Source organism: Methylophilus sp. VKM B-3414 (assembly GCF_032248435.1).
Taxonomy (GTDB): domain Bacteria; phylum Pseudomonadota; class Gammaproteobacteria; order Burkholderiales; family Methylophilaceae; genus Methylophilus; species Methylophilus glucosoxydans.
The window spans coordinates 55,311-111,779 of the sequence record NZ_JAVTLI010000007.1; the positions used below are offsets into that span (position 1 = coordinate 55,311).

The 56,469-nt window shown below is 52.4% G+C and carries 57 protein-coding genes (1 of these 57 cut by a window edge); 33 read left to right on the forward strand and 24 right to left on the reverse strand.

Annotated features, from left to right (window positions below; genetic code table 11):
• Positions 1–6: 6 nt before the first annotated feature.
• Positions 7–1,986, forward strand: coding sequence for a site-specific recombinase (locus Q9292_RS07530; protein WP_313986484.1), 1,980 nt, complete (start codon positions 7–9; stop codon positions 1,984–1,986).
• A 72-nt stretch (positions 1,987–2,058) separates the two neighbouring features.
• Here Q9292_RS07530 and Q9292_RS07535 read toward each other — a convergent pair whose 3' ends face one another.
• Both Q9292_RS07535 and yjgA read right to left on the reverse strand, forming a co-directional pair.
• Complete coding sequence (locus tag Q9292_RS07535) at positions 2,059–2,313, reverse strand: sulfurtransferase TusA family protein (protein WP_313986486.1); 255 nt, start codon at positions 2,311–2,313, stop codon at positions 2,059–2,061.
• Positions 2,314–2,382: 69 nt separating this feature from the next.
• Positions 2,383–2,943: a ribosome biogenesis factor YjgA gene (yjgA, locus tag Q9292_RS07540; protein WP_275355949.1), complete on the reverse strand. Its 561-nt coding sequence runs from the start codon at positions 2,941–2,943 to the stop codon at positions 2,383–2,385.
• A gap of 73 nt (positions 2,944–3,016) precedes the next feature.
• On the opposite strand from yjgA, the gene pmbA reads away from it, so the two are divergent.
• Positions 3,017–4,339 carry a metalloprotease PmbA gene (gene pmbA / locus Q9292_RS07545; protein ID WP_313986962.1) on the forward strand — a complete coding sequence of 441 codons (1,323 nt, stop codon included), beginning with the start codon at positions 3,017–3,019 and terminating at the stop codon, positions 4,337–4,339.
• A 96-nt stretch (positions 4,340–4,435) separates the two neighbouring features.
• On the opposite strand, the gene Q9292_RS07550 is transcribed toward pmbA, so the two are convergent.
• From Q9292_RS07550 to panC, 6 genes are all read right to left on the reverse strand, one after another.
• Positions 4,436–5,497: an MlaA family lipoprotein gene (locus Q9292_RS07550; protein ID WP_409934483.1), complete on the reverse strand. Its 1,062-nt coding sequence runs from the start codon at positions 5,495–5,497 to the stop codon at positions 4,436–4,438.
• A gap of 245 nt (positions 5,498–5,742) precedes the next feature.
• A complete protein-coding gene (locus tag Q9292_RS07555; RefSeq protein WP_313986489.1) occupies positions 5,743–7,176 on the reverse strand; it encodes a deoxyribodipyrimidine photo-lyase in 1,434 nt (477 codons plus the stop codon).
• 2 nt (positions 7,177–7,178) lie between these two features.
• A complete protein-coding gene (gene rlmH, locus Q9292_RS07560) occupies positions 7,179–7,646 on the reverse strand; it encodes a 23S rRNA (pseudouridine(1915)-N(3))-methyltransferase RlmH (RefSeq protein WP_313986490.1) in 468 nt (155 codons plus the stop codon).
• A 31-nt stretch (positions 7,647–7,677) separates the two neighbouring features.
• A complete protein-coding gene (gene rsfS, locus Q9292_RS07565) occupies positions 7,678–8,049 on the reverse strand; it encodes a ribosome silencing factor (RefSeq protein WP_275355952.1) in 372 nt (123 codons plus the stop codon).
• Between the two features lie 14 nt (positions 8,050–8,063).
• On the reverse strand, positions 8,064–8,444 hold the full coding sequence (gene panD / locus Q9292_RS07570; protein ID WP_194748281.1) for an aspartate 1-decarboxylase: 381 nt from the start codon (positions 8,442–8,444) through the stop codon (positions 8,064–8,066).
• Positions 8,445–8,550: 106 nt separating this feature from the next.
• Complete coding sequence (gene panC / locus Q9292_RS07575) at positions 8,551–9,405, reverse strand: pantoate--beta-alanine ligase (protein ID WP_313986493.1); 855 nt, start codon at positions 9,403–9,405, stop codon at positions 8,551–8,553.
• 344 nt (positions 9,406–9,749) lie between these two features.
• Here panC and mscL point away from each other — a divergent pair, with 344 nt between their 5' ends.
• A complete protein-coding gene (gene mscL, locus Q9292_RS07580) occupies positions 9,750–10,169 on the forward strand; it encodes a large conductance mechanosensitive channel protein MscL (protein WP_194748283.1) in 420 nt (139 codons plus the stop codon).
• An 80-nt stretch (positions 10,170–10,249) separates the two neighbouring features.
• On the opposite strand, the gene Q9292_RS07585 is transcribed toward mscL, so the two are convergent.
• Positions 10,250–10,663: a hypothetical protein gene (locus tag Q9292_RS07585; protein ID WP_313986496.1), complete on the reverse strand. Its 414-nt coding sequence runs from the start codon at positions 10,661–10,663 to the stop codon at positions 10,250–10,252.
• Between the two features lie 92 nt (positions 10,664–10,755).
• Positions 10,756–11,616, reverse strand: a complete 861-nt coding sequence (locus Q9292_RS07590) for an HlyC/CorC family transporter (RefSeq protein ID WP_313986497.1) — start codon at positions 11,614–11,616, stop codon at positions 10,756–10,758.
• A gap of 237 nt (positions 11,617–11,853) precedes the next feature.
• Between Q9292_RS07590 and Q9292_RS07595 the strand changes: the two genes are divergently transcribed.
• Positions 11,854–15,456, forward strand: a complete 3,603-nt coding sequence (locus Q9292_RS07595; protein WP_313986499.1) for a DUF748 domain-containing protein — start codon at positions 11,854–11,856, stop codon at positions 15,454–15,456.
• A 192-nt stretch (positions 15,457–15,648) separates the two neighbouring features.
• Here the strand turns inward: Q9292_RS07595 and Q9292_RS07600 are convergent, their stop codons facing one another.
• Genes Q9292_RS07600 through Q9292_RS07610 form a run of 3 tightly spaced genes read right to left on the reverse strand, consistent with a single transcriptional unit; the run spans position 15,649 to position 17,781 of the window.
• Positions 15,649–16,290, reverse strand: coding sequence for a site-2 protease family protein (locus tag Q9292_RS07600; protein ID WP_313986501.1), 642 nt, complete (start codon positions 16,288–16,290; stop codon positions 15,649–15,651).
• Between the two features lie 21 nt (positions 16,291–16,311).
• On the reverse strand, positions 16,312–16,923 hold the full coding sequence (locus Q9292_RS07605; protein ID WP_194748287.1) for an L-threonylcarbamoyladenylate synthase: 612 nt from the start codon (positions 16,921–16,923) through the stop codon (positions 16,312–16,314).
• Between the two features lie 6 nt (positions 16,924–16,929).
• Positions 16,930–17,781 (reverse strand): 3',5'-nucleoside bisphosphate phosphatase, encoded by an 852-nt coding sequence (locus Q9292_RS07610; RefSeq protein ID WP_313986504.1) that lies wholly within the window; start codon positions 17,779–17,781, stop codon positions 16,930–16,932.
• A gap of 129 nt (positions 17,782–17,910) precedes the next feature.
• Between Q9292_RS07610 and Q9292_RS07615 the strand changes: the two genes are divergently transcribed.
• From Q9292_RS07615 to Q9292_RS07680, 14 genes are all read left to right on the forward strand, one after another.
• The gene (locus Q9292_RS07615; protein ID WP_275355966.1) at positions 17,911–18,456 is read left to right on the forward strand and encodes a septation protein A; all 546 of its coding nucleotides are present in this window, start codon (positions 17,911–17,913) and stop codon (positions 18,454–18,456) included.
• 50 nt (positions 18,457–18,506) lie between these two features.
• Positions 18,507–18,806, forward strand: coding sequence for a YciI family protein (locus Q9292_RS07620; RefSeq protein WP_313986506.1), 300 nt, complete (start codon positions 18,507–18,509; stop codon positions 18,804–18,806).
• A complete protein-coding gene (locus tag Q9292_RS07625; protein WP_194748291.1) occupies positions 18,806–19,069 on the forward strand; it encodes a BolA family protein in 264 nt (87 codons plus the stop codon). The genes Q9292_RS07620 and Q9292_RS07625 overlap by 1 nt, the downstream gene beginning before the upstream one ends.
• Positions 19,070–19,126: 57 nt before the next feature.
• A complete protein-coding gene (locus Q9292_RS07630) occupies positions 19,127–19,936 on the forward strand; it encodes a peptidylprolyl isomerase (RefSeq protein WP_313986508.1) in 810 nt (269 codons plus the stop codon).
• Between the two features lie 165 nt (positions 19,937–20,101).
• Positions 20,102–20,350, forward strand: a complete 249-nt coding sequence (locus Q9292_RS07635) for a ferrous iron transport protein A (RefSeq protein WP_194748293.1) — start codon at positions 20,102–20,104, stop codon at positions 20,348–20,350.
• Positions 20,347–22,137 carry a ferrous iron transport protein B gene (gene feoB, locus Q9292_RS07640; protein WP_194748294.1) on the forward strand — a complete coding sequence of 597 codons (1,791 nt, stop codon included), beginning with the start codon at positions 20,347–20,349 and terminating at the stop codon, positions 22,135–22,137. The genes Q9292_RS07635 and feoB overlap by 4 nt, the downstream gene beginning before the upstream one ends.
• 83 nt (positions 22,138–22,220) lie before the next feature.
• The gene (locus tag Q9292_RS07645; protein WP_275355973.1) at positions 22,221–22,730 is read left to right on the forward strand and encodes a PepSY domain-containing protein; all 510 of its coding nucleotides are present in this window, start codon (positions 22,221–22,223) and stop codon (positions 22,728–22,730) included.
• Between the two features lie 143 nt (positions 22,731–22,873).
• A complete protein-coding gene (gene purL / locus Q9292_RS07650; protein ID WP_313986511.1) occupies positions 22,874–26,785 on the forward strand; it encodes a phosphoribosylformylglycinamidine synthase in 3,912 nt (1,303 codons plus the stop codon).
• Positions 26,786–26,873: 88 nt separating this feature from the next.
• Positions 26,874–27,359 (forward strand): ankyrin repeat domain-containing protein, encoded by a 486-nt coding sequence (locus tag Q9292_RS07655; RefSeq protein ID WP_194748297.1) that lies wholly within the window; start codon positions 26,874–26,876, stop codon positions 27,357–27,359.
• A 182-nt stretch (positions 27,360–27,541) separates the two neighbouring features.
• Positions 27,542–27,892 carry a hypothetical protein gene (locus Q9292_RS07660; protein ID WP_313986514.1) on the forward strand — a complete coding sequence of 117 codons (351 nt, stop codon included), beginning with the start codon at positions 27,542–27,544 and terminating at the stop codon, positions 27,890–27,892.
• A complete protein-coding gene (locus Q9292_RS07665; RefSeq protein WP_313986516.1) occupies positions 27,892–29,184 on the forward strand; it encodes an NAD(P)/FAD-dependent oxidoreductase in 1,293 nt (430 codons plus the stop codon). Before Q9292_RS07660 ends, Q9292_RS07665 begins: the two co-directional genes overlap by 1 nt.
• Complete coding sequence (locus Q9292_RS07670) at positions 29,181–30,395, forward strand: PQQ-dependent sugar dehydrogenase (protein ID WP_313986518.1); 1,215 nt, start codon at positions 29,181–29,183, stop codon at positions 30,393–30,395. Before Q9292_RS07665 ends, Q9292_RS07670 begins: the two co-directional genes overlap by 4 nt.
• A gap of 55 nt (positions 30,396–30,450) precedes the next feature.
• The gene (locus Q9292_RS07675; RefSeq protein ID WP_194748300.1) at positions 30,451–31,035 is read left to right on the forward strand and encodes a hypothetical protein; all 585 of its coding nucleotides are present in this window, start codon (positions 30,451–30,453) and stop codon (positions 31,033–31,035) included.
• A 9-nt stretch (positions 31,036–31,044) separates the two neighbouring features.
• Entirely contained in the window at positions 31,045–31,929 is an 885-nt protein-coding gene (locus Q9292_RS07680) for an SMP-30/gluconolactonase/LRE family protein (protein WP_313986521.1), read from the forward strand.
• Positions 31,930–32,085: 156 nt separating this feature from the next.
• Here the strand turns inward: Q9292_RS07680 and Q9292_RS07685 are convergent, their stop codons facing one another.
• Positions 32,086–32,280, reverse strand: a complete 195-nt coding sequence (locus Q9292_RS07685; protein WP_275355984.1) for a hypothetical protein — start codon at positions 32,278–32,280, stop codon at positions 32,086–32,088.
• A gap of 199 nt (positions 32,281–32,479) precedes the next feature.
• On the opposite strand from Q9292_RS07685, the gene Q9292_RS07690 reads away from it, so the two are divergent.
• From Q9292_RS07690 to Q9292_RS07705, 4 genes are all read left to right on the forward strand, one after another.
• Positions 32,480–33,160 carry a response regulator transcription factor gene (locus Q9292_RS07690; RefSeq protein ID WP_194748303.1) on the forward strand — a complete coding sequence of 227 codons (681 nt, stop codon included), beginning with the start codon at positions 32,480–32,482 and terminating at the stop codon, positions 33,158–33,160.
• Positions 33,161–33,174: 14 nt separating this feature from the next.
• On the forward strand, positions 33,175–34,641 hold the full coding sequence (locus tag Q9292_RS07695) for a sensor histidine kinase (RefSeq protein WP_313986525.1): 1,467 nt from the start codon (positions 33,175–33,177) through the stop codon (positions 34,639–34,641).
• Positions 34,568–35,383 carry a ferritin-like domain-containing protein gene (locus Q9292_RS07700; protein WP_313986527.1) on the forward strand — a complete coding sequence of 272 codons (816 nt, stop codon included), beginning with the start codon at positions 34,568–34,570 and terminating at the stop codon, positions 35,381–35,383. Before Q9292_RS07695 ends, Q9292_RS07700 begins: the two co-directional genes overlap by 74 nt.
• Positions 35,384–35,645: 262 nt before the next feature.
• Positions 35,646–36,359, forward strand: a complete 714-nt coding sequence (locus tag Q9292_RS07705) for an EAL domain-containing protein (RefSeq protein WP_313986529.1) — start codon at positions 35,646–35,648, stop codon at positions 36,357–36,359.
• Positions 36,360–36,448: 89 nt separating this feature from the next.
• Here Q9292_RS07705 and Q9292_RS07710 read toward each other — a convergent pair whose 3' ends face one another.
• From Q9292_RS07710 to Q9292_RS07720, 3 genes are all read right to left on the reverse strand, one after another.
• Positions 36,449–39,001 (reverse strand): DUF2309 domain-containing protein, encoded by a 2,553-nt coding sequence (locus tag Q9292_RS07710; protein ID WP_313986530.1) that lies wholly within the window; start codon positions 38,999–39,001, stop codon positions 36,449–36,451.
• Positions 39,002–39,037: 36 nt separating this feature from the next.
• Positions 39,038–40,573 carry an NADH-quinone oxidoreductase subunit L gene (locus tag Q9292_RS07715; RefSeq protein ID WP_313986532.1) on the reverse strand — a complete coding sequence of 512 codons (1,536 nt, stop codon included), beginning with the start codon at positions 40,571–40,573 and terminating at the stop codon, positions 39,038–39,040.
• A 74-nt stretch (positions 40,574–40,647) separates the two neighbouring features.
• Positions 40,648–40,863 carry a hypothetical protein gene (locus Q9292_RS07720; RefSeq protein ID WP_313986534.1) on the reverse strand — a complete coding sequence of 72 codons (216 nt, stop codon included), beginning with the start codon at positions 40,861–40,863 and terminating at the stop codon, positions 40,648–40,650.
• A gap of 120 nt (positions 40,864–40,983) precedes the next feature.
• On the opposite strand from Q9292_RS07720, the gene Q9292_RS07725 reads away from it, so the two are divergent.
• The 3 genes from Q9292_RS07725 to groL all read left to right on the forward strand — a co-directional run bounded on the left by Q9292_RS07725 (position 40,984) and on the right by groL (position 44,002).
• The gene (locus Q9292_RS07725) at positions 40,984–41,877 is read left to right on the forward strand and encodes a LysR family transcriptional regulator (RefSeq protein WP_313986536.1); all 894 of its coding nucleotides are present in this window, start codon (positions 40,984–40,986) and stop codon (positions 41,875–41,877) included.
• A 151-nt stretch (positions 41,878–42,028) separates the two neighbouring features.
• Positions 42,029–42,346, forward strand: a complete 318-nt coding sequence (locus Q9292_RS07730; RefSeq protein WP_313986538.1) for a co-chaperone GroES — start codon at positions 42,029–42,031, stop codon at positions 42,344–42,346.
• A 36-nt stretch (positions 42,347–42,382) separates the two neighbouring features.
• Positions 42,383–44,002: a chaperonin GroEL gene (gene groL / locus Q9292_RS07735; RefSeq protein ID WP_275355999.1), complete on the forward strand. Its 1,620-nt coding sequence runs from the start codon at positions 42,383–42,385 to the stop codon at positions 44,000–44,002.
• 99 nt (positions 44,003–44,101) lie between these two features.
• Here groL and infA read toward each other — a convergent pair whose 3' ends face one another.
• From infA to serB, 3 genes are all read right to left on the reverse strand, one after another.
• Complete coding sequence (gene infA / locus Q9292_RS07740) at positions 44,102–44,338, reverse strand: translation initiation factor IF-1 (protein ID WP_018985872.1); 237 nt, start codon at positions 44,336–44,338, stop codon at positions 44,102–44,104.
• A 70-nt stretch (positions 44,339–44,408) separates the two neighbouring features.
• A complete protein-coding gene (locus tag Q9292_RS07745) occupies positions 44,409–44,615 on the reverse strand; it encodes a cold-shock protein (RefSeq protein ID WP_194748312.1) in 207 nt (68 codons plus the stop codon).
• A 390-nt stretch (positions 44,616–45,005) separates the two neighbouring features.
• On the reverse strand, positions 45,006–45,845 hold the full coding sequence (gene serB / locus Q9292_RS07750; protein ID WP_194748313.1) for a phosphoserine phosphatase SerB: 840 nt from the start codon (positions 45,843–45,845) through the stop codon (positions 45,006–45,008).
• 160 nt (positions 45,846–46,005) lie between these two features.
• Here serB and Q9292_RS07755 point away from each other — a divergent pair, with 160 nt between their 5' ends.
• From Q9292_RS07755 to Q9292_RS07790, 8 genes are all read left to right on the forward strand, one after another.
• On the forward strand, positions 46,006–46,776 hold the full coding sequence (locus tag Q9292_RS07755) for an elongation factor-1 alpha (protein WP_194748314.1): 771 nt from the start codon (positions 46,006–46,008) through the stop codon (positions 46,774–46,776).
• Between the two features lie 138 nt (positions 46,777–46,914).
• On the forward strand, positions 46,915–48,084 hold the full coding sequence (sucC, locus tag Q9292_RS07760) for an ADP-forming succinate--CoA ligase subunit beta (RefSeq protein WP_313986544.1): 1,170 nt from the start codon (positions 46,915–46,917) through the stop codon (positions 48,082–48,084).
• A 2-nt stretch (positions 48,085–48,086) separates the two neighbouring features.
• The gene (gene sucD / locus Q9292_RS07765) at positions 48,087–48,968 is read left to right on the forward strand and encodes a succinate--CoA ligase subunit alpha (protein WP_194748316.1); all 882 of its coding nucleotides are present in this window, start codon (positions 48,087–48,089) and stop codon (positions 48,966–48,968) included.
• Between the two features lie 10 nt (positions 48,969–48,978).
• The gene (locus Q9292_RS07770) at positions 48,979–50,001 is read left to right on the forward strand and encodes an ankyrin repeat domain-containing protein (protein WP_194748317.1); all 1,023 of its coding nucleotides are present in this window, start codon (positions 48,979–48,981) and stop codon (positions 49,999–50,001) included.
• Positions 50,002–50,031: 30 nt separating this feature from the next.
• Positions 50,032–51,633, forward strand: a complete 1,602-nt coding sequence (locus Q9292_RS07775; protein WP_194748318.1) for an NAD+ synthase — start codon at positions 50,032–50,034, stop codon at positions 51,631–51,633.
• Between the two features lie 100 nt (positions 51,634–51,733).
• Positions 51,734–52,072: a P-II family nitrogen regulator gene (locus tag Q9292_RS07780; protein ID WP_194748319.1), complete on the forward strand. Its 339-nt coding sequence runs from the start codon at positions 51,734–51,736 to the stop codon at positions 52,070–52,072.
• A 57-nt stretch (positions 52,073–52,129) separates the two neighbouring features.
• Positions 52,130–52,474 (forward strand): DMT family protein, encoded by a 345-nt coding sequence (locus Q9292_RS07785; protein ID WP_313986548.1) that lies wholly within the window; start codon positions 52,130–52,132, stop codon positions 52,472–52,474.
• A 115-nt stretch (positions 52,475–52,589) separates the two neighbouring features.
• The gene (locus Q9292_RS07790) at positions 52,590–53,093 is read left to right on the forward strand and encodes an FxDxF family PEP-CTERM protein (RefSeq protein WP_313986550.1); all 504 of its coding nucleotides are present in this window, start codon (positions 52,590–52,592) and stop codon (positions 53,091–53,093) included.
• 52 nt (positions 53,094–53,145) lie between these two features.
• Here the strand turns inward: Q9292_RS07790 and kdsB are convergent, their stop codons facing one another.
• The 4 genes in view from kdsB to msbA are tightly spaced (at most 2 nt apart) and all read right to left on the reverse strand, a layout consistent with a single transcriptional unit that may run on beyond the window.
• Positions 53,146–53,892: a 3-deoxy-manno-octulosonate cytidylyltransferase gene (kdsB, locus tag Q9292_RS07795; protein ID WP_313986552.1), complete on the reverse strand. Its 747-nt coding sequence runs from the start codon at positions 53,890–53,892 to the stop codon at positions 53,146–53,148.
• A gap of 2 nt (positions 53,893–53,894) precedes the next feature.
• On the reverse strand, positions 53,895–54,077 hold the full coding sequence (locus Q9292_RS07800; protein WP_194748322.1) for a Trm112 family protein: 183 nt from the start codon (positions 54,075–54,077) through the stop codon (positions 53,895–53,897).
• Positions 54,067–55,092: a tetraacyldisaccharide 4'-kinase gene (gene lpxK / locus Q9292_RS07805; RefSeq protein WP_313986555.1), complete on the reverse strand. Its 1,026-nt coding sequence runs from the start codon at positions 55,090–55,092 to the stop codon at positions 54,067–54,069. The genes Q9292_RS07800 and lpxK overlap by 11 nt, the downstream gene beginning before the upstream one ends.
• Positions 55,092–56,469 carry the 3' portion of a lipid A export permease/ATP-binding protein MsbA gene (msbA, locus tag Q9292_RS07810; protein ID WP_313986557.1) on the reverse strand. It continues 377 nt past the right edge of the window, so 1,378 of the gene's 1,755 nt are visible here — the last part of the coding sequence; its start codon lies beyond the right edge, outside the window; its stop codon occupies positions 55,092–55,094. The genes lpxK and msbA overlap by 1 nt, the downstream gene beginning before the upstream one ends.

Below are 56,469 nucleotides of genomic sequence, written 5' to 3' on the forward strand. Positions count from 1 at the left end.
CTTTACATGTTTCAACCGATTTTTGACCACCAGGCCGCCCGCGAAGCGGCCGGTGATATTGACGATATTCAGTTTATTCGAGCGTTGTTCGACAATATCCGTCCTAAGGACTCTTCGGATATTGAAAGTGCGAGCAATGCCTTGCAGGCCTTGTGCTTCCTGCTGCAACAGCATCCACAGTTTGCCTTGTTATTGCGCAACAGCGTGCTGAGACTGCTCAACGAAAAGAGCGTGATATCGCTGTATTCAGACCACGGCATTCAATCAGACCTCGGTTTTTTTACCGAAATTTATCGTCGGCTTTCGCATAAAATCCTGCCAGACGTACCCGACCCTAAATATCTCAAGGATGTGTTTGGCCAGATTTTTCATCAAAACGATGATGCTGACTGGGTCACCGGCATGCCCGACCAGGTCTGGCGAGACTTTATGCAGACATTGGACATCAGCCGAGGCGACTGGCAATTGCAGCAAAACTGCATCCAGGAGCTCAAGGATGCCCTGCAAGTGCTGTCTTTCAGGCTCTCGGCATCTGGCTTGGATCCCGAGCTGATTTTGCAGCATGAAGATCTCGAATCAAACAGCTCGCCCTTTATCACGCAAAATATTGAAATTCAAAAGTTTTTGGCGCTGGGCAGCATCCAGGCTGAAGATGTGCAACATCTCTACAGTGTGCTCAAGCGTTGCGAGCAACTGACCTATGAAATCCGCAAGGCGAATGCCAAAACCGGGACCAGCATCTCGCTGACGGCGCTGATGCAAAGAATTTTGCAACAGATTCAGCGCATGCAACTGGTGGTAGACATTCTGCATGGGCTCATTCTCAAGCATGATGTGAGCCAGTCAATCACCAGCTTGCTGAAACAGCTGGTGGATGCCGAATGCAAGAAAAATAACCTGTCGGATTACTGGCGCCAAAATACGGAATTGCTGGCCTTGCGCGTCACTGAAAATGCCAGCCATACCGGCGAGCATTACATTGCGCAACATCGCGGTGAATATTTCAAGCTCATGGGCTCAGCCATGGGCGCGGGCCTCATCATTGCCTTTATGGCGATGTTTAAAATCATGATTGCCAGCTATCACCTGCCACCGCTGACCGAGGCCATTTTGTTTAGCCTCAATTATGGCCTGGGCTTTGTCATCATTCACCTGTTGCACTTCACGGTGGCCACCAAGCAGCCGGCGATGACCGCTGCAACCATTGCTTCAACCATAGATGACCATGGCCACGACAGCAAAAACATCCACAATCTGATCAATATCGTGGCACAAACTACGAGCAGCCAGACGATTGCGATTTTAGGCAACGTGGTGGTGGTGATTCCGGTGGCCATACTTATTGACTGGCTGTTTATGCAAAGCACTGGCCATCACTTTATTGGCAGCGAAAAAGCACATAGCCTGCTGGACAACAACAACCCGCTGATCAGCCTGACCGCACTTTATGCGGCAGTCGCCGGGGTATGTTTGTTTTTGTCAGGCCTGATTGCCGGCTACCACGACAACCTGGCCGCCTACAACCGGATTCCAGAACGCCTGCAACATTTGGGCTGGTTGCAGTCCTTGCTGGGCAAAGAACGTCTGGGGCGCATTACCGACTATATTCGTCATAACCTGGGCGCACTGGCGGGGAATTTTTACTTTGGTTGCCTGTTGGGATTTGCCTCAGGGCTGGGGGTCATGCTGGGATTGCCGCTCGATATCCGTCACGTGACCTTTGTTGCGGCTTTTGCCGGTTACTCGTTCCCGGCGCTTGATTTTCAGGTCAGCCAATACATTGTGGGCACCACCATTTTGGGCATTGCCCTGGTCGGCACCATCAACCTCATTACCAGTTTCGGCCTGGCAATCTACGTTGCAATGAAGTCACGAAAAGTGCGCTATCGCCACTGGAAGGCTTTTTGGCTGGAATTGTTAAGTGCACTGTATCGCCAGCCAGGCAAGTTCTTGTTACCCCCTAAGAAAACCAATACAGATCATTAAACACACGGCGCGCGCCGTGTGTTGGAGCGGGTCAGCCGAAGCCCGGAGCCCAATGCCATACCCGCTCATTGACTAGTCAGCCGCCAGAGTGGTTTCTTTCTGGATCAAAAAGTGAAAGACACCGCCTTCTTTGTGCACAGACAACAACTTGACCGGGTGATGATTAATCACGTTGCGGATATTCTGTTCGCTGCCCGCAGAGGTCGTTTTCACGGACAACACCTGACCGGGCAACAACTGCTCCAGTTTTTCGATGGTTTTCAGCATGGGCAACGGACTGTCCAGGCCCATCAGGTCGAGTTCGATATCTATTGGTGTGGTGTGCATACTTGTCCCCCTTTTCAAAAGCTGCTTATGTCAGCATGATCAAGCTGTGTTGGCGACCGCCAATCACGTTCAATCTTCATCCAACTCGTCTTCCTCAGTACCCGCTATCGCCTGCAAGTCATCCTCTACCGCCACACCTTCCATCAATTCGCGGATTATTTTAAATAATTCGCGGCTGCTTTTAGGCGGCTTGCCGGCAGCATGCTCCTTATTCGCATTGCGGATCAAGGTACGCATTTGCTGCACAGGGGTCTGCGGATATTCAGCAATAAATAATTCGATTGCCTTGCTGTCTTCGAGCAAGCGTGACCGCCACCGTTCCATTTGGTGAAAGCGGGCATTTTCTTCCTGATGCTTGCCTTCCCACTTTTGCAACTGCTCAACAATCGGGGCCAAATCTGTTTCACGCATCAGGCGCCCGATATATTGCATTTGACGACGGATGGCACCATTCGAGGTAATGCGCTTGGCTTCGGCAATCGCATCCATCAGGGATTCTTCCAGCGCCAGTTTTTTCAGTTTATCCTTGGGGAGCGCCACCAGTTGTCGGCCAATGTCCTGCGCGGCATCCGCCTCAGCCTTGAGGCGGGTTTTACTGGGTTGGGAATCATCAAAGGTTTCAGATGTCATGTTAAAAGCAATCTCTGCCAAATCACGGTATGATAACAGCTTTAATCGCCAAGCTAAAAACAAGCAAGCCAGCATGCAAGCAGAACAACTACAACAAATCGCCCAAGACATTATTCGTTTGACGCAAACAGCCGGTGCCAGCAGCGCCGAAACCGAAGTCAGTTTTGGCATGGGTCAGAGTGTGTCTGCGCGCCAGGGTGAGACTGAAAATATTGAGTATAACCGCGATAAGGGCTGCTCGGTCACGGTCTACTTTGGTCAGCAAAAAGGCTATGCCAGCACCTCAGACCTGAGTCCGCAAGCCTTGCGTGATACGGTTGAAGCGGCCTGCAATATCGCCAAGTATACGGCGCAGGACCCCTTCTGTGGCCTGGCTGACGCTGACTTGATGGCAACCTCGTTTCCTGACCTGTCTCTGCATCATCCCTGGCAAGTCGATGTCGATGCAGCGCTGGCGCTGGCCAAACGTTGCGAAAGCGCGGCACTGGCAGTAGATCACAGAATCAGTAACAGCGAGGGAGCCAGTGTCTATACGCAAAGCGGCGCCTTCGCCTATGCCAACAGTCACGGGTTTATCGGGGGCTATGCCAGTTCACGTCATAGTATCAGTTGCTCGGTGATTGCCGAGGCCGATGGCCTAATGCAACGCGACTACTGGTATAGCAGTGCCCGCGATGCACTAGACCTGGCCAGCCCTGAACAGGTGGGCCAGATCGCTGGTGAACGTACCGCCAGGCGACTGGGTGCGCGCCCGATCAAAACCGGGCAATACCCGGTACTGTTTGAAGCACCGCTGGCCAGTGGCCTGATTGGTACCCTCATGAGTGCCATTTCTGGTGGCAACCTGTATCGAAAATCCTCTTTCCTGCTTGATAGCCTGGGCCAAACCATCGCCAGCCCGCTGTTACAGATTGAAGATCATCCATTTCTGCTCAAAGGGGCGGCCAGTAGTGCCTTTGATAGTGAAGGCGTCGCTTGCCAAACCAGAACACTGGTCGAGAATGGCGTCCTGCAAGGCTATTTATTGGGCAGCTACTCCGCCCGCAAGCTGGGACTCAAAACCACAGGCAATGCCGGTGGCGCACACAATATTCTGGTCCGATCCACTGGTCAGTCCTTTGAACAGCTGCTGCAAACACTGGGCACGGGGCTGCTGGTGACGGAGTTACTGGGGCATGGCCTGAATATGGTGACTGGCGACTACTCACGCGGTGCGTCTGGCTATTGGGTTGAGAACGGCGTCATTGTGCACCCGGTCGAAGAAATCACCATCGCCAGCAACATGAAAGACATGCTGAAAAGTATCGTCGCCATTGGTAATGACGTGATTCCCAACAGTTCAAAACTGACGGGTTCTATTTTGATAGAGCGCATGACCGTCGCCTCATCCGAATAAACTTGTTCGCTCATCCCAATTACCATCAGTAAACAAGTTGTCACCAATAAAAAAGGCTTTGCAAATGCAAAGCCTTTTTTATATTTCCAGACAGGATTACTGTGGTGCAGTCTCAGCCGGTAATGCCATCAGCGTTTCATCTATGGCAGCCACGACCTCTGCCGCCTCTTTTTCAACCACAGGCATTTCGTCGCCAGTTTCGCTCGTTTGCTCGAGTAATGGCGGCAAAACCTCTTCAGGTTGCGCAGTCGCCTCAAAGGCTAAGGCGTCGACCTCATCCAATGTCGGTGCAGCGATTGATTCTACGGCTTGACTCTCAGACACGACGACCGCAGCCATATTGCCGGGCTCAGCCTGATCCACAGAGGTAACTGACTGCAGCAATACGGTTTCACCATTGTTAGAGGAAGACGCCGCTGGTTTGGCCGGCACATCTTCGTCAGCGGGCTCAAACTCGTCTTGCAGCAATTCCTGAGGCACCAAGCCATCCTGAATCAAGCTGGCACGGCGCTGCAAATAAGCATCACGCATGAAGGCATAAGGATCAATCGACGCATTATCGACGAGATCAGTCGCATCAAGCAATTGTGTACGCTTATCCAGCAACTGCACCGCACGCACCTGATAATAAGTACGAACCTGGCCAATATTGTGCAAATATTGAATCGGGTCAGAAGTCACGGTATCAATCGCCAACCCGCTGGCATCCCGCACCGTACTTGGCCCCAAAATTGGCAGCACCAGATAGGCACCCGACCCCATGCCCCAATAGCCCAGGGTTTGACCAAAATCTTCCTGGTGTTTGGGAATATTGTCCATACTGGCCACATCAATCAAGCCAACCACCCCAAAGGTGGTATTGATCACAAAGCGACCTGCATCACTGAATGCCTGGGCAAACTTCAATTGCAACAGATCATTGACCACCGTGGTCAAGGTGCCCAGGTTACTGAAGAAGTTGCTGATGCCAGTACGTACCGGCGAAGGGGCGACGGCTTTGTAGGCTTTTGCTACCGGCTTCATCGCATAGCGATCCGCAACATCATTAAATTTGTAGATGCCACGGTTGAGGCCTTCAAGCGGATCTTTATTGGTTGTTGCACAGCCAGACACACTTGCCAGTGTTGCAATCAGTACTATCGCTCTTAATTTTTTCATATTCGTCATTATTTCAGAAGCTGTTCAGGCGTATTAAATTTTTTGTATCCCCAACACTGCATGTTTTTTATCTTGCAATAGCATTTAATCACCAAGCAATGCTTACTCTTAACGGAATCACTTTTTAAAAACTAAAGCGCGTTTGACAAAGATATCTGAGATACAGCCACCAACTGGCTGTGTTTTGCCTTGATCCAGACTCCGCCCCAATCCCGATTAAAATGTTCTTCATTCTACCTCAAATGTCATTTGGGCTTCACATTATTTTTGTATAGGCGCAACGCCTGTTCCCGCTGTATTGCGTGATCTACAACAGGCCGAGGATAACTCAATGCAACGCCTTGATTAAATAAGCTTTGCTTGTGATATTTCGCTGCCCATGGCGCATGAATTTGGTCATCACTCAGGGAGGCCAATTCTGGTACATATTTGCGGATAAATTTGCCTTGCGGATCAAACTTTTCAGATTGCGACTGTGGATTGAAGATCCTGAAATACGGTTGCGCATCGCAACCGGTGGAGGCCGCCCACTGCCAGCCACCATTGTTGGCCGCAAAGTCAAAATCGATCAGCTTTTGTGCGAAATATTGCTCACCCCATCGCCAGTCGATGAGCAAATCCTTGACCAGAAAACTGGCGACAATCATGCGTAACCGGTTATGCATATAGCCGGTCTGGTTCAACTGCCGCATGGCCGCATCCACGATCGGGAAACCGGTTTGGCCAGCGCACCAGGCCTCAAACCAGGGCTGGTGATTGAGGAAAGCCAACCCCTCATATTCAGCCTTAAAAGCCGTGCCCTGCTGCAAGTCTGGCCGATGATACAAAACCTGGAAATAAAAATCGCGCCAGATGAGCTCATTGAGCCAGATGGCCGCGCCTTCATTGCCGGTCTGCGTCAATTGCCAGGCCGCATGCGCCAATTGGCGGATTGAAATGGTGCCAAAACGCAAATGTACCGACAGGTAAGACACGCCCTTGATGGCAGGAAAATTGCGCGCATCGTGATACTGGCTGATCCGCTGCAGAAAGTCATTAAACAGCTGCTGCGCACCAGCCATCCCGGTCGGCAAACGCATGGCTTTCAGATTAGTCTCCTCAAACCCAAGTGATGCCAAAGTGGGCATCGCTTGCGGCGGCAGTAGCGCCAGTTGACCGAGATACTTGTCAGTTGGATACGCTTGCAGATAAAAAGGGCTGAGTTTTGCCAGGTGGGCATTCTTGTAGGGTGTAAAGACGCCATAAGGCTTACCAGCCTGTGTCAGGATCTCGTCTTGTTCAAACAAGACCTGATCTTTAAACAAAAACAGTGACTGACCTAAAGCCGCCAGGGATTGTCTGACGGCCTCATCACGCGCAATCGCGGTGGGCTCATAATCACGATTTGCATAGACGGCAGAGACTTTCAGGCGTGTTGCCAAGGCAGGAATCTCTTCCCTGGCAGCGCCATGCAACACAATCAGATCCGCACCTCTTGCTTGCAGCGCCTGCTTGAGTTCACGTGCGCTTTCCCAGATAAACTCGACCCGGCGGTCGGCTTTATCGGTCAGGGCATCCAGGATTTCAGTATCAAAAACAAATGCGAGATAGACTTGCGCATGTTGTTTGAGTGCGTGATAGAGGGCAGCATGATCATGGTCGCGCAAATCGCGACGCAGCCAGACCAGGGCATTGGACATTCTTATTCTCGGTGGTAAGGATGATTGCTTAGAACCGTATGCGCACGATAAAGTTGCTCGGTCAGCATCACTCTGACCATGCCATGCGGCATCGTGAGCTTAGATAGACTAAATAACCATTGCGCCTGAGTTTTCAATTGCGGATGCAAACCGTCAGCACCGCCTATGACCAAAGCCACATCGCGCCCCATTTCCTGCCAGGATTTGAGTTTATCGGCCAGTTGCAAGGTGGTGACAGCCTGCCCACGCTCATCCAGTGCCACCAGATAGTCTTTACCGACCACGTCGAGAATGCGCTTGGCTTCAGCTTCTTGGACCACTTCACTGTTTTTGCCCGAAGCGCGCTTGTCAGGCTTAATTTCAATGATGCGCGTCTCAAGTTCGCGCGGCATGCGCTTAAGGTATTCCGCGCAGGCAGACTCCACCCAGTCGGGCATTTTGTGGCCGACCGAGATGATATTGAGTTTCATGCGGGATAAAAAGAATGACCTTGCGTCAGAATCAGGCGGCCGAGGCGGCGCGGCGAGACTGTGACTCGCTCCACAGCTGCTCGATATTGTAATAGGCTCGTGTAGCAGGCACCATCACATGCACGACAATGTCGCCCAAGTCGACCAGCACCCATTCGCCTTCTTTTTCGCCTTCAATACCACGCGCATCCATGCCTTTTTCTTTAAGCTTTTCGCGCACATTGTCCGCAATGGCTTTGCATTGGCGGGTGGAATTGCCGCTGGCGACGATCATGTAACTGGTCATGGCGGTCATGTCGCGCACGTCCATCACCGTGATATCAAAGGCTTTGATGTCTTCCAGCGCGTCAACAACGGCCAGTTTCATGTCTTCAAGAGACATTAATGAAGTATTTGGTTGCATAGAGGGTTTCAAATTCAGGCAGCTTGCGCTGGAATATGGTTTTTCTGTTGGACGATGCGGTTCTGCGCATCGACATAAACCAGTTGTGGATGGTAATTTGCCAATTCAGCTTCTGTATATTGCGAGTAGCTGGCAATAATAATCAAGTCGTCAGGATCGGCTTTGTGGGCCGCCGCGCCATTGACAGAGATCACGCCGGAATGGCGCTCAGCACGAATCGCATAGGTGGTAAAACGCTCACCATTGTTGATGTTGTAAATCTGGATTTGCTCATACTCATGAATATTGGCCGCTTCCAGCAAGGCCTCATCAATCGCACAGCTGCCTTCATAGTGCAACTCACTATGCGTCACACGTACCCGATGCAGCTTTGATTTCAACATGGTTCTTTGCATTGCGTTCCTTAACTCGAACACCCGCTCGCGCGGAAAAGGACGTAATTATAAAGTTATCAAGGGCTTAGCGCAAAATAAATTTATGGTTAGAAGTGGCGCATTTGGTCTACAGACTCACTTCGCAATTATCAATCAGGCGCGTCCCACCAAGCTTGGCAGCCGCCAGAATCACCCAGGCCTGGTCATTCGCATCGGGCAAGGTCAGGTCTGTTTGCCTGCGAATGTCTACATAATCGACCTGCCAGCCTTGCTGGTTTAACCCAGCCACCGCCTGTTCACACAAGCTTGCATAATCCCGCTGGCCTGCCAGCAACGCCTGCTTGATGCGCTGCAGTTGCTGATAAAGTTGCGCTGCCTGTGTTTTTTCTGTGGCAGAAAGATAGCCATTGCGAGAACTCATGGCCAGGCCAGAAGGCTCGCGCACAGTCTCGCCCGCCACAATCTCGACGTTAAAATTGAGTTGCCGCACCAGCGTGCGGATCACCATCAATTGCTGGTAATCTTTTTTGCCGAACACGGCCACCTGCGGCTGCACCATATTAAACAGCTTGGCGACCACCGTTGCCACGCCGACAAAATGCCCGGGCCGGCTGGCCCCGCATAATTCATTGGCCAGTGCGGGCGGTTGTATCACAACGGCTTGCCGCAAATCCTGCCCATCAAAATCCGGGTACATTTCAGTGACGGTAGGCGCAAATACCACGTCCGCCCCTACCGCTTCCAACTGTTCACAGTCTGCCGCCAAGGTGCGTGGATAGTTGCCAAAATCTTCGTTCACCCCAAACTGCAAGGGATTGACAAAGATACTCACCACCACAATCTCCGCGAGCTGCTTGGCCTGCGTCACTAATTGGCAATGTCCTGCATGCAAATTGCCCATCGTCGGGACAAAGCCCACCTTTGCTTGCGGATGACGGGCTAAAAAAGCGCGTAACTCGCGCACACTGTGACACACTTGCATCAATCATTCATCCAACAAAAACACAATTCCGGCAATATATCACAGGCCTCTCGCACCAGCGGCCCATCACCTGGCGTTTAACCCAAGCATTGACAAGCACATCCCTCATTGCCTATAGTCGCTTTAGGGCACTTCTATAAATTCAATTAGCGAGCCTGCGTTTCACGCGGGGCCTCTTGAAACCACTAACATCTTCATATGGTGTTGTTTATAAAAAAATATCCTGCCCTCGCAACCAGAGACTGCATCTCCTTTTTTAATCGCACCTCGTCTTGCTTTGCGACTTGAATTTATAAAAGTGCCCTTTACAATCTTAATCTTTAATAACAATGGTGGGAGAAGTCATGAGCGTCATTTCAGAATTCAAGCAGTTCGCCCTTAAAGGCAATGTCATGGACCTGGCAGTCGGTGTCATTATTGGTGGGGCCTTTGGCAAAATTGTGGCCTCGCTGGTAGATGATGTCATCATGCCCGTGGTCGGCAAGATTTTTGGCGGCTTTGATTTTAGCAATTTATATGTGCCCCTTAACGGCCAATCGGCTGACCTGGCATTGGCAGAAGCCAAAAAACTGGGTGCAGTGCTGGCCTACGGCAACTTTCTGACCATCGTGCTCAACTTTATTATCCTGGCATTTATTATTTTCCAGATGGTGAAATTCATGAACCGCCTGAAAACCGCGGATGAACCGGCCCCTGCCGCACCTGCGCCGACCCCCGAAGATATTGTGCTACTGCGCGAAATCCGTGATAGCCTGAAAAAATAATCAATTAAATCAGGGTTTATCGGGGTTAAAAAAACAAAGGGCGCCTGAGCGCCCTTTGTGTTTGATCCCGCAATAAAGAATTAAATGCCTGCCGGATTGGGATTAGGCACTTCGTAGGTTTGACCACTGCTGGCGTCAGACCCATCATTATTCAAAAACACCACCACGCTAACCTGGTCTTCCACAATATCCAGCTCGGTCGTTGGGTAGTAAGCCCCCTTCGCATCCTTGTTGATGTTGTGATAATGCCAGATGGAGGCAACCACCCGTCCACTGTCCTTGAGTTTCACATCTTCTGCGCGGGCAGGTTCGCCCAGCAATGCAATCAATTCGGCCCGGCTCATCTTGCCGACTTTATCCACAAAGGCCTGCTCGTCTTCTGGAATCGCTCCCGTCGTAGCGATCCCTGGCGTCGCCCCTGCCCATAATGCACTGCTCACTGATAACAATCCAACTGCCAACACCCCGTGCAACCAAGTTTGTGCTCTCATCATCACTCTCCTTATGTTCAAACACTCAGGCAATCAAAACGATCATTAGGTTCCATTTGCAGCCGCTACGCATAGGCTGGCGGCGGCGCTGTGGCCTAGACCGACTCAATAGGATAGGCTTCTTCTGGCAATAGCTCTATCAATAACACATGTACACGACGGCTGTCAGCATGCACCACGGTCACACTCAGATTTTGAATGCGGATATGCTCGCCGCGCTTGGGCAAATGACCAAAATGGTTGACCACCAGCCCACCCACGGTTGAAAACTCTTCGTCACTAAACGTGGTGCCAATGGCTTCATTAAACTCAGGGATTTCAGTCAAGGCTTTGACACGGTATTTACCCGGCGCCTGCTGGATAATATTGCCCTCGCCTTCGTCGTCATCATATTCGTCTTCAATATCCCCAACAATCTGCTCCAGCACGTCTTCAATGGTCACCATGCCCGCCACACCGCCGTATTCATCCACCACAATGGCAATATGATTGCGGTTGCTGCGAAACTCCTTGAGCAATACATTCAGGCGCTTGGATTCGGGGATAAACACGGCCGGACGCAACATGTCGCGCAGTTCAAACGACTCATTTGCATAGTAACGAAGCAGGTCTTTGGCCAGCAGGATGCCGATCACATCATTTTTGTTGTCTTCAATCACGGGGAAGCGGGAGTGTGCCGTTTCAATCACAAACGGCAGGAAGCTGTCTGGCGGTTGAGCGATATCAATCACATCCATTTGCGAACGCGGAATCATGATGTCGCGCACTTGCATTTCACTGACTTGCAAAACACCTTCGATCATGGCCAGTGAATCGCCATCCATCAGGTGGTTTTCATAAGCGCCATGCAGCAATTCAACAAGCTGCTCTCGATCTTCTGGCTCACGCAACAGAAAATGACTTAATCGTTCTAGAAGAGAGGGTTTATGTGAAAACTTATCCGGCTCCGAAGCCATATTTACTGCTGAAAACAGCACCCTGTATAACGAGATGACTTAAGCATACATGAAAACAGATGACCATGTCACCTTCACCTCACCAGCCCTCTGATTTGGCTCAAGATTTGCCCAGGCCAGTCGCGATCACGCTATAAACATTTAAATTCTGCTAAATTATCGCCTATGCTCAATCGCTTGCGTTCCTATTCTTCTCGTTTTCGCCTGCCTCAGTCGGGCCGACTGGCGCAAATCGCATTGTCAGTACCGTTGAGGATCGTCGCCGGACTGGTGGTTTTTTACCTGCTGTTTGCCTGGCTGGCTTTGAACCCGCTGGCCAAATGGCTGTTGCCCTGGGTTGCCGAAACACAGCTGGCCAGCAAAGCTAGCGTCGACAAGGTCACATTTGACCCCTTCAGCTTGACCACCACCATCGAAAAACTCTCACTCACTGATCAGCAAGGCGCGCCCTTGGCTGCGTTTGACCGACTAGTGGTCGATCTTGAGGCCAGCGGACTGTTTAAATGGGCATGGAAACTCAAGCAGATCCAGTTGACAGGCCCACATGTGAATGTGATGGTCTCCAAACAAGGTAAACTCAACTGGGCAGACCTGATCGCCAAACTCAATGAAAACCCCTCGCCGCCAGATCAGGACCTGCCCCGAGTCATCATTGAAAAAATCATCCTGAGCCAGGGCAATATTGAATACCTGGATGCACAGCACGACCAGCCTTTGCGTGCCTCCCTCAAGCCGCTGGATTTTGAACTGGAAGGCTTTTCTACCCTGCCCCAAGACCGCGGCGACTACCTGATCGCGGCAAAACTGCCCTATCAGGGCGGCACCGTGAAGTGGAAAGGTAATTTCGGCGTCAATCCCCTCGCATCGCAAGGGCAACTGGCGATTGAGGCGTTACAAATTGCCAAGGTGATGCAGTGGGTCAACACAGCGGCGCTGCCCGTTAAAGTTGAGACCGGGGCTTTTTCTGGTCAGTTGAACTATGCATTTTCCATGCATCAGCAACAACCAAAGCTGCAGCTCAGTGATGTCCAGCTGCGCATTGAGGACTTGGGGGCGACAGTGGCGCCAGCGGACAAACTTAGCTGGGCCTCATTCACGGTCACCACCAAACAGCTGACGCTACTTCCTGCTGCGCAACTCAGCCTGCAGGGTCATGGTATCGACATGACCCTGAATCAGCTCAAGCTACAAAAGCCGCAAGCGGTCGTCTCAATGGCCAGCAGCCAGCTGTCACTGCCCAGTCTCAGTTTCACGCTGGATAAACAAGCACAGCTTCAGTTTGAAAATCTGGATGTTCATCTGCAACAGGCGCAGGTACAGCATGGCCAGCAAACCTTGCTCAGCCTGCCTGAACTGGCGCTGGAACACGCCAGTTTCAACCTGGCTGACCGTCGTGCAAAGATCGGGCTCGTCCATCTCAATCAGGGACAATTATCCGCCACGCAGCTGGCCTCTGGCTTGCTGGATTGGCAACAGAGCTTCGAACCAATCGTCGCAAAAAATACGTCAACCACCCAACCCACAGCCGAGCAAACAGCGAAAATAGCTGAAAGTAAGCCGTTCCATTTGAACATTGACGAAATAGCTCTCGCGCACTGGCACCTGACCTATACCAGCCACCAGTTTGCCAAACCGCTGCAGGCAACTGTAGGCGACATGAATCTGCAATTGGCCTTGGATCATGCTGAAGACCTGACGCTCAGTAACATGCAACTGGATGCCAGCCAACTCGCGCTGCAATCGGATAAACAAACGCTGGCACAACTTGGCAAGCTATCGGTAGGCAAAGTACATCTGGCGCTGGCGCAACAAAAAGCTGAGGTCGCGGCGATCCAGTTAAGCGGTCTGAAAACCTCGGTGATTCGCCAGGCCGACCAGCGCTTGAACTGGCAAACCCTGCTCGCAACAGTCCCGGCAGAAGCCCCCAAGAACACGGCGACTTCACCCACCGCGACAACGCAGAAAACTGCCTGGACCTATCACCTCAAACAACTAGCCTTGCAGCAGGCTGAGGTGCATATTGAGGATCAATCGACCTCAAGCCCCATGATCCTGGATGTGACCGATGGTCAACTCTCGCTGACTGACTTGAACCAGAATCTGACACGCTGGCTCCCAGTCAAGGCTGGCTTCAAGGTCAAACAAGGCGGTCAATTGAATCTGCAAGGCAAGATCGCGGCGGCCCCGTTTAAAGCAGACCTGCAAACACAGCTCAGTCAGTTATCTTTAAAACCCTTTGCGCCCTACCTAGCACAAGTCGCCTTACTCAAACTGGAAGATGGCGCAGTCGGTTTAGAAGGCAGGTTACAACAATCCTCGCAAGGCACAACCCGCTTTGATGGCGGTTTCACCGTCAACCAGCTCTCGATTATTGAGGAAGAAAGCCAGCAACCATTCTTGCGCTGGCAAACCTTACAGGCAGACGGTGTATCGCTATCAGTGGCACCGAACAAATTGCAAATCGACACCTTGAGTGTGAGCCAACCGCAGACCAAGTTTATGATTGCTGCCGATCGCAGCCTGAACGTAAGCAAGCTCATGCGTACTGCGCCCGCTTCTGACCATCCGCCTGCGAGCAATGGCAATGCAACAACATCGACCAGTACAAGCGCAGCAACCGCGGCGGCAAACGCAAGTAAACAGAGTGATTTTCCGGTCAATATAGACAGTGTGCGGATCAACAATGCCGAACTGGACTTTGCCGACTTGTCATTGCCGCAGCCATTTGGCACGCATATTAACAATCTGGGCGGGGTGATTAACGGCATTTCGAGCAACCCGGCTTCCACAGCCCAGGTAGAGATGGATGGCAAGGTGGATGACTATGGCGCTGCCCGCATCCGTGGCAGCTTGCAGCCATTTAACACCGGCGAATTTACCGACCTTAAACTGGCGTTCACTAATCTGGAAATGAACCGGCTAACCCCCTATTCCGGCAAATTTGCCGGGCGCAAGATCACCTCAGGCAAGCTGTCTGTCGATCTCGAATACAAGATCAAGCAGCGCAAGCTGGCTGGAGAAAACAAATTCGTTATTCACAAACTGACCTTGGGCGAGCGCGTAGACAGCAAGGATGCCGCCAACCTCCCCCTGGATCTGGCGATTGCCATTCTTGAAGACAGCAATGGCGTCATTGACCTCGACCTGCCAGTCAGTGGCAGCCTGGATGACCCCAAGTTCAGCATAGGCGGGATTGTCTGGAAAGCCTTTACCAACATTCTGACCAAAATCGTGACAGCACCATTTAGCGCCTTGGGTAAGCTGTTTGGCAGCAGTGAAAAGCTGGAGGCCATTGTGTTTGATCCCGGTACGGCGGCTTTATCCCCGCCTGAGCAGGAAAAACTGCAAGCAGTGAGCAGCGCACTTAACAAACGCCAGCAATTGAAGCTGGGTGTGGTGCCTGCTTACGATATCGCTGCAGATACGCGCGCCCTGCAGGAAAGCAGCCTGCGTAAGCAAGTGGCTGCGGAAATGGGCATCGTACTGAAGGCAGACCAGACACCCGGACCGATAGACCTCAACAACCCCAAAGTGCAATCTGCGCTCAAGGCCTTGCATGACCGCTTAACCAACAAAGGCCTGCTAAAGCGGCTTGCTTCAAAGCTGGAAAAAACACCGGCCGGATTTTATGAACAGGCACAAGAGACCTTGACGACCAGTATCCCGGTTTCAGAAGCGGACTTACAGGCCTTAGCCAAATCACGGGCAAACGCAATTCAGCAGCAATTGCTGGCCGCAGGCCTAAGCCAGGATCGCATCGCCCTCGCACCGCCAGTGGCCGCAAAAGCAGAGCGCGCTTTGGTACCAACCAAGCTAACGCTGGACGCGATCAAGCATTAATGTGAGCGTTGTCATGACGGCTGAAACGTTGAATTTACTCCCAAAGCGAGTCGATTTGGCTATTGTGCCCTCTGAGTCCACTGTGGCTTAAAAATATAGCCAAGATTAATGATCAATACCTGATTTAACTCAGGCTTGAAAGGCAGAGGCAGCGACTCAAGCCGCAACGAATCAACCAAGTTGGGCTCGCTGTTAGAACACCAACACAGTGAGCAAATGCTGAAAAAAGCGCAGTACCGGCGACAGCACTATCCCCAAAATACCGGTAAACAGGAGTGCAATCAGTATCAGCATGCCGTAACGCTCGAGCTGGGCAAATTTGATCGCCGCGGACATGGGCAATAAGCTCACCGCAATACGGCCACCGTCCAGCGGTGGCAGTGGAAACAGGTTAAGCACCAGCAACACCAGATTGATCTGTACACCTGCAAGACTCATTTGCGACACATACGCCTGGGCAGCGTCTGGAAATTGTCCCACCCTCGCCAACACCAAGCCCCAAAGCAATGCCATGACAAAATTCGACGCGGGGCCGGCCAGGGCCACCCATAGCATATCCTGCTTGGGACGGCGTAACTGGCCAAAATTCACGGGCACCGGTTTTGCCCAGCCAAACAGGATGCCGCCAAACATAATGCTGATGGCAGGCAATAAAATGGTGCCAATAGGGTCAATATGTTTGAAGGGATTGAGCGTAATCCTGCCCATGCGCTCTGCGGTCAAGTCACCAAAATATTTGGCAGCGTAACCGTGAGCAGCTTCATGCACGGTAATCGCAAACAGGATAGGCAGTGCGTAGGCAGCAATTTTTTGTACAACGGTCAGTTCTTCCATGCAAATAGCTTTCAGACAACATTAAGGCCAGGGCGCGACACCTGCCCGAACCAGCGACGGCGGATCTTCGGTCAAATCCAGCACCGTGGTGGGCCCCACGTGCACGATATCACTGTCAATCACAGCATCAATCTGGTGTTCCAGCGCTTCCCGAATCTCCCATCCGACCGAGAGGGGCGCCTCGTCACCGGGTAATTGCAAGGTCATGCTCAGCATGGGCGAATCCAGCGCTTCCAGCAAGGTTTGCGTCACAATATGCTTGGGCACACGCAAACCGATGGTGCTACGTTTGGGGTGATGCAGGCGGCGCGGCACTTCTCTGCTAGCCTCAAGCAAAAAGGTATAAGCGCCTGGGGTCAAGGCTTTAAGTAGCCGAAACTGGCTATTGTTCACTTTGGCATAGGTGCCAATCTCGGCTAGATCACGGCAGATCAGCGTAAAGGGGTGATCATCATCCACACCACGCAACCGGCGGATGCGTGTTTGCGCGTCCTTGAACTCCATCAGGCACACCAAGGCATAACTGGAGTCAGTCGGACAAGCCAGAATACCGCCCTGCTTCAACAGCTGTACCGCTTGTTGAATCAACCGCGCCTGCGGGTTTTGCGCATGAATAATAAAGTACTGGGCCATCAAGCACTACTGCAGCAGACTTGCCTCGGGCCAATCCTGCCAGAGGGGGACACAATTGGCCGGTAAGGCGGGCAAGCGGCCCATTTCCATGAACGAAAGTCCTGGGCCATGATAGTCAGAGCCTTGAGATGCCTTCAAGTCAAAGCGATGGGCCAGTTTTGCGAACTGATCGAACTGCGGCGGCTGATGGCTACCAGTCACGACTTCTATGGCCTGTCCGCCGTAGCCCCTGAACTCGTGCAATAGCAAATGCATATTGACGAAGCCCAGATCATAACGGCCAGGGTGTGCCAGCACGGCGACACCGCCAGCCTGGCGAATCAAGGTCACTGCTTGTTCCAGACTCATCCATTCATGGTTAACAAACCCCGGCTTGCCTTTGACCATATATTTTTTAAAGACAGACTTGATGTTTTTAGCATGCCCTTGCTTGACAATAAACTGGGCAAAATGACTGCGCGTCATTACACTATTTCCCGCAATCTGCTTCGCACCTTCGTAGGCGCCAGCAATACCAGCCTTGGCCAAGCCTTCGGCCATTTGCCGGGCACGCGTATCGCGCGCCGCATGTACTTGCTGAAAGGCGGTGATTAATTGCGGGTCGCTCGCATCAATGCGCAAGCCAACGATATGCAAGGTCCGCTTTTTCCAGGTCACCGAGATTTCGACACCATTCACCAGTGTAATGCCATGCTGCTCAGCGGCAATCCGTGCGCGCGCCAGGCCGCCGACTTCGTCATGGTCCGTCAGCGCCAGCACACGCACGCCTTTGCTCGCGGCGTGGGCAACCAGCTCCTCTGGCGAGAGCAGGCCATCTGAGAGTGTGGAGTGGCAATGCAAATCTATCGGAACGGACATATTGAATGAGAGAGACTACGCTGTTGTGCGGGGACAGGATTGTCTACATATAAACTTTACTTTATGACAAGAATCATAGCAAAATAGTGCCCTCACAGATAGCAAGAATTCAGCGTACTGAAGCCAAGCATGCAAATCATCACTGATTTACTCCCCGTCATCCTGTTCTTTATCGCTTATAAAAAAGCAGGCATCTTTGCAGCCACCGCGGTCGCCATGATCAGTACGCTCTTGCTGATCGGCGTGATCTGGCTAAAACGCGGCAAAATAGACAAGATGCTGGCCATCAACGGCGCCGTGATTACCGTTCTCGGTGGTATCACTTTGCTGCTGCATGACAAAACCTACATCATGTGGAAGCCGACTGCCATCTATTGGATTGGGGCACTGGCCCTGCTTTTCAGTCGCTATGCCTTCAAGCGCAACCTGATTGAGCGCATGCTGGGCAAAATGATGTCGCCGCCTGCTGCCACCTGGGACAAGCTAAATCTCTACTGGATTGCCTTTTTAATCGGCATGGGCATATTGAACCTCTACGTTGCCTTTCACTACAGCGAAGACGACTGGGTCAACTTCAAGTTGTTTGGGGCCACCAGCCTTATGTTTATCTTTATGATCGTGCAAGTCTTTGCGCTAAGAGCGCATTGGGTTGAACAAAATCAGCCGCCCGCCTGACTAAATGTTTAGCCAGACTTTATCGACTGCCGCAGCGAAAGAATGCCACCATGCTTTACATGATTTACGCACAGGACACCCCGAACAGCTTGCCATTGCGGCTGCAACATCGCCCGCCGCATCTGGCCAGATTGCAACAATTGCAAAACGAGGGCCGCCTGGTTTTAGCAGGCCCGTTGCCAGCCATAGACAGCGTAGACCCTGGTGAAGCGGGCTTTAGTGGTAGCCTGATTGTCGCTGAATTTGACTCATTACAGGCGGCCACAGACTGGGCCAATGACGATCCGTTTAAGCATGCAGGCGTCTATGGTCAAGTGACCGTTAAACCGTTTAGAAAGACTTTGCCGTGATGCTGCGCGCTGAAATAGAGCAGCGGTTGCAAAGCCTGACACCGGAACACATCGAGATTCAGGATGACAGTGATTTGCACCGGGGACATGCAGGAAATACTGGCGGCGGACACTTTACCATCACGGTAAAAAGCTCGCTATTTTCAGGAAAATCACAGATAATGCGCCATCGCATGGTATATCAATGTTTGCAAGATTTAATGCCTCATCGCATCCACGCGCTCAGTATTACAGCCTTATCGACCGATGAGTCATTTATTTGAAACAATCCTGTTTTTTAATATCGCACCTAATTCAAAACGTTATTTTAAGGATATTGCATGAAATTTTTGAAAGTATTGTTGGCAATTGCTTGCTTAAGCGCAATGCCACATGTGTATGCGGCGGATGCCGACGCGGTAGCCACCGTCAATGGCAAACCGATCAAGAAATCCTGGGTAGAGTTTATCCTCAAGGATGCTGAAGCGCGTACAGGCCAAAAAGCCAACGATGGCATGAAAGCAGCCGTGGTGAATGAACTGGTTGGCTCTGAATTGGCCTATCAGGAAGCGCAAAAAGCCGGCATCGATAAATTGCCTGACTTTGTGGTCAGTGAAGAATTGGCTCGTCGCAAGTTACTAGTGAATGCTTTCCTGGGTGATTTCATCAAGAAAAATCCTGTGACTGATGCCGAGAAAAAAGAAGCTTACGAGCAATACAAAAAAGAACTGGGTGACAAAGAGTACAACGCCCGCCATATTCTGGTGAAAACAGAAGCCGAAGCCAAAGCTATTATTGCTGACCTGAAAAAAGGGACTGACTTTGCCAAAGTGGCCAAGGAAAAATCTCTGGACCCAGGCTCCAAAGACAAAGGGGGCGATCTGGGCTGGTTCTCACCAGCTGGCATGGTCAAGCCTTTTGCTGAAGCCTTGGTTGCCTTGAAAAAAGGCGAAACCACACCTGAGCCAGTGCAGTCACAGTTTGGCTGGCATGTGATCAAGCTGGTAGACACCCGTGCACTGCAAGCGCCTGCTTATGATAAAGTTCAGGAAGGTCTTGAGCGCACCATTCAACAACGTAAACTCGAAAAATACATGTTGAGCCTCAAAGACAAAGCCAAAATTGACGTGAGCGGCCTTGAGAAAAAATAAGCCGGATTCGTTCTGAGTCTGCAAAAAGCCAGCCATTGCTGGCTTTTTTGTTGTGTGTGATGGATGTCGCGATTGAGCGCGCAACTTGAGAAAAGATCGAATGAACAATTTCCTTCATTGTCATTCTAAGCTACAATCAAGAATTATTCTCATTTGAACGCAACCATGCATCTAGACGCACTGAAACCAGGGCAGACTGCCATCGTAGACCGCATTCATGCAGAGCAAGCATTGGCCCAACGCCTGAATGCCCTTGGATTTCGTAGCGGTAAGCGCATAGAGGTGATCAGACAGGCCTCGTTTAATGGGCCGTTACATGTCCGTATCGGCTCCACGGATGTGATCATCCGCCTGCACGATGCCAGTGCCATTCATTTACACCCCGTTGACCTGTTAGACTCCCCTGCCGTATGAAACGTGTCGCCTTACTTGGGATGCCGAATACCGGCAAATCCACCCTGTTTAACCGCCTGAGTGGTGCGTCTGCGCGCGTCGGCAACTGGCCTGGCATCACGGTCGACCTGATGAGCGCCAAGCTGCTGCTGGGGGGACATATTGCCGAGCTGATCGATTTACCCGGCCTGTATGATTTGCACGGCTTTTCTGATGATGAACACGTGGTCAGGCATTTCCTGAGCCATCACCAGATTGATCTGGTGCTGATTATCCTCAACAGTGCGCAAATCGACCGCCAGCTTTCACTCGCCTTGCAAATCCGTGCCTTGGGCTTGCCTGCAGTCCTGTTGCTCAATATGGAGGATGAGGCCAAACGGGCCGGCATCACCATCAACACCCAGGCCATGAGCAAGCAGTTAGGCATGCCTGTGCGTACCATTAGCGCCAAGTACGGGCAAGGCTGCCCGGAAGCGCTACAGCTGGCGGCAGAGACCATGCTGCAGCACCCTAATCTGACCTCGCCTGACAGTATTGCCCGCAAGCTCGAACTCGAGAATGCCATTGAGCAGGAAATGCACCACATAATCGATCAGAGCGTGCAGTTTCCTATTCAACTGAACCACACACTCACCGACCGTCTCGATAAGGTTCTGCTCCATCCCTGGTTCGGGCTGCCGTTGTTTTTGCTGTCCGTATTTTTGCTGTTCCAGTTTATTTTCAGTGTAGGCGCACCTTTGCAAGAAGGCATGGGCTGGCTGTTTGACACGCTGCGTAGCCAGGCGCTGGAACCAGCTTTGGCCTTCTTGCCGGGCTGGCTAAACGGACTGTTGCTGGACGGCTTGTATACCGGTTTTAGTACGGTGGCCGCTTTTGTGCCCATTATTGTGCTGTTTTTCCTGGTCATGAGCATGGTAGAAGACAGCGGCTATCTCTCACGCGCGGCTTTCCTGATGGATACGCTGATGGCCAAAATGGGACTGGATGGCCGCGGCTTTGTCATGATGCTGATGGGGTTTGGCTGCAATGTGCCCGCACTCATGGGCACTCGCGTCATGCGCAGCCGCCCCATGCGTTTACTGACCATGCTGACGATACCGCTGTCACTGTGCTCAGCCAGATTACAGGTATTTTTATTTATCATCGCCATTCTGTTCCCGCCGTCACAAGCCGCGTTGGTCCTGTTTTCGCTATATCTGGTCAGTTTTGCCACCATTTTTATCACGGCGGTCCTGTTCAAACGCAGCTTTCAAAGCCGCGAGCCGTTTGTGCTTGAGCTGCCGCCTTATCGCTTCCCTACCCCGCAACAAATCTGGATGCGCGGCTGGCAAGAGGTAAAACATTTTCTGGCACGCGCCACCAAATTTATTGTGATTGGTGTGGTGCTGGTCTGGCTACTCACGCATTTACCTTTTTCTGCCACGCCAGCCAGCCCTGAAACCTGGGCCGGGAGCATAGGCCGCTTTTTCGCGCCCGTGCTGGACCCCATTGGCATTGACACCCAACTGGCGATTGCCCTGATTTTTGGTTTTGTTGCCAAGGAAATCGTGGTCGGCTCGCTGGCCGTGATTTATGGCCTGCAAGGGGATGCGCTTAGCCAACAAATTGCCAGCAATATCGACTGGGTACAAGGCATGAGCTTTATGCTGTTTACACTGATTTATACGCCCTGCCTGTCGACCATCGCCACACTTAAATCCGAAAGTAAAAGCAGCGGTTTTATGTGGCTGTCTTTGGCTTGGTCCCTGATGCTGGCATGGCTGGTCAGCTTTGCCTTTTACCAAACGGCTCGTGCACTTGGCTATTGAAATTTCTTGATTTCAAACAGAAACAGGAAAATATAATCTATGTTAAAGTGAATCTTCCACTTAAAAATAAGGAGACTCTACCCATGAACAAGTCTTTAGTGATTGCAGCCGTTGCCGCTTTATTCAGCTTGTCTGCACAGGCTAACAACCACAGTCATAATGGTCCGATGGAAAAATGCATGAAAGCCGCATTGGCCAAACATCCGGGCAAAGTCGTCTCATTGGAAGCCGAGATTGAAAAAGGCCGTGGTGCCATTTATGAGTTCGACATTGTCGGTACAGATGGCAAAGAATGGGAAGTAGAATGTGAAGCCAAAACTGGCAAGGTATTTGAAGAAGAAGTGGATGTTGACCCTAACAGCGACGAATTCAAATCCAAAGCCAAAGTGACGATGGAACAAGCCAAGAAAACTGCGCTGGACAAATATCCAGGTGACGTGGAAAGCATCGAATATGAGCTTGAAAACGGCAACCCTGTCTATGAGTTTGATATCAAGCAAGCCAACGGCAAGGAAATTGAAGTCGAAGTCGACGCAGTGACCGGCAAAATTGGGGAAACCGAAGAAGAAGTCTACGAAATCGGCAAAGACTAATTTTTTATCGTCCCCGCAATCAGTCAAACAGCAACCGCATGGTTGCGGTTTTTATTTGGGCAGGCACTTTGGCGCATTCGATATCAGACGCGCTTTCTGTTAAAATGGCGGTTTGAATTTTCATTGAAAAATCCAACCGCCTCATGTCTAGTCAAGCGCAATTCCTTAGCCTGCGCGGCAGCGCCGCCCTCTCTCAATTCCGTCTCGATAAACTGTATCGCGCCCTCAAAGCCAGCGCACCGAATATCGCCCATATTTACACCGAATTCGTGCACTTTGCGTTTAGCGAGTCCGCCTTGAGCGTGAGCGAGCAAGACACCCTGCGCCAGATTCTGACTTACGGACCGCACACGGATATCGAGTCCCCGACAGGCGAGTTGCTGCTGGTGATTCCGAGGATAGGCACGATTTCGCCCTGGGCCTCACGCGCGACGGATATTGCGCACAACTGTGGCTTGAGTCATCTGCTGCGTCTGGAGCGTGGCATTGCCTATTACGTGACCACTGCGAACGGACAGGCATTGACCGAAGCTGAGAAGCAAGCCTTGCGCACTGCCATCCAGGACCGCATGACAGAAACGGTGGTCTACCAGCTGGCGGATGCAGAAAAACTCTACCACCATGCCGACCCTAAACCTTTATCCAGTGTGGATATTTTAGCTGGCGGCAAAGCGGCGCTTGAAGCTGCCAATAGCGAGATGGGTTTGGCCTTATCGCCAGACGAGGTGGATTACCTGCTGGAAAACTACCGCAAAATGGGCCGCAACCCGACCGATGTCGAACTCATGATGTTCGCGCAAGCCAACTCCGAGCATTGCCGCCACAAGATTTTCAATGCCGACTGGGTGATTGATGGCGTACAGCAAGAGTTGTCGCTGTTCAACATGATCCGCAACACACACAAACTCAATCCTGGCAACACAGTGGTTGCCTACTCTGACAACAGCTCAATTGTACAAGGCCAGAAAACCAAGCGTTTTTATCCGGCAGCCGATCACAGCTACCAGTTTGTCGAAGACGACATGCATTACCTGATGAAGGTGGAAACGCATAACCACCCCACTGCCATTTCACCCTTTGCCGGGGCAGCGACTGGTGCAGGCGGTGAAATCCGTGATGAAGGCGCCACCGGCATAGGCTCTAAACCGAAAGCAGGCTTGACCGGCTTCTCGGTCTCTAACCTGAACCTGCCTGACTTTAAACAGCCTTGGGAAACCAATTATGGCAAACCTGGCCGTATCGCCAGCCCGTTGCAAATCATGATAGACGGTCCTTTAGGCGGGGCCGCTTATAACAACGAATTTGGCCGCCCCAATATTGCCGGTTACTTCCGTACCTTTGAACTCGAAACGCCTACTGCCGATGGCAAGCGCGAAATGCGTGGCTATCACAAGCCGATCATGCTGGCAGGTGGGGTCGGCAATATCTCTGACAGCCACAGCCATAAAAACAGCATTCCCCCCGGCTCAGCCCTGATTCAACTGGGCGGGCCGGCCATGTTGATTGGCCTGGGTGGGGGCGCGGCCTCCAGTATGGATACTGGCGCCAACACGGAAAACCTGGACTTTGACTCTGTGCAACGCGGCAACCCGGAGTTGCAACGCCGTGCGCAAGAGGTGATTGATCGTTGCTGGCAAATGGGCGATAACAACCCGATTTTGAGCATACACGACGTGGGTGCCGGTGGTATTTCCAACGCCTTCCCTGAGCTGGTCAATGATGCCAAAGTCGGCGCCGTGTTCCAGTTGCGTGATGTGCATAATGAAGAGCCTGGCATGAGTCCGCGCGAACTGTGGAGCAACGAAGCGCAAGAGCGCTATGTTCTAGCCGTCACGCAAGACCAGTTGCCCTTATTTGAAGCAATTTGTGAGCGCGAACGTTGTCCGTTTGCCGTCGTCGGCGTCACCACGGAAGAACGTCATCTGACGGTGGAAGACCGTCATTTTGATAATAAGCCGGTGGATATGGATCTGTCTGTTCTGCTAGGCAAACCCCCAAAAATGCTGCGTGACGTCAAATCCGTGAACAAGACGCTACCAGCGTTTGATACCGGCAACGTGGTATTGCATGATGCCGTGTCGCGTGTACTGCGCTTACCGGGTGTGGCAGATAAAACCTTCCTGATTACCATTGGTGACCGTAGCGTGACCGGCCTCATCGCCCGCGATCAAATGGTCGGCCCGTGGCAAGTGCCCGTGAGCAACGTGGCGGTGACCTGTGCCGGGTTTGAAACCAATATCGGCGAGGCATTTGCCATCGGTGAAAAGGCACCCTTGGCGCTGATCGACGCACCGGCTTCCGGCCGCATGGCCATTGGTGAAGCCATCACCAACATTGCCGCCGCCGCAATCAGTGACATTGGCAACCTCAAGCTGTCCGCTAACTGGATGGCGCCTGCCGGTCATGCCGGTGAAGATGCCGCGCTGTATGCCACCGTGAAAACCGTGGGCATGGAATTATGTCCGGCGCTCGGCATCAGCATCCCGGTCGGCAAAGACTCCATGAGTATGAAAACGGTCTGGCAAGATCAAGGTGAAAACAAAGCGGTCACAGCCCCCATCTCACTAGTAATCTCTGCCTTTGCCAATACGCCAGATGTGCGTAAAACCCTGACGCCGCAACTGCGCACTGATCTCGGCGACAGCCAACTGATCCTGATCGACCTGGGCAATGGCAAAAACCGCATGGGCGGCTCGGCTTTGGCTCAAGTCTATCAACAGTTAGGCAACAGCGTGCCCGATGTCGACCAACCGGCACAACTGAAAGCATTTTTTGCCGCGATCCAGCAACTGAATCACGAAGGCAAACTACTGGCTTATCATGACCGCTCAGATGGTGGCCTGTTTGTCACACTGGCAGAAATGGCGTTTGCCGGCCATTGTGGCCTCAATCTTGACCTCAGCGCCCTGGCTGGCGACAACATTGCCCTGCTGTTTAACGAAGAATTGGGGGCAGTTCTGCAAGTACGCGCCAGCGATACGGCAACCATCGTCCAGCAATTGCAACAGCAGTTGGGTGACTGTGTGCACGCCATCGGCCAAGTCACTGCGGGCCAGGACATTGTCATCGCGCTTAAACAAGCACGCTACCAGGCATCACGCATAGACCTGCACCGCATGTGGTCTGAAACCACTTACCGCATGCAGAGCCTGCGTGATAACCCGGCCTGTGCCCAACAGGAATATGACTGCATCCTGAATGCCGACGATGCCGGCTTGCATGCGCAGCTGACTTTTGACCTCAATGACAATATTGCGGCACCGTATATCAACACCGGCAAACGCCCCAACATGGCGATTTTGCGTGAGCAAGGTGTCAACGGCCAAACCGAAATGGCGGCTGCGTTCGACCGCGCAGGTTTTAACAGCGTCGATGTGCATATGAGCGACATCATCAGCGGCCGTGTGGCACTCAAGGATTTCGCAGGCTTGGTGGCTTGCGGTGGCTTCTCTTATGGGGACGTGCTTGGTGCAGGCGAAGGCTGGGCCAAGTCCATCCTGTTCAACGCGCGTGCACGCGATGAATTTAGCGCCTTCTTTAACCGTGCAGACACCTTTGCACTGGGCGTCTGTAATGGTTGCCAGATGATGAGTAACCTGCACAGCATTATTCCAGGGGCTGCGCACTGGCCGCACTTTGTGCGCAACAAGTCCGAACAGTTTGAAGCACGCGTTGCCCTGGTCGAGATTCTGACCTCGCCGTCTATCTTCTTTGACGGCATGGCAGGCAGCCGCATGCCGATTGCTGTGGCACATGGCGAAGGGTTTACGGAATTTACTGATGCGGGCGCGGTCACAAGTGTGCTACAACAGCAACTGGCAACCGTGCGTTATGTGGACCATGCTGCGCAAGCGACCGAAGTTTACCCGTTTAACCCGAATGGTTCGCCTCAGGGCTTGACCGGGTTTACTACGCAAGATGGTCGTTTCAGCATCATGATGCCACATCCTGAACGTGTGTTTAGAGCGGTACAGCATTCCTGGCGGCCAGATGGCTGGCAGGAAGATGGCCCCTGGATGCGCATGTTCAGAAACGCACGCAAGTTTGTAGGTTAAGCGGAGTCGACCGGCCGTTACCGGCGACTTCACGAGGCCAAAAAAGTGGTTATTTTTAAAAAATGAAAATCAGGTGTTTGGAGAGATTATGAAATCAATTAAGTTTTTACTGGCCTTGTGTTCACTGTCATTTGCCTTGCAAGCGTTTGCATTGACCGATGATGAATATATGGAGTTTACCGAGGCGCTGACGGGTGGCAATATCAAAGTCGTGAAAAAGTTTGTCGAAGCTGACCCTTCATTGGTCAACCAGAAGTTCTTTGCCTGGGAACCCCTGCAAATGTCCGCATCCAAAGGCAAACTGGATGTGGTGAAATACCTGGTTTCCAAAGGGGCGGATCTGAACTATGTGCATCCGGCCAGCCGCAATACCGCGTTTCATATGGCCGCATTTATTGGCGATACTGAAACCATGAAATATCTGGCCTCTGCAGGCGCAGATGTGAACAAGAAACTCAAAGGCGATGTTTCGTTGATTCGTTACTTCAGAGAAGAAAATAACCAGAAAATGGTAGATTTACTGACCCAGTTAGGCACCAAAGATGATGGCTGCCAGGAAGAAAAATGCTTCTAATCCTCGAACTGGCGAGAGGGTGTTGATAAAAACGGTCATGAGTTTCATGGCCGTTTTTTTGTTTGCGGGTCAGGTGCCAGTATGGGTGATCATGGCATCCGCTGTGTAACCGCAGTCACTCACATCACCATGCCCATTCAGAATAATGTGAGCTCAAATTCATCATGTGTGACGGGGGTAGCATGAAGTCATTATTCAGCAGTGTGTTTTTCATTTATCTTGCCTGCGCCGGCCTCTGCGCGTATGCGCAAGACCCGCAGGCGATCCGAACGCTGGCAGCATCTTGTGCCGCCTGCCATGGCCCGGCCGGCAACAGCCTGGGCGGCACAGCGACACTGGCTGCGCTCAATCAAGCCTATTTTATCCAGCGCATGCAGGGCTTTAAAGACGGCTCGGTCAGCGCGACGGTGATGCACCATCATGCCAAAGGACTCACAACAGAAGAGATTGCGGACTTGGCGACCTATTTTGCACAACAACCCAGACAGACGCCTCCCGCCTTGCCCAAGCAATCTTTTTTAGGGAGACAGTGATGACCGCCGCATTTGAACAAGCCCCCCTGACGCCCAATGGCCGCAGACAATTTGTACGTTCCATCGTCTATGGCGGTCTGGCCTTTTATGGTCTGCCTGCGTTTGCACGCGCGAGTAAACCACCGCTTGGCCATATTGTCGTGGTTGGTGCAGGCTTTGCAGGGCTCACGGCCGCCAAATATTTACGCGACTGGAGCATGGGCAATCTTAAAGTCACTGTGATCGAACCGAATCCACAGTTCATTTCCTGCCCGCAAAGCAATCTGGTCCTGGGCGGCAGCCGCACACTGGACGATTTGAGTTTTAGCTATGCGTTGTCACGCAAACAGCATGGCATCGACTGGGTACAAGACACGGTCACCAGTGTTGATCTGACCAACAAACAAGTACAGCTGACGCGCGGTCATCTGCATTATGACCGCCTGGTTCTGGCCCCCGGCGTTGATTTCAATTACGCAAGCATCACCGGCATGACCACGCCAGTGACCGACATCCCTCATGCCTGGAAAGCTGGCCTGCAAACTTTGCAATTACGGCAGCAACTGGAGCAGATGCCGGATGGCGGCGTATTTGTGATGACCATCCCGCCCGGCCCTTATCGCTGCCCGCCCGGCCCCTATGAGCGCGCTTGCCAGGTGGCGCATTACTTCAAACAACACAAACCGCGTAGCAAAGTCGTTATTCTGGATGCCAATGCCGATATCGTGTCGAAAAAAGGCTTGTTTTTGCAGAGTTTTCAGGGGGTGTATAAAGACCTGATTGAATACCACAACAACAGTACCATTCTGCAGCTGGATCCGGTGAGCAAAACAGTCAAAACTGACTTTGAATCAGTCAAGGCCGATGTCCTGAATGTCATCCCGCCACAGCTGGCAGGCAAGGTTGCGCAAGTGGCTGGGCTGGTCAATGTGGATCAACGCTGGTGTGAGGTGGACTTTGTCACCTATGCCTCTACGCTGCAACCGGACATGCATATTATCGGTGACAGTATTTCTGCTGGCTTGCCCAAATCCGCCCATATGGCGACCTCACATGCAAAGGTGTGTGCCGCAGCCATCATCGCCATGCAAACCGGTCACGCGCCCAATCCACTGCCGGTGTTTGCCAATACCTGCTACAGCTTTGTCGATGACCAGCAGGCCATGCATGTCGCCAATGTTTATCGTTATGACCCTGTTAAGAAAAGCATGGTGTCTGCAGAGGGCGGCGGCGTTTCAGCCAAGGCCAGCGTGCAGGAAGGGGAATATGCCCAGGCCTGGGCGCAGAATATCTGGGCAGATACGTTGACATGATGACTGCCGTGCTCAGTGCTGTCAGAGAACAGCAGTCACTATTGGCTGGCCTGATGCTGATCGGCCTGGGCATGGCAACCGGTTTGCATACTGCCACCGCGCAACCTCTGGCGACAGACGCCCTGCGCAATCTCAAGGCGCCTGCCGGACTGCAAATTGAGCGCTTTAGTGATGTGAGCGCCTGGGGCATGCCTCGCATGCTGGCGCTGGATTCGCAAGGTCAGTTACTGGTGAGTCTGGCGGACACTGGCCGTATTCTGAGGCTAGACCAAACGGGTCATGCCGAGGTGATTGCACAAGGACTCAATGCTCCGCAAGGCCTCACCCTGCTAGGAAAAGACCTGCTGGTTGCGGAGCAAACCGGCGTGGTGAAATTGCCCTGGCAAGACAGCCATTGGGGGCCGCCACAGCCATTTATCCGAAACTTGCCCAGTGGCGGCCACACCCTCAAAACGGTCAAGGTGTCGCCAGATGGCTATGTCTTTGTCAACGTGGGCTCCAGCTGTAATGTCTGTGTGGAAGACAACCCGCTACGCGCCACATTACTGCGCTTTGCCGCAGATGGCCGCCCTGCCGGTGCGCTGGTCACGCTGGGCTGGCATGCCCAAAGCGCGGTCTGGGCGACCGGACTGCGTAACACGCAGGGGTTCACCTGGCATCCACAAACAGGTGCGCTGTTTGCCACCAACAATGGTGCCGACAATCGCAGCAGCCATGCTCATGGCGCCGTTGATGATGACCTGCCACCAGAGCACTTGAACCAGATTGAAGGCGGGACATCCTATGGCTGGCCCTATTGCTGGGGCGATCCGGCACAGGCGGGCAAGCTGTTTGCAGATCCAAATATGCCAGGCGCCGCAGCAGCCTGCCAACAATCGCAGGCGCCCGCCCTGCTACTCCCCGCCCACAGCACACCGATAGGCATCACTTTTTTGCAGCACAGCCGGCTTCCCGCAGAAATGCGTGAGGATGCCATTGTCGCGCTGCACGGTTCATGGAACCGCAAACAGCCCAGCGGCTACGCCTTGCTGCGTGTACAATTCAGGAACCAACAACCTGTCGCAACCGTCCCATTCATTGAGGGTTGGCTGCAAGACAATCAGGCCTGGGGCCGACCGGTAGACGTGATCGTCGGCACGGATGGCTGGCTCTATGTGAGTGATGACCTGACCGGCTGGATTTACCGTATCCGTGAGAAAACGCTGCAATAAAAAATTTATGCCACAGACCCGTTCTGGTCTGGGTGAATTGTTTGAGGAGATTGAAATGAAACGTCTTTTAACGTATTTAAGCGGCGCCCTGTGCCTGGCTTTGACGCCTGTCACCCAGGCCGGTGCCCAGCCTTCATTGGTCATTCAGGTGCCAGAGTCTTTTTACCAGCATCCGGTGCGTTTGCTCAACCCCTATTTAGTTTACTGGCACAATCGCGCTGAAATTGCAGAGTCGGTTGGCTTGAACAGCTTTCAGGCACAACATTACACCACCTCCAGCTGCCAAGCCGAAGCACAAGGCCAGGCATTGGTCGTGATCGAACCCAATATGTTTTATAATCCGCAAACTGGCGTGTTTTACAGCGAGATCACGGCCAGAGTTTATAACACCCCGGCTGCGGATAGCGCGCTAGGCAAACCACTGATGACGGTGAAAGGCGAAGGCCAGTCGCGTGGCTGGCTGACCTACAATGTAGAGAATTTTGCCCGCCAGTCCTACCAGCAGGCATTTGAGCAAGTGATCCAGAAAATCCAGCAAAACCCGGCTTATGAGCCCTCTGTCGTAGCTGCGCCCGTTCAAACCTACCAAGCCTTGTGCAACAGCATTGATACGCTGTCACAACCTAAGGCGCTGTTCTAGAAAGAAAATATGCAATCATTCATCTCGAACACACCGTCATGGATACAATGGCTGTTGGCCAGCAGCCTAACCCTGACCAGCCTGGCCAGCCATGCGCACCCCCTGGAGCCGGTCAAAGGTCTGCTGACGCCCGAGTCCGTCGTACAAGCGGCCGATGGCAAAATTTATGTGTCAGAAATCAATGGCTTTGGCCAGGATGGCGACGGGCAAATCCGTGTACTGGACCATGGTCAGTCCTCCGTCCTGGTGCAAGGGCTGGATGACCCCAAAGGCCTGGTGATCATTGCCAATGACTTGTATATTGCGGACAAAACGCGGGTACTGCGCGTCGCGCTCAATCAGCCAGGCGCGGTTGCAGAAGTGTTTTTATCTGCCAACGAGTTCACCAAACCGCCACAATTCCTCAACGATCTGGCGGCAGATGCCAATGGCAATCTGTATATCAGCGATAGCGGCGACATTTTGGGCACAGGAAAAGGTGGTGCCGTTTACAAAGTGACCCCGCAACGCCAGGTAACCCTGCTGCTGGATGGCAAGATCGATGAGCGCATTTTGGCGCCAAATGGTTTGCTGGCCGATGCCAAGGGCGAACACCTGCTTTTGGTCGACTTTACCTCGGGGGTGCTATACAGCTACGACCTGGCAGGCAAATCACTGCAAGAGATGGCACGCGGATTTGGCGGCGGTGATGGCCTGGTCAGGCAGGCCAATGGCACGATTTATGTCAGCGACTGGAAATCCGGCAAGATTTTCAAGGTGGATGCACAACATAAAGTTACCTTGATCAAGCAAGGTTACCAATCTGCAGCCGACATCGCGCTTAGCCAGGATGACCATCATCTGCTAGTGCCGGATATGAAAGCAGGCGAACTGGATATTCTTCCTTTGCGCTAATCAGCAGAGATACCAGGCCGTGGCCTGGCATTTTTGTGGGTTGCAACAGGCAAAAAAAACCACGCAGAGCGTGGTTAAAGTGAGAGGATACACACGAAACCGCTGATTGCCTAAACGACGCTGCAGGGAATTCAGCGCGCTTAGGCAACTTCACAGTTACTTGGTTTGCGCAGTTTTTTTGTCAATCTCCTTTTGGGAACTGACCGCTGGCTGCGCACCAGCGTGTTTGGCGATTTTCAGATGCCTTTGCATTTCTACCTGGTCATGTGGTGAGGGATTTGTCCCCGCCCACACGGGCATCGAAAGTAAATATCCTGTCATTCCTATGATCAGCAACATGCGTTTTTTCATGATCACTCCTTATCAGGTTCCAACCCTTTGATCCTTGGTGTTTCTTGGTCAGCGTCTTTACTTCTGCGCTGTCAACGATTCACACGATACGCCTCGGGCCTTACAGCTAACTTACGCGCGCCTTGCACCAAGCTTACAACCCGTCAATCCGGCTTGCATTGAGGTAAACTGAGCGTATTCAAACCAGCAGGTGAAAGCGATGCGTCTATTAATAGTGGAAGATGATTTGGTGATTGCAAACGGTCTGGTACGTGCATTGACGCAAGCGGAATATGCCGTTGACCACGTGACAGACGGCAAGCAAGCTCTACGGGCAATTAATGATGATGTATATGATTTGGTGATTCTGGATTTAGGCTTGCCCACCATGGACGGAATGACGATATTGTCGCACCTGCGCCAGCAAGCCAACCCGATTGCCGTCCTCATTTTAACCGCGCGAGAAGATGTCGCGACACGCGTACAAGCGCTCGATATCGGCGCCGATGATTTTCTCACCAAGCCGTTCCACCTTGAAGAACTCGAAGCGCGGGTGCGTGCCCTGATCCGCCGCAGCAAGCTGGGCAATAACCTGCCACTGCAATGCGGCAACTTGAAACTGGATGTCGCCAACAAACTGGCGACCATCAATGACCAACCAGTCACCCTGTCTGCACGCGAACTGCATTTGCTAGAAACCTTGATGATGCGCATGGGTAAAATTATTGCCAAAGAGCAAATCATGGAATCGTTATGCAACTGGGATGAAACACTCGGCGATAATGCCATTGAAGTGTATATCCATCGTCTGCGCAAAAAAATTGAGCCCAGTGGCGCCAATATCCGCACAGTGCGCGGCTTGGGCTATATGCTGGAAGCCGAACAACATGCGCAGTCCTAAAGGGTGAGCAGACCATGATGCCCCCGCTTTCGCTCAAAAGCCAGCTGCGCTTGTGGCTGTTGCTGCCCATGCTGGTTGTGCTGGGCGTTTCTGCCGCCTTGTCTTACTCGCGCGCCCTGCTCTACGCCACACAGGCCTACGACCAGGCCTTGTTGCGGACTGTGCTCGCGCTGGCAGATGAGGTGATTATTGACAGCCACAACCAAGTCAAAATTGAGATCCCCGAGGTCGCCAGCCATTTGCTCAGCTATAACGAAGGCGATCACATTTACATCAAAATCAGCGACCCCAAGGGTAAACTGGTGTTTGGCGAAGCGCATTTACCCTTACCCAAGCAACTGCCTGCGGGCAACCAGCAGGTTTACTATAACAGCCACTACAAGGGCGAAGCGATCCGCGCCGTGACCTTTGGCCTGCCAGAGAGCGAGGCGGCCAATGCGCGCAACATTCTGATCAGCATGGCCGAGACCACGGGCAAACGGGATGCCATGGTGGCCGAAATGGTCGAAGAAATGCTGTTGCCGCAAGTGCTCATGATGCTGTTGGCTGCCATTGTGATTGAGTTGGGCATTTATTTTGCCCTCAAACCCTTGCAAGACCTCAGGGAATCTTTGCACCAACGCTCTTACCGTGACCTGAGCGCGCTGGATACGCAAGCGACGCCAAACGAACTGCAACCCTTGCTGCAAGCGATGAATGCGCTGCTCGCACGGGTCAAGGCAGGCTTGCAACAGCAGCAGCAATTTATTGCCGATGCCTCACACCAGTTGCGCACACCGATTGCCGGGCTGCAAACCCAGGCTGAACTGGCCTTGCGCAGCCAGCCGCCTGAGGCCATTCAAGAGCCGCTTAATTACATGCTGCGCAGCACCACCCGCTTGTCACACCTGATACAGCGGCTGTTGACCATGGCCAGAACCGATGCTGCTGTTTCGCAGCTGCAATTTCAGCCAGTGTCACTCACCAAAATCATTTCAGATGAATGTGCGCGCTGGATTGGGCCAGCCAGTAACAAACAGTTAGAGCTCGATGTCATGATTGAAACCCAGCAGGATCAGGTGCTGGGCGATGCGCTCATGCTCTCTGAACTCTTAAACAACCTGCTGGAAAACGCCATTCAATACACCCCCAAACAAGGCCTGTTGCAGATCCGATTATCGCAAGCGGGAAAATTTCTGGTGCTGGAAGTGGCAGACAGTGGCATTGGCATTCCTGCCGATCAAACCACCCTGGTTTTTGAGCGTTTTCACCGGCTGGACCCGAATCAGGGCAATGGCTGCGGCCTGGGGCTCGCTATCGTGGCCGAAATTGCCGAACATCATAACGCCAGCATCACAGTCACTCCGGGGCTGGCACATCCTGTCAGTGGTCACATTGGCAGCCAATTCACGGTAAAATTCGAACGCTATGACGAACGACTGCCTGAGAACCCGCGCCCTGCAAACCCTGACCCTAAGGGACCCGCAACAAAAATGTCTTGAGGTCGCTGCCCTGTGGCAAGCCTGCCTCACTGGCGCGCTGAAAATCTGGCCACAGCAGGCATTATCCGCAGACGACCAGAGTATTCCCGGCCGGCCTGAACGCCCGGCGCTGGTGGCGCCGGCCAAAGTGCAGCGCCGAGCCATGAACACGGCCGAAGGCCGCGCCGCCTTGATTCATGCATTGGCGCATATCGAATTTAATGCCATCAACCTGGCCCTGGATGCGGTCTGGCGCTTCGCCGACATGCCTGAAGCGTATTACCGCGACTGGCTGCAAGTGGCCAAAGAAGAGGCTTATCATTTTTCGCTACTGCGCCAACATCTGCAGCAGCTGGGCTTTGATTATGGCAATTTTGATGGTCACAACAGCCTGTGGGAGATGGTCGAAAAAACCCAGGCCGATGTCCTGGCCCGCATGGCGCTCGTTCCACGCACCATGGAAGCCCGTGGCCTGGATGCCACCCCACCGCTCAAACAAAAACTGTTACAAGCTGGCGACCAGGCCGCCGCCGCCATCCTCGATATTATCCTGCGCGATGAAATCGGTCATGTCGCGATAGGCAATCGCTGGTTTGGCTATTTGTGTGATCAACGCCAGCTCGACCTGGTGGATACCTTTGAACAATTGCGCCAACAATACCATGCGCCCAAACTGCGCCCACCCTTCAATCTTGCAGCACGCAAACTTGCCGGCTTCACCGATATTGAGCTCGCCTATTTGAATGGGGATTGCAGTGCGTAGGAATTATCGTGAGCGGATCAACAAAGCATACATATACAAGCTTTGTTGAATTATATGAGCATCAAATATAATGCTTTTCAACTGATCAAGCTGCAACGGTGCGTATTAATATCCCTAAAGTATTAAATTTATTTTTGAGTTTCATCGCCTAGCTGGAACGACCGCATCCCATCAGGTAGCAAGAAGCTGGTGACTGCGTACAGGAGAACCCTAAATGCAATGTGGAAAATGCAATCCTCAACACCTGGGGATAGACTTTTCAATGGCGTTTCAACCCATTATTGCCTTCGAGCGCAAACGGATTTGGGGATATGAAACATTGGTACGTGGCCTGGAAAACCAGCCCGCGGCGTTCATTCTGGATCAAATTGACGCCTCCAGTATCCATAGCTTTGATCAAACCATCCGCTCAAAAGCCATCAGGCTCGCCAATCAGTTACATTTTGACCAGATTCTGTCCATCAATTTTTTACCAAACGCAGTCTACAACCCTGAAAACTGTATTCAATCCACTCTCGCCGTGTGTGATGAACTCGGTTTTGATAAAAAGCGCATCATGTTTGAGGTGACAGAGGCAGAAAAAATCACCGACCATGCGCATTTAAAAAACATTTTTACCGAATACAAGAAACATCAATTTCTGACCGCGATTGATGATTTTGGCGCGGGTTATTCTGGCCTGAACTTACTGGCTGAATGGCAGCCAGACATTATCAAGCTGGACATGAACCTGATCCGCGACATAGACCAGAATAAAACCAAACAACTGATTGTGAAAAGCATCCTGGATGTGTGTCGCGGACTCAATATCGAGGTGATTTCAGAGGGCGTCGAGACCCGCGCTGAACTCACGGTACTGGTCGATTTTGGCATCGACCTGTTTCAAGGCTATTATTTTGCCAAGCCCTTGTTTGAAGGGCTGCCAACCGTGGCTGAAGACTGTTTTAGCCTGGCTCGCTCACCTGACCCAAGATAGCTAAAAAATCACTCACTTGCCAGCATGCATCCATCACCGGTCTTTAGTAAACGACCTCAGGCATGCATACTGACAAGATGAAGACTGACTCAAACGGGCTGCGTCATTTCAGCAAAATCCAGTGCCTGCCATTGCCCGGCAACATACCGCCAACGTTGCCCATCCTCTTCACACCACAGATGTAACCAGCCATGGTTGACCAGATGGTTAATGACCGCATGCCTGCCGATAATCTGGTCAATCTGTCTGCGGCTTGCCACAATCACCACCGTCAAGCGGAGCGGTTCATGCATCCACTGCTGGCCATCATGCAATGACTGTTTTGAGAGACCGATTCTGAGGTCACCGCCGTTGCCTTCAAACACGCCGATGCGGCCACCGACGACGTTATGTAACAGCTTGTTTCCACTCCCAAGCTTGACTGGCTCACAGGTCGAGGCATGGTACTGCCAGTTAATCCAGTGCGTCACCAGCATGGGGGCCGTCATCAGTTGTTCCAATAACGCCCCTTCAATATCCGCCGCCGCATCATACTCATGCAAAAATGCCCGCCCGGCCAAATTCAAATGTCTGGTACGCGCCCGGGGGGCCAGAATAAATGCCGCATTGTTGGCCAAGCCCCATTCCGGCCGGGTCTGCGCAGCGTCATTGGCACGCTGGCGAAAAGCTTTGAACAAACGACCGGCATCGATGGCTTTTGTTGACTGCATTGAGGTAGAGGCTAACTGTGCCCGTACAATTTCACCAGCAGCGGTAAACAGCTCAGCCGCCTGCTGCCAGCGAGTGTGCGTTGCGGCTGGCAGCAGATCAAGATCAAAGCCTTGCAACGCTTGTGTGGTAGTGTTGTGCAAGGCGGCAACAAACCAGGTTTCGGCGGGGATCGCCATGCCCATACTTGCCAGCTGTGCCCTCACCTCGGCATCATTGAGCATGGCAGCCAAGGCACGCGTGTTTACCTCGCCAGACTGTCCACAACATGCGCCGCAATCGAGGCTGGAGGCATGTGCATTGTTTTTGCTCTGGCTGGCATGCCCCACCAGTAATACCAGGGGCGCCAATCCGCTGGTCAGGCCTAAACTGTTGAGTACCCGCGCAGCAAGCTCGGCTTTTTCGACCACGCTCACCGCTTGTAACTGAGGCCGGGTCAATGCGCGGTATTTTTTCGGCAAGCCATGTTGATCAAGCGAACTGCGGGCATGCAATTGCGGCTTGATCATGGCTAACAAGGGTTTCAAAAACAGTGGGCCCGCGCTCTCTACCAGCGAAAAGGCCGCTCCAGGATATTTGCTCAGTCGGCTGACCTGGCCAGACAGCATAAAATTGCTGAGCCGCTTTTGGCCGACTTTTAGCTGTAGCGCTTTGCTACCGGCCTGTGCCACTTCGCTCACCGTCTCTGAACCGACAAGGACTTGATCACGGACAGTTAAGCTAGGGGCCAGCAGGCCCGGCAACTGTGGACGCTGATAGTCGGAAGCAAAAGGCTGATAGGCAATTGGCAAGCCAAAAAAGCCCGCCGCGCCCAGCGTTTGTATATTGGGTGACAATGATTCTATTGCCCGCCGGATCGGTTCACTGCGTACATCAATACAAAATGCGGCCTGAATCAGTGGCCTGGGTGTCGGTATTGCAGCCTCCGGCACCTGGCTCAGTTGTTGCGCCAGCTGGCGCTGATAACCGATTTCCAGTGCCAGCTGCCAGACCTCATCCACTTGCAATGCCTGTTCTGCAGCTTGAATCTTTTCAGCCACATGCTGCCATTTTTGCTGGATGACCCTAATGGCGCTGTTGGTTGCATTGAGGCCTTTGCATTGCATTAAAATCACGCCCCATGCCAACCGAATCGCCAGCAAATCACGCAAGCTGTCATCACTCTGGCCTTGTAATCTGGCTTGCCAATCCAGATAAGCACACCAGGATGCCCAGCCATTCACCGTGAGCAATACCGCCTCAAAATAATCGGCCAGCACGGCCTCATCCAGGCCCAGCGCCTCGACCACCCAGCGTTCAGCCTGTTGGCGATTGCGTGGCAAATAATCCAGAAACTGGTGGATGTTGGGCAAGCCCATCAACACACCGATGCCATGGTCATGCACGATCATGTCACGCCAGAACTGGTACAAGCCACCTGCACGCTCAGGCTGCCAGTCTGACTGGTCCCGGTCAAAATACGCGGCACAAGTCTGGCTGACCTGATGCGTAATCGCATCGCGCCAGGTCAAGCGCTGAAACCGCTGGGCATCGTCATCGAGCACATCTATCAGTAGCGGTAATTGGGTAATGGCAAGCGGCGCCGATAACAGGACCACTGCCTCTGCAATCGTGGTCTGCCTGAGCCCGAGTTGTGTCATGGCCTGGGTTAAGTCCTGTGCAGACATGCGTCCTTGCTGCCAGGCATGTAACAGATGACTTCTGGCCGGAAACACTTGCAGATCGCCTAGCACAGCCATGCGTGCCGCTACAGTCCTCACTGGCAAGTGGACTCTATTCCAATGCGGGTTTACTGCAATCGACTGATCCAGCGGCCAGGTAGGCGCAATACTGTCGCACGCACGCTGGCAGGCCTGGTCTATCACCTGCTCACGGATAGACTGTGTTTGCCCATGGTGACGCCCTGGGAATACTTGGTCTTCAATAAAAAACATCTTTTGGTTCCTTATCCATTCATTTCAGAAGCGCGCCTAGTCATTGGCATGCGTGCTTTTGCCCCAACTAACCGGCCATAAACGCAAGACCCATCGCGTGTAAAACTCATCCAGATAAAACCCGGCATAGACTGAGCGATGCAGCACAGCCAACCGCGCAGGCATCTGCTGGATCATGGTCGTGGCAAGGTACAGCATGAGCATGGCCAGCACACTTATCCATCCGCCCGTAGGGGAAGGCTGATCGTGTATCCCGAGGGGAAGCAGGTGAAACACCACACTAACGGCGGTCAACCCCATGGCAAGCACACTGCCAAATAGCAGGGCTTGCAGTTGCAGGCGCAGAGTCACTGCCTGCCCGACCTGCTGCCACAACACTGGAGCCCAGGCCAGCGCCAGTATCAGGCTCCACCAGGCTGGCCACAGCTGGGTCCCCGAGACCGCCTGTACCCCGAACACAATCAACATGGTCAACACCGGGGCAAGCAACATGCTCAACTTGGCAAAGGCCGCTTTACCCGCCATCTGCTGCAAGCGTGTGTGTGTGACAATGTCGGCGGCGGACAAAAAGGCATAAGCCTTGTAAATCGAGTGTCCGATCAGGTGCAGCGCCGCAAAGGTGTATAGCCCCAGCGCGCATTCCACTATCATGAAGCCCATTTGTGCCACGGTGGACCATGCCAGCCTGACCTTGATACTGACCCGGGTAAACATGACCAGCGAGGCAAACAGGCATGTCACCAGCCCAACCGCTAACAATACATGTCTGGCCAGTGTTGCCTGTTCGAACAAGGGGGCAAAGCGGATCAAAACATAACCAGACAGGTTCACCACACCGGCATGTAACAAGGCAGAAACAGGCGTCGGTGCTTCCATCACCTGGATTAACCAGCCATGCACTGGCAGTAATGCCGTTTTTAAAATGACCACCGCCACCAGCAGCATGGCACACCAGCTACTGAGCTGCGACAAGCCATGCATGCTGACATGTGAAAGAAAGACTGAAATCTGTACGCTTCCGGTTTCAACATAGGCGATCATGGCCGTCAGCAGCAACAGACTATCCGCCAACACATCCGCCACGGTCTTTTTGTGCGAAGCCAACAGTGCAAACGGCCGGTCTGCATAAAAACACAGCAAGTGCTTTAAACACACGCCAATGGCTGACCATGCCGCGACAAACAACAACCAGTGATCAGCAATCAGCAGCACATGCACACTGGCAAGGACCAGGCTTAAAGCGGTGACAAAGCTTTTCTGATTGGCCTCACCTTCGAGGTATCTGGCAGAAAAATGTCCGATCGCCCACCCCAGCAATTGCACCAAACAAGCCAACAGCGCCTGCAGAGGGGACACAGCAATGCCAAACGCACTGAAAAAATTGCCAGGCAACGACTGGACATGCAGACACACGGCTGCGGCGGATATACCTGCCGCCACAAGCGCCACGCTGAGCAGACGCTTAAACAGTTGCCAGCCACGGTCATGTTGCCAGGGTAGTACTCCACTCAGCAGCCCAGCCAGCCACATGATGGCTCCGGGTACCAGTGCAAAATAAATGACAACGTCCATTAACACGGCCTTTCATGACCAAAAAATACATTGATAAAACAGAACATAAAATACACTTTAATAGAAGATAAAGATTAACCGGAGGTAGGCCCATCAATCGCTACAGATTGTTGGGTGACCACCTCTTGCACCGACGCGCTTGTCGTCGGCTCACCCTCTATTGGCGCCCAGACTTCAGGCAGTAATTCAATTAGAATTTCGCCCTGGGTGACCACCTCCTCACCATTTATTTCTATGTTCTTGGGATAAACCGTCACTGTTCGACCATCAATTTCAAGCCGCTTCATCATCACCATTTCACCTATCTAACAATATTAAAAAACTAAATAGCGGGTGATGCAGATTTTGACGGATGATTTTAATTAGGTAAAATATATAAATATTAATTTTATGTTCTATTTTATTTATATATGGCGAGACTCAATTATCATCACTTGCAATATTTTTGGCATATCGTGAAAGTGGGTAGCTTGACCAGGGCAGCAGAAAAATTGCATATCTCGCAATCCGCGCTGTCTTCACAGATCAGACAACTGGAAGAAAGCCTGGACTGCGCATTGTTTTTACGACAAGGGCGTAAACTGGTGTTGACGGAGTTCGGTAATTTGGCGTTTTCCTATGCAGATTCGATTTTTACCAAAGGCATAGAACTCGAAAACCTGCTGAGAAAAGGCATTGCGTCTGAGAGTCAAACGTTGCGGATTGGTGTGCTCTCTACCATGTCCAGAAACTTCATCGAGAGCTTTGTGGAGCCGTTACTGAATCACTCGGAGATCAAACTCGAAATTTCTGCCAGCGGTCAAACCAACTTGCTCAATGCGCTTTCGAATCACCAGATAGACCTGGCGCTCACCAATATCGAAGTGAGAGGCAATACTGACCAGTTATGGGAGTGTATTCTGCTAGACCGGCAACCCATCAGTGTGATCGGCCCGGCAGAGATTGAGATCAAACACGGATTTTCGGCCAAATATGCGGAGTACAACTGGATTTTGCCCAATCAGGACAGCCCGATTCGGGCGGCCTTTGATGGCTTGTGCGCCTTGCATCACCTGGAACCTCACATCGTGGCCGAAGCGAATGACATGGCGATGTTGCGGCTGTTAGCGCGCGACAGCCGGGCACTCACCGTCATGCCGGAGGTGGTGGTTAAAGACGAGTTAAAAAATGGTGTGCTCAAATCCTTCACGCAACTGGAAGGGATTTTTGAGAATTTCTATGCAGTCACGATCAAAAAACATTTCCGCAAGTTTGAAATCAGCCAATTGGTGAATCAGTTTCTAGTCAAAAAAAGAGCGCTCTAGCCCTCTTGAAATTTTTTTGCGCATCCCTATTTTCACGGTATCAGCAACTCTGCTGATACCTTTTCGCCACTGGAGGCATGATTGCCAGTTGCGTCTGCAAACGTCTCCAGTGGTGGTTTTTGTTGAACTTATTCGCTAAGGAGAATTGAACATGAATATTCGTCCCCTGTATGACCGCGTCATAGTCAAGCGAGTCGAACAACAACGTACGACCGCTTCCGGCATTGTGATCCCAGACACGGCTGCAGAAAAACCCGAGCAAGGCGAAGTCATCGCTGTCGGGAGCGGCAAGTCCCTTCAAGATGGCAGCCTGAGAGCACTGGCAGTGAAGGTTGGTGACCATGTCTTATTTGGCAAATATGCCGGACAAACAGTCAAACTCAATGGCGAAGAGGTATTAGTCATGCGCGAAGAAGACATTCTCGGTGTGATTGAACCCGCCTCTGCCGATCTCAAAAAAGTCGCTTAATCACTTTGTTGCTAAGAGAGAAAGGAGAATTGAACAATGGCAGCTAAAGATGTGAAGTTTCATGACCACGCCCGTCAAAAAATTGTAAAAGGCGTGAATATCCTAGCCGATGCGGTCAAGGTCACCCTGGGCCCCAAAGGCCGCAATGTGGTGCTGGAGCGCAGTTTTGGCGCCCCGGTGATTACCAAAGATGGTGTTTCGGTCGCCAAAGAAATCGAGTTGCAAGACAAGTTGGAGAACATGGGCGCGCAAATGGTGAAGCAAGTCGCGTCTAAAACCGCGGATGTCGCAGGTGACGGTACGACTACCGCCACCGTACTGGCGCAGGCGATAGTGCAAGAAGGCATGAAGTCGGTGGCCTCAGGCATGAACCCGATGGACCTCAAACGCGGCATAGACAAAGCGGTGGCTGCGTTGGTGGATGAGCTCAAAGTGATGTCTAAAGCCATCACCACCAATAGAGAGATTGCCCAGGTAGGCTCTATTTCTGCCAACTCGGATACCGCCATTGGTCAGATCATCGCCGATGCTATGGAAAAAGTTGGCAAGGAGGGCGTGATTACGGTAGAAGAAGGCAAGTCACTGCAAAATGAGTTGGATGTGGTGGAAGGCATGCAATTTGACCGCGGCTACATCAGCCCCTATTTTGTGAACAATCCGGACAAACAGGTGGCGGCGCTGGATGAGCCGATGATTTTGTTGTATGACAAGAAAATCAGCAATATCCGCGACTTGTTGCCGACGCTGGAAAACGTAGCCAAAACCAACAAGCCTTTGCTGATCATTGCCGAAGACGTGGAAGGCGAAGCGCTGGCGACACTGGTCGTCAACAGCATGCGTGGCATCCTTAAAGTAGCTGCCGTCAAAGCGCCAGGCTTTGGTGATCGTCGCAAAGCCATGCTAGAAGACATTGCCATCCTGACCGGGGCCACCGTCGTCTCAGAAGAAACCGGCATGCAACTGGAGAAAGTCAGCATCGAGCATTTGGGCCGTGCAAAACGAGTTGAGATACACAAAGAAAACACCGTGATAATTGATGGCGCTGGCGACCAAGCCAAGATTAAAGCCCGTGTGCAGTCTATTCAAACCCAAATTCAGGAGACCACTTCTGACTACGACAAGGAAAAACTGCAAGAGCGCGTGGCCAAACTGGCTGGTGGTGTCGCCGTGATTAAAATCGGTGCGGCCACCGAAGTCGAAATGAAAGAGAAAAAAGACCGTGTCGATGACGCCCTGCATGCAACCCGCGCTGCGGTGGAAGAAGGCATCGTCCCTGGCGGCGGTGTGGCTTTACTGCGGGCTCGCAGCCGTATCGGTGCCCTCAAGGGGGATAATGATGATCAGGATGCTGGTATCCGCATCGTGTTGCGCGCAATCGAAGAACCCTTGCGCGCGATTGTGAAAAATGCCGGAGAAGAGCCTTCTGTGGTCATCACCAAAGTGCTTGAGGCAACGGGTAACACCGGCTACAACGCCGCGACAGGTGAATATGTGGATATGGTGGAAACCGGTGTGGTCGACCCCACCAAAGTGACTCGCACCGCGCTGCAAAATGCCGCCTCGATTGCCGGGCTGATTTTGACCACCGATGCGACCGTGGCCGAATTGCCCAAAGAGGACAAAAAAACGCCTGCGATGCCTGAGATGGACTACTAAGCGCGATCAGCGTGATGCCATCAACGATAAAAGCCCCGCAAGGGGCTTTTTTTCTAGCTGAGCAAGATCAACTGCACGCCGAAAAGAGCAGCAGATGACTCAAGCAGGTCTTCTGGGCGGCAGATGCCTGAACGTAATGCGTCCCTTGCCCATGTCGTAAGGCGACATTTCGATGGTGATTTTATCGCCCGCCAAAATACGTATTTTGTGCTTGCGCATTTTGCCGCCGGTGTAGGCAGTCAACTGATGCCCATTGTCCAGCGTCACGCGATAACGCGCATCCGGCAACACTTCAGTCACTGCGCCCTGCATTTCAATCAATTCTTCTTTAGCCATGCGATTCCTTTTTCAATAATGAAAAAAGCCCGAAACCGGGCTTTTTACTGCGCCACTTAGTCAGGCGTGACTATGCAATCACCTGAATCGCAGAAGCTTGTTTGCCTTTAGGGCCAGTCGTTTCGTTGTATGAAACGCGCTGGTTATCCGCCAGGCTTTTAAAACCTGCTGATTGAATCTCGGAAAAGTGAGCGAACAAATCATCGCCACCCTGATCTGGAGTAATAAAACCAAAACCTTTTGCATCGTTAAACCATTTGACAATACCTGTAGCCATATCTAAATCCTTTGTAAAAAATGAAAGGGAAACCCCTTGGAGGGCGAGGCACAAGTAAGCGGGATTAACGAGAGAACCAGAAGATACCACCAGAGAAAACAACAATGCTTGAACGTCGCGTGCAACCACTATGCGCTTTATGCACCACAATAGCAAATATTATTTTCAAAAAAACCAAAATAAATCAAATATTTATTTAAGCATTTATCCCGAAAAGCATTCAATACGCGACAAATCGCATCATCAAAAAACTCAAGGCATCGCCTGTGGACAAGCGCAGGCCTCATTTGGCTAAATAAAAAGCGCCCAAGCCACCCTTGAATGCTTTATGTTAGGTGGCGATGACTCGAGAGCAGAATTCTGGAATCATGGAGCAACCGTGCAGATGAGTTAGACCGATAGCAAGCTCGCTACGCCATCCAGCCCCACTACATTGAGCGCATACATGGCTTGCTGTTGCACCACTGGTTTGGCGTGATAAGCCACGCCCACCGCGGCAACCGCCATCATTTTGAGGTCGTTGGCACCGTCACCAATCGCAATCGTTTGTGCGGCCGACAGGCCCAACTGATCACGCAGTTTAGTGAGTTCATCGGCTTTGCGCTGGGCATCGACGATCTCACCAAGGACCTGGCCGGTGAGTTTGCCGTCTATGATTTCCAGCGTGTTGGAGACCGCGTAATCCAGCCCCAAGGTCTGTTGGACATGGTTGGCAAAAAAGGTAAAGCCGCCAGAGACGACCATGGTTTTGATGCCGTGTTGCTTGCAGGTATTGATCCAGGCTTGCGCGCCGGGATTAAAACGAAGGCGCTCATCAATCACGCGTTGCAATGCGGTCGCTGGCAGGCCTTTGAGCAAGGCCACACGTTTACGCAGGCTGGCAGAAAAATCCAGCTCGCCACGCATGGCGGCTTCGGTGATCTCGGCGACCTGCGGTTTGAGGTTCATCATGTCGGCAATTTCATCAATGCATTCAATGGAGATCAGGGTGGAGTCCATATCCATGACGCACAAGCCCATGTGTTGCAGCCTATGAGTGTCTTGCACCAGCGCGCAGTCTATCTGCTGACTGGCGCAAAAAGCCTTCACTTCCAGATAATCCGCTTCTGGCACCGGCAAATAGTAGGCATGTTCGCCCACTTGCATAAACTGCGCATGCCCGCCCACCAGGCCATGAAGATGGGAAAGATGAGCCATGGTGATGGCCGGCCCTTGAACCACTAAACGCATGATCACTACCGTCGATTAAAAAACTGGATTATAGCAGTTGCCCTTGCATCGCATTGATAAGCGTGCTTTTTTGGGAGTATTTCTGTTTTTGGATTGCCCCTGGCAATGATATGCTTGGCAAAAATTAAAACTGGTTAAACTCAACACCCTAGGGATTACAATGAAACAAGACGCACAAACGCTGCCATGGCTGAACCTGCCTAACCTGCCCTTACCGCTTAAAGCCCTGTTTATTGGTTATCTGCTCGTGATTGGCGTCGGCCTGTGTATGGCTGGCCTGCAAATCATGCTCACGCACGGTATGGCCGATGGCAAATTCGGCTTGTCAGTGAACGATATTGTCTACAGTTATTACGGCGACCGCAGTGGCACCAAACTGGCGAGCAAGCTCAATGGCTCCATGTCGGACAAGGCCCCCCTGGAGGTCCGCCAGGACATTATCAAATGGGCGCAACAAGGCGCGCCACAAGACCAATGGGAATCACACTTCAAGCAGGTGTTTGCGCAGCATTGCGTCATGTGCCACAGCAACATCCCCGGCATCCCCAACTTTAACAACTATGATGAAGTTAAGGCGCGCGCAGAGGTGAATGAGGGCGCAACGATCAGCGGCCTGACGCGGGTATCGCATATACACCTGTTTGGCATCAGTTTCATTTTCTTTTTTATCGGCCTGATTTTCAGTTTTGCCGTGAATGTGCCTAAACCTGCCAAAATCATTGCCATCGCCTTCCCGTTTGCTTTTCTGATTATGGACGTGATGTCGTGGTGGCTGACCAAGTTGTCACCACACTTTGCCTGGTTAACGATTATCGGTGGCATTGGCTACAGCCTGGCCTCCAGTTACATGTGGGTGATCAGCATGTATCAAATGCTGGTACTGTCCCGCAATGGCAAAGTCTACGGCAATGCCTGGGCGCAGGACTTATAAGCATCGCATTGGTTAACGCTATCGCGTTAAATACGTTTAAAAAACCGCACAGTTGTGCGGTTTTTTTATTTGCAGTCTAGCCTTGATAGGGTATTTGCGCGAAAATAGATGCTTAACTATCAAAACCTCTGAATTTTCATGAATCTGCACGAATACCAAGCCAAACAACTCCTGCAAAAATATGGTTTGGCCACACCGGCTGGCCTGGTCGTTCAATCCGAAGAAGCCGCTGCGGCAGCCACCAAAGAACTGGGCGGTGAAGCCTGGGTGGTCAAGGCCCAGGTGCATGCCGGCGGTCGCGGCAAAGCGGGTGGCGTCAAAGTGGTTAAATCTGCATTAGAAGCGCAAACCGTGGCAGGTAGCCTGCTTGGCAAGCATTTGGTGACTTACCAAAATGCGCCTGATGGCCAACCCGTGCATCAGGTGCTGGTGGAGCAAACCCTGCCGATTGCACGTGAGCTTTATCTTTCGATGCTGGTAGACCGCACGCTGGAACGCGTGGTTATGGTCGCTTCCAGCGCAGGCGGCATGGATATTGAAGAGATTGCGGCCACCCAGCCAGAAAAAATCCTGCAGGAAGTCTGTGACCCGCTAAATGGACTGGTGGACTTTCAGGCGCGCAACCTGGCGTTTGGCTTGGGCCTGAGTGGTGACCAGATTGGCGCGTTTACCAAGCTGGCCAAAGGCCTGTACAAATTGTTTAAAGACAATGACTTGTCACTGCTCGAAATTAACCCGCTGATTGTAACCGCTGAAGGAAAACTGGTGGCGCTGGATTGCAAAATGACGGTAGATGACAACGCACTTTACCGTCAAAAACCGTTTGCAGAGATCCGTGACTGGTCACAAGACGATGCCAAAGAAGCGGAGGCTCACCATAGCGGCCTCAATTACATTGCCTTAAATGGCAACATTGGTTGCATGGTGAACGGCGCTGGCCTGGCCATGGCAACCATGGACTTGATCAAGCTGCATGGCGGCATGCCTGCCAACTTTCTGGATGTCGGCGGCGGCGCCACAGCTGAGACCGTGACCAAGGCCTTCAAAATCATCCTGGCTGACGCTAATGTGAAAGCGATTCTGGTCAATATTTTTGGCGGCATCATGCGTTGCGACATCATTGCCACCGGCATTATCACTGCAGTCAGAGAGGTGGGCATGACCATTCCGGTCGTGGTGCGGCTGGAAGGGACCAATGTCGCATTGGGCAAGCAGATGCTGCGTGAGAGTGGCCTGAATATTATTTCTGCAGAAGGGCTGACCGATGCCGCCCAGCAAGCAGTCAACGCAGTGAACAAGGGTGTGTAGTCATGGCGATTTTAGTCAATAAAGATACCAAAGTATTGTGCCAGGGCTTTACCGGCAAACAAGGAACGTTTCATTCCGAACAAGCGCTGGCTTATGGCACCAAAATGGTGGGTGGCGTGACGCCAGGCAAAGGGGGTCAGCGCCATCTGGAGCTGCCCGTATTCAATACCATGCGCGAAGCCGTGAAGGAGACCGAGGCCAATGCCAGCGTGATTTACGTGCCGCCGCCATTTGCAGCTGACTCCATTCTGGAAGCCGCAGATGCAGGCATTGAGCTCATTGTCTGTATCACCGAAGGCATTCCGGCTCTGGACATGCTCAATGTCAAAGCGGCGCTGCGCGCCAATGGCACCAAACTGATCGGCCCTAACTGCCCAGGCGTGATCACGCCTGATGAATGCAAAATCGGCATTATGCCGGGCAGCATCCACAAACGTGGCAAGGTCGGCGTCGTGTCACGCTCTGGCACCCTGACTTACGAGGCTGTCCATCAGACCACGGCCCTGGGCCTGGGCCAGACCACCTGTGTCGGCATTGGTGGCGACCCGATCAAAGGCTTGAACTTTATTGAATGCCTGGAACTCTTTCAGAAAGACGCGGAAACAGAGGCGATCATCATGGTTGGTGAAATCGGTGGCAGTGATGAAGAGGCAGCGGCTGACTACATCAAACACCATGTCACCAAACCGGTCGCTGCTTATATTGCCGGCTTAACCGCCCCTAAAGGCAAACGTATGGGCCATGCCGGGGCAATTATTTCCGGTGGTTCTGGCCGTGCAGAAGACAAGATTGCCGCCCTGGAATCAGCTGGCTGTGTTGTTGCAGCCTCCCCTGCTGGTCTGGGTGAGGCCGTCCTCGCGGCCATTCAACGCGCAAACGCATAAAGGAACTGGCATGTATCGTTGCTTACAGGCTCACCATCGCTGGACAGGCATCATTGTTAGCAGCGTACTGCTGATTGGCCTCACCTGGCCTGGCCTGTCTGCGGAGGCCGCCAGCAAAAAACAGATGGCCGAGGACAGCGCGCCTTTTCGCGATGATGAAGTGTCTTACCTGCTCATTGCCGCCGCCAAAGGCGACCTGGCCACGGTCAAAGCCTTGTTAAAAAGCGGCGCCAACCCGAATGTCACCGATGGCGACAAACTGACGCCCATCATGTATGCCGCCCGTAAAAACCAGGCGGAAGTGATCCGCGAGTTGTTAGCCGGTGGCGCCGACATTAATGCCAAAGATCAGGGTGGCTGGACAGCACTCATGTTTGCGGCCAAGAAAAATAATCTGGATGCCGCCAAAATGCTGATGGAAAAAGGTGCCGATGTTAAAGCCCGTGACCCGGCCGGCTGGAGCGCCCTCGGCCTGGCGGCCACCTCCGGCTACAGCGAACTGGTGGGCCTGATTATCGCGCGTGGTTTTGATGCTAATGTGCGGTCTTCGGATGGGAAAACTGTGCTCATGTATGCGGCCAAAAGTGGTGATGTACCCACCATTACCACGGTATTAACCAAAGGCGCTGACGCCAATCTCAAAGACAAGCTGGGCACCACTGCGCTCATGATTGCCGCCCGAGAGGGCCATGCCGCCGCCGTGACCTATTTGGCAGAACATGGTGCCAAAGTGGATGAGGAAGATGAGCATGGCTGGACAGCACTGACCTGGGCGGTGAAGAAAAATCAGCTTGAAGCAGCCAAAACACTGCTTGAGCATGAAGCAGATGCCAACCAGAAAGACAGCGAAGGCACGCCCTTGCTGCACCTGGCGGTGAGCAACAATGCGCCGGAAATGGCGCGATTGCTGCTTGAACATGAGGCCAATGTCAAAACACGTGATCAATACGGTTTGACCGCTTATGTCTATGCCCTCAAAGGCCAAAACCCGGCCATGGTAGAACTGATCAAGGCTGCGGGTGGCAAGTATTAAGCCCTGCAGCCCATCCTGAATGAAAAGCAGATGAAACTTGCAATTGCTCAAATGAACTGCATGGTCGGTGCCATGCAGCAAAATGCGGAACACATTCTGGCGCAAGCCGAAGAGGCTTATCGAGCAGGTGCACGCCTCTTGCTAACGCCGGAACTGGCTTTATGCGGCTACCCTCCAGAAGATTTGCTGTTCAGGCAGGATTTTTATCACGCCAACACGCAGGCACTCAGTTGGCTGGTGCAGCACCTGCCTCACGACATGGCAGTCATTGTTGGACATCCTGATGAAGTGGCAGGCAAACGCTATAACGCGGCTTCGGTGATCCATTCTGGCAGGATACAGGCGACCTATCATAAACACCACTTGCCCAACTACAGCGTCTTTGATGAAGAGCGCTATTTTGAGGCAGGTCAATTGCCCGTGGTGTTTGAATGGCATGGCGTACGCTATGGCGTGCTGATCTGTGCGGATAGCTGGGAGTCAGGCCCTGCCCTGCAGGCCCTGCAGGCTTCGGCACAAGTGCTGCTGACGATCAATGCCTCACCTTACCATCTGCACAAACAACAGACACGTTACCAGGTATTGCGCGACCGCATCCGTGAAACCGGGCTACCCATGGTCTATGCCAATATGGTCGGCGGCCAGGACGAACTGGTGTTTGATGGCGCGTCTTTTAGCATGAACCGGTTGGGAGAACTGGTGCAAGAGCTGCCAATGTTTGAAGCCGGGATGGCTTACCTGACCATAGACGGCACGACCCCTTTGGCCACCGATATTACGGCGCCGTTGGGCACCGAAGCCGCCGTATACAAAGCGCTGGTACTGGGTCTGCGTGACTATGTCAATAAAAACAAATTCCCCGGGGTGGTGCTGGGACTGTCCGGTGGCATAGATTCCGCCCTCACACTCGCCATCGCCGTGGATGCACTGGGTAAAACGCGCGTCAAAGCAGTGATGATGCCCTCTGAATTTACCGCCGGCATCAGCGTGGCAGATGCCGCTGAAATGGCACAACTGGTTGAGGTTGAGTACAGCGTATTACCCATCAAACCGCTATTTGAAGGATTTTGTGCGACCTTGTCTGAGGAGTTTTCCGGCAAGTCTTTTGATACCACCGAAGAAAACCTGCAGGCCCGCATCCGTGGCATGCTACTGATGGCCATCAGTAACAAGTTTGGCAGCCTGGTGCTCACCACCGGCAACAAGTCAGAAACCGCTGTCGGCTACAGCACCTTATACGGTGATATGGCGGGTGGCTTTGCCTTGATCAAGGATGTACCCAAAACCCTGGTTTACAAGCTGGCAACCTACCGCAATGGCCTGAGCCGGGTGATCCCTGAACGGATTATCACACGTGCCCCTAGCGCCGAGCTCAGAGAAAACCAGACCGACCAGGACAGCTTACCGCCCTATGAGGTCTTGGATGCCATCATGGAAGCCTACGTCGAAAAAGACCTGAGCATCGCGCGTATCATCGAAATGGGGTATACCGCCAGTGATGTGCAGCGCGTGACTCGCCTGATTGATCGCAATGAATACAAGCGGCGGCAAGCGGCAGTGGGTGTCAGGATTACAGAGCGCGGCTTTGGCAAGGACCGTCGCTACCCGATCACCTGTAACCTGTCATTTTAAGTGCGCGACACGCAAGGCCTTGTGAGGCATGCACAGGACATTTGTATAAAAAGCACTGCTTGCGTAAAATGCCATTGAGAGATTTATCCACGGAGCACATATGAAAAAAGTAGAAGCCGTTATTAAGCCTTTTAAACTGGACGAAGTGCGTGAGGCGTTATCTGCGATTGGCGTCAATGGACTGACAGTCACCGAAGTCAAGGGATTTGGTCGCCAGAAAGGTCACACCGAGTTATATCGTGGCGCAGAATATGTCGTCGACTTTCTGCCAAAAATCAAAATTGAAGTGATTCTAGGATCAGACATGGTAGAAAGTGCGATCGAAGCCATTATCAAGGCCGCCCATACCGGTAAAATCGGTGATGGCAAGATTTTTGTCTCTTCCGTCGAACAAGTGATCCGTATCCGTACTGGTGAAACTGGCGAAGCCGCCATTTAAGCTTTTTTCAATGATCCGGTGACTTTTCCCAAGTCACCCTTTCTTGCCTGATGTTGCATGTCTTTCACACTGATTAAAACCATCCTGCTTCTTTCCACAGCCAACTTGTTCATGTTGTTTGCCTGGTATGGTCACCTGAAAGACCTGCATCAAAAACCGCTTTGGATCGCCATTCTGGTCAGTTGGGGCATCGCCCTGATTGAATATTGTTTTCAGGTACCAGCCAACCGGATTGGCTTTACCCAACTCAACCTGGCGCAACTCAAAATTCTGCAAGAAGTCATCACACTGGTGATATTCGTCCCGTTTGCCGTCATGTACATGCAGCAGCCACTCAAGTGGGATTACCTGTGGGCAGGCTTATGTATGATGGGGGCAGTCTACTTTATATTCCGTACTTGACTCCGTTTTTAAACGCCCGATAGTCCGATGACCCTAACGGGCTATATGCTTGCACGATTGATATTGTCATAATCGCTCCCAGAAATTGTTAATTAATTCATTAGGGGATACGAATATGTTAAAAAATATTTTAGTCGCAGCATCATTGTTAGTGAGCACATCAGCATTTGCAACTGCCACGACAACCAATTTTAGTGGCACTGACTTGTCAGGAAGCAGTCTTGCAAAAACAGCTAAAGTGAATATTTCATACACTGCTGGCAGCTTTGACTTAACAGGCGTTCTGGATCCAGAGTTCCGACTGTTAAATGAAGTCAATTCAGGCCTTTACCAAGGTGTCACCCTGATTAGCGATTCAGATGATACCTTCACATGGGCACCGATTATCACGCCTATCCTGATTGGCTCTGATTTGACAAGATGGACTTTCAGTGTTTCGAACCTGGCTGCAGGGAACTACACTTTACAATTTAACCTGATCGGTGGTGGCCGTTACGAAGGTAGCTATACCATCAACCCAATTACTGTCCCTGTTCCAGAGCCAGAAACTTACGGCATGATGTTCGCTGGCTTGGCGATGATGGGTCTGATTGCCTTTCGTCGTCAGAAAAACAGCTAATTTATCAGTTAGCGCAAAATAAAAAGCCTCACTTAAGTGAGGCTTTTTATTTTTAGTCGTTACTAGCAAAAATCTGCCTGACAGCCGCCAGGTCTTCGGGTGTATCCACGCCGCTGGCAGGCGCGTGATCAGTCACGCTAACGGCGATCTGGTAGCCATGATACAGCACGCGCAATTGTTCCAGGCTTTCAATGCTTTCCAGCGTGGTGACTGGCAAGCTGGCATATTGCTTCAAAAAGCTGACACGATAGGCATAAATGCCAATGTGACGATATGCGGTGAGGGGCTGCTGGCGATCTGCCGTGTCCCGTGCAAATGGAATCGCCGCGCGACTAAAGTACAGCGCGCGCTGCTTGGCATTGAATACCACCTTGACCACATTCGGATTTGTGAAAACCGTCTCGTCATGAATGGCATGGCACGCGGTAGACATCACCGCCTGTTCATCATTGGCCAAGGTCTGGGCCACCTCGTTGATCAGCACCGGATCAATCAAAGGCTCGTCGCCCTGCACATTGACGACGATGGTGTCCTCAGGCCATTGCATGGTTTGCACCACTTCAGCAATGCGGTCTGTGCCAGAAACATGATCGGCCCGCGTCATCACTGCAGTGATCTGGTGCTGCGCGACAGCTTGCAGAATCTGCGCATGATCGGTGGCCACGACCACCTGATTGGCCAGGCTTTTGGCTGCCTGCTCAGCCACGCGAACCACCATGGGTTTACCGGCAAGATCAAGCAAGGGTTTGCCCGGTAGCCGGGTACTGGCAAAACGGGCTGGAACAACAACTTTAAACATGGTTATTCAGCGTATTCGTGCTCTTCCAGGCGACGTGCTTCGTCTTCGAGCATGACCGGGATGCCATCGCGTACCGGATAAGCCAGGCGAGCCCCTTTGGACACCAGCTCCTGCTTTTGTTTGTCATACACCAGCGGTCCTTTGGTTACCGGACACACCAGAATTTCCAAGAGTTTAGGATTCATGCCTATTTCCTTTGCATTGTTGCAAACGTCTGATGACGTTTTCCGTCAGGGAAGGATGATCACCAAGCGGCGTGATTTGCGCACTGACTGGCAAATACCAGGCGTTGGTTAATCCCAGATGCTGACATTTTACGGCATCTTTTTCTGTCATCAGTATGGTTTTTTGTTTAAACGGCAGGAAGTCTTCCTTGCGGTAAGCATGGTGGTCGGCAAAGGCGACGGTTTCACAGGTAATGCCCAGATTGGAGACGGTATTAAAAAACCGTTGTGGGTGACCGATGCCGGCAATTGCAACCAATGCCCGCTGCTGCAACTCGGCATTCGACAGATGCGTATTCAGGTCTGTGACTGAGGTCCAGCGGCCCACTTCCAGGCCAACGACATAATGCGCCACTGGCCAGGGGCCGGCAGGGACCTGACCACTTTCTACGATGATATCCACGGTTTGCAAACGACGCAATCGCTCACGCAACGGCCCGGCAGGGAGTAAGTGACCATTGCCGATACCGAGTGGCCGCTGCACAACGGCAATTTCGATATCCCGCTGAAGCGCATAATGCTGCAAGCCATCATCACACAGAATCACATTGACTTCAGGATGCGCCTGCAGCAAGGCTAGACCGCCTGCCACACGGTTGGCATCGACCCAGATCGGACAGCCAGTGCGCCCGGCAATTAACACCGGCTCATCGCCCAGTGACTGCGGCAGGCTGTCAGGCGTCACCTCGCCGGTGTGTTGTCCGCCATAGCCGCGGCTCAAAATCCCGGGACGGTAGCCAGCGGCAAGCAGCTGCTGCGCCAAATAAATCACCACCGGCGTTTTACCGACCCCACCTACAGAGAGATTGCCGACCACCACCACCGGCACAGGCAAGGCCTGGCTGCTCAACAACCCCACCTGGTAAAACAGGCGCCGCAAGCCAGACAATACCGCAAACAGCATGGACAACGGCAGCAGCAAGGCTTGCGCCCATCCCATCCCCTGCCACTGTTTTTCAAACCAATGCCGCAACATCAGTCGTCTTGAAACTGCTTGTGATACAGCCGGCTGTAATACCCGCTTTGTGCCAGCAGGCTGGTATGCGATCCAGTTTCGATGATTCTGCCCTGATCCATGACCAGAATCCGGTCTGCGTTCTCTACGGTACTCAAGCGGTGCGCAATCACGATCGTCGTGCGGTTTTGCATTAAGCGATCCAGCGCCATCTGTACATGTAGCTCGGACTCACTGTCCAAGGCAGACGTCGCCTCATCCAGCAGTAACACCGGCGCATCTTTTAAAATGGCACGTGCAATCGCCAGGCGCTGGCGCTGCCCGCCGGACAAACGGACACCCCGGTCACCGATTTCACTTTGCAGGCCTTGCGGCATGTGCTCGATAAACTCCCAGGCATTAGCCGCTTTTGCCGCGGCAATGACTTCGGCCTCAGTCGCCTCGCGCAAGGCACCATAGGCAATATTGTTGTAAATGGTGTCGTTAAACAAGACGATATCCTGACTGACCAGTGAAAACTGTTCGCGCAAGTTCTCCAGGCCATACTCGCGGATATCCACGCCATCCAGCAAAATGCTGCCTTCTTGCAGCCCATAGAAGCGTGGCAGCAAATTGACCAGTGTGGTTTTGCCACTGCCAGAACGACCAACCAGCGCCACTTTCTCGCCAGCGCGTATCGTGGCATTAATGTGGTCCAGCGCGTTGTGTTTGGCCTGCGGATAACGCAAGGTCACGTCTTTAAATACCAGATCGCCCTGCGCGCGGCCAATCCGATGATGGCCATGATCCTCTTCGGATGCCAAATCCAGCACCTCAAAAATACTCTGCGCCGCCGCCAGGCCCACTTGCAAGTCCTCGTTAGCCGAAGTGATGTGTTTGATCGGTGCAATCAGCATCATCAATGCGCCGATAAACGCGGCAAACTCGCCTACCGTAAATTGTCCCAGGGCATAATAGACCACCAGCCCTAAAGCCAGCGCCGACAACACCTCAATCACAAAGCTGTTAAGCCCCGAGATACGCGCACTGCGCAATTCGAGCTGGCGGTTTTTACCGACCACATCGCCAAAGCGCGTGTTCTCAAAATTTTGTGCGCCAAAAATTTTGACAATACGCTGCGCGGCAATCGCCTCTTCCGCTGTTTTGGTAATCTCGCCAACGGCTTGCTGTACCCGTTTGGCATTTGCGCGCAGTTTGGGCGTAGTCTTGGATAAATACAGCCCCATCAGCGGCGTCACCAGCGCAAATACCAGGGTCAGTTTCCAGTCCAGATACAGCATGTAAGCAATCAGGCCTATCACAGTCAGGATATCCCGTACTACGTTATGGGCTGAACGCGTGACGACAATCGATAGCCGCTCGGCGTCATAGGTCATCTTGGACACCAGCGAGCCATTG

Bases quoted from the DNA above. Each gene is read 5' to 3' on its own strand.
- Q9292_RS07530 (WP_313986484.1), top strand. From the start codon at position 7: ATGTTTCAACCGATTTTTGACCACCAGGCCGCCCGCGAAGCGGCCGGT.
- Q9292_RS07535 (WP_313986486.1), bottom strand. From the start codon at position 2,313: ATGCACACCACACCAATAGATATCGAACTCGACCTGATGGGCCTGGAC.
- yjgA (WP_275355949.1), bottom strand. From the start codon at position 2,943: ATGACATCTGAAACCTTTGATGATTCCCAACCCAGTAAAACCCGCCTC.
- pmbA (WP_313986962.1), top strand. From the start codon at position 3,017: ATGCAAGCAGAACAACTACAACAAATCGCCCAAGACATTATTCGTTTG.
- Q9292_RS07550 (WP_409934483.1), bottom strand. From the start codon at position 5,497: ATGAAAAAATTAAGAGCGATAGTACTGATTGCAACACTGGCAAGTGTG.
- Q9292_RS07555 (WP_313986489.1), bottom strand. From the start codon at position 7,176: ATGTCCAATGCCCTGGTCTGGCTGCGTCGCGATTTGCGCGACCATGAT.
- rlmH (WP_313986490.1), bottom strand. From the start codon at position 7,646: ATGAAACTCAATATCATCTCGGTCGGCCACAAAATGCCCGACTGGGTG.
- rsfS (WP_275355952.1), bottom strand. From the start codon at position 8,049: ATGCAACCAAATACTTCATTAATGTCTCTTGAAGACATGAAACTGGCC.
- panD (WP_194748281.1), bottom strand. From the start codon at position 8,444: ATGCAAAGAACCATGTTGAAATCAAAGCTGCATCGGGTACGTGTGACG.
- panC (WP_313986493.1), bottom strand. From the start codon at position 9,405: ATGCAAGTGTGTCACAGTGTGCGCGAGTTACGCGCTTTTTTAGCCCGT.
- mscL (WP_194748283.1), top strand. From the start codon at position 9,750: ATGAGCGTCATTTCAGAATTCAAGCAGTTCGCCCTTAAAGGCAATGTC.
- Q9292_RS07585 (WP_313986496.1), bottom strand. From the start codon at position 10,663: ATGATGAGAGCACAAACTTGGTTGCACGGGGTGTTGGCAGTTGGATTG.
- Q9292_RS07590 (WP_313986497.1), bottom strand. From the start codon at position 11,616: ATGGCTTCGGAGCCGGATAAGTTTTCACATAAACCCTCTCTTCTAGAA.
- Q9292_RS07600 (WP_313986501.1), bottom strand. From the start codon at position 16,290: ATGGAAGAACTGACCGTTGTACAAAAAATTGCTGCCTACGCACTGCCT.
- Q9292_RS07605 (WP_194748287.1), bottom strand. From the start codon at position 16,923: ATGGCCCAGTACTTTATTATTCATGCGCAAAACCCGCAGGCGCGGTTG.
- Q9292_RS07610 (WP_313986504.1), bottom strand. From the start codon at position 17,781: ATGTCCGTTCCGATAGATTTGCATTGCCACTCCACACTCTCAGATGGC.
- Q9292_RS07615 (WP_275355966.1), top strand. From the start codon at position 17,911: ATGCAAATCATCACTGATTTACTCCCCGTCATCCTGTTCTTTATCGCT.
- Q9292_RS07620 (WP_313986506.1), top strand. From the start codon at position 18,507: ATGCTTTACATGATTTACGCACAGGACACCCCGAACAGCTTGCCATTG.
- Q9292_RS07625 (WP_194748291.1), top strand. From the start codon at position 18,806: ATGCTGCGCGCTGAAATAGAGCAGCGGTTGCAAAGCCTGACACCGGAA.
- Q9292_RS07630 (WP_313986508.1), top strand. From the start codon at position 19,127: ATGAAATTTTTGAAAGTATTGTTGGCAATTGCTTGCTTAAGCGCAATG.
- Q9292_RS07635 (WP_194748293.1), top strand. From the start codon at position 20,102: ATGCATCTAGACGCACTGAAACCAGGGCAGACTGCCATCGTAGACCGC.
- feoB (WP_194748294.1), top strand. From the start codon at position 20,347: ATGAAACGTGTCGCCTTACTTGGGATGCCGAATACCGGCAAATCCACC.
- Q9292_RS07645 (WP_275355973.1), top strand. From the start codon at position 22,221: ATGAACAAGTCTTTAGTGATTGCAGCCGTTGCCGCTTTATTCAGCTTG.
- purL (WP_313986511.1), top strand. From the start codon at position 22,874: ATGTCTAGTCAAGCGCAATTCCTTAGCCTGCGCGGCAGCGCCGCCCTC.
- Q9292_RS07655 (WP_194748297.1), top strand. From the start codon at position 26,874: ATGAAATCAATTAAGTTTTTACTGGCCTTGTGTTCACTGTCATTTGCC.
- Q9292_RS07660 (WP_313986514.1), top strand. From the start codon at position 27,542: ATGAAGTCATTATTCAGCAGTGTGTTTTTCATTTATCTTGCCTGCGCC.
- Q9292_RS07665 (WP_313986516.1), top strand. From the start codon at position 27,892: ATGACCGCCGCATTTGAACAAGCCCCCCTGACGCCCAATGGCCGCAGA.
- Q9292_RS07670 (WP_313986518.1), top strand. From the start codon at position 29,181: ATGATGACTGCCGTGCTCAGTGCTGTCAGAGAACAGCAGTCACTATTG.
- Q9292_RS07675 (WP_194748300.1), top strand. From the start codon at position 30,451: ATGAAACGTCTTTTAACGTATTTAAGCGGCGCCCTGTGCCTGGCTTTG.
- Q9292_RS07680 (WP_313986521.1), top strand. From the start codon at position 31,045: ATGCAATCATTCATCTCGAACACACCGTCATGGATACAATGGCTGTTG.
- Q9292_RS07685 (WP_275355984.1), bottom strand. From the start codon at position 32,280: ATGAAAAAACGCATGTTGCTGATCATAGGAATGACAGGATATTTACTT.
- Q9292_RS07690 (WP_194748303.1), top strand. From the start codon at position 32,480: ATGCGTCTATTAATAGTGGAAGATGATTTGGTGATTGCAAACGGTCTG.
- Q9292_RS07695 (WP_313986525.1), top strand. From the start codon at position 33,175: ATGATGCCCCCGCTTTCGCTCAAAAGCCAGCTGCGCTTGTGGCTGTTG.
- Q9292_RS07700 (WP_313986527.1), top strand. From the start codon at position 34,568: ATGACGAACGACTGCCTGAGAACCCGCGCCCTGCAAACCCTGACCCTA.
- Q9292_RS07705 (WP_313986529.1), top strand. From the start codon at position 35,646: ATGGCGTTTCAACCCATTATTGCCTTCGAGCGCAAACGGATTTGGGGA.
- Q9292_RS07710 (WP_313986530.1), bottom strand. From the start codon at position 39,001: ATGTTTTTTATTGAAGACCAAGTATTCCCAGGGCGTCACCATGGGCAA.
- Q9292_RS07715 (WP_313986532.1), bottom strand. From the start codon at position 40,573: ATGGACGTTGTCATTTATTTTGCACTGGTACCCGGAGCCATCATGTGG.
- Q9292_RS07720 (WP_313986534.1), bottom strand. From the start codon at position 40,863: ATGATGAAGCGGCTTGAAATTGATGGTCGAACAGTGACGGTTTATCCC.
- Q9292_RS07725 (WP_313986536.1), top strand. From the start codon at position 40,984: ATGGCGAGACTCAATTATCATCACTTGCAATATTTTTGGCATATCGTG.
- Q9292_RS07730 (WP_313986538.1), top strand. From the start codon at position 42,029: ATGAATATTCGTCCCCTGTATGACCGCGTCATAGTCAAGCGAGTCGAA.
- groL (WP_275355999.1), top strand. From the start codon at position 42,383: ATGGCAGCTAAAGATGTGAAGTTTCATGACCACGCCCGTCAAAAAATT.
- infA (WP_018985872.1), bottom strand. From the start codon at position 44,338: ATGGCTAAAGAAGAATTGATTGAAATGCAGGGCGCAGTGACTGAAGTG.
- Q9292_RS07745 (WP_194748312.1), bottom strand. From the start codon at position 44,615: ATGGCTACAGGTATTGTCAAATGGTTTAACGATGCAAAAGGTTTTGGT.
- serB (WP_194748313.1), bottom strand. From the start codon at position 45,845: ATGCGTTTAGTGGTTCAAGGGCCGGCCATCACCATGGCTCATCTTTCC.
- Q9292_RS07755 (WP_194748314.1), top strand. From the start codon at position 46,006: ATGAAACAAGACGCACAAACGCTGCCATGGCTGAACCTGCCTAACCTG.
- sucC (WP_313986544.1), top strand. From the start codon at position 46,915: ATGAATCTGCACGAATACCAAGCCAAACAACTCCTGCAAAAATATGGT.
- sucD (WP_194748316.1), top strand. From the start codon at position 48,087: ATGGCGATTTTAGTCAATAAAGATACCAAAGTATTGTGCCAGGGCTTT.
- Q9292_RS07770 (WP_194748317.1), top strand. From the start codon at position 48,979: ATGTATCGTTGCTTACAGGCTCACCATCGCTGGACAGGCATCATTGTT.
- Q9292_RS07775 (WP_194748318.1), top strand. From the start codon at position 50,032: ATGAAACTTGCAATTGCTCAAATGAACTGCATGGTCGGTGCCATGCAG.
- Q9292_RS07780 (WP_194748319.1), top strand. From the start codon at position 51,734: ATGAAAAAAGTAGAAGCCGTTATTAAGCCTTTTAAACTGGACGAAGTG.
- Q9292_RS07785 (WP_313986548.1), top strand. From the start codon at position 52,130: ATGTCTTTCACACTGATTAAAACCATCCTGCTTCTTTCCACAGCCAAC.
- Q9292_RS07790 (WP_313986550.1), top strand. From the start codon at position 52,590: ATGTTAAAAAATATTTTAGTCGCAGCATCATTGTTAGTGAGCACATCA.
- kdsB (WP_313986552.1), bottom strand. From the start codon at position 53,892: ATGTTTAAAGTTGTTGTTCCAGCCCGTTTTGCCAGTACCCGGCTACCG.
- Q9292_RS07800 (WP_194748322.1), bottom strand. From the start codon at position 54,077: ATGAATCCTAAACTCTTGGAAATTCTGGTGTGTCCGGTAACCAAAGGA.
- lpxK (WP_313986555.1), bottom strand. From the start codon at position 55,092: ATGTTGCGGCATTGGTTTGAAAAACAGTGGCAGGGGATGGGATGGGCG.